The organism is Gordonia sp. VNK1, from assembly GCF_040049135.1.
GTDB classification, from domain to species: Bacteria; Actinomycetota; Actinomycetes; order Mycobacteriales; family Mycobacteriaceae; genus Gordonia; species Gordonia oleivorans.
Map to the genome: position 1 here is coordinate 1 of NZ_JBDZDJ010000005.1, position 57,671 is coordinate 57,671.

The following is a 57,671-nucleotide window of genomic DNA, read 5'->3' on the forward strand; positions in this document are numbered from 1 at the left end:
CGGTCTCGACCCAGAACTCTCTCTCGAGGCCCAGCCGGTAAGAGTGCTCACCCAGTAGCAGCTACCACCACCAAGTCTGCCAACTCACGTCAACCAGACCCAGTAGTTCCCCCCATTAGCCGGTCCAGAGCGTTGGCCGCCGCGTTGAGCTCCGTCGAAACGGAGGACCGTGTCCGCCGGGCCGAGCTTGTCCGCCGGGCAGAGCTTGTCCGCCGGGCCGAGCTTGTCGAGGTCGAGGTCCCGTCCCGGTGGTCGAGCCGGCCCATTCCGGTGGTCGAGCCGACCGGAGCGCCAGCCGTCGCGTTGAGCTCCGTCGAAACGGAGGTCGTGTCCGCCGGGCCGAGCTTGTCGAGGTCGAGGCCTCGCATGGTAAGGCTGGAACTCCCCACGGCCACAACAATTCTGCGGCAGTGCGGCCCGGCCAGTACCGGCAGGCGGCCTACTCAGGAGGTGTCGAGCCGGTGGTGGAGTCTGGCTGCCAGGACTCGTTCGATTCGGCTGTTGCGTCGGTTCATGCCGATGGCGGCCAGTTCCTCGAGCTCACGTTCGATTTTGACGCGGCTGATACGGAATCCGCCACTACGGATGCGACGTTCGCGAGCCTGATCCTCGGCGGTCGTGTCGCGGACACGGATTCGGGTGCGTGAGGCACGATCGAGCCCGGCAGTGGTGTCGTGGTCGTCGGGATCGTCGGTGATCGGAACACCATCTCCGTCGAAGATGACCAGGTCGATGTCCCCGGTGCCGGTGACACCAGGTTTGTCAGGATGCTCGCCGGCTATGGCGTCGGGCCCGTCGGGCTGGTCGGGCGGCCGGGGTTCGTCAGGACCGGAATGGGCTGCGCCTGAATCGTATTCGTCGACAATTGGTTCGGGCTGGTCAGCGACGCCGCACTCGTGGTCGTCGCCGTGGTCGACGATGTCTTCGCTGTCGATGCTGTCGCCGATGGTCGAGGTGTCGGCGGTCGGAGCGAGATGGTCACTCGGAACACCACGGTCGGACGGGATTTCGGCCTCGAAGGTTGCCGGGGCTTCGGCTTCACCTGCGTCAGCGTCAGCGGCGTCGGCTTCGATGTCAGCAGTTTCGACATCGACGATGTCGGCGTCAACCACGTCGGAGTCTGCGGCTTCGGTTGCGCCGGAACCACTACCGATGCCGGTGTCTTCGCTGGTGGTGTGGTCGCTGTGGATCTGATCCCGGATCTGGTCGAGTTTCTGCTCGTACAGGGCGGTGATGTCGGGATGATCGTTGACGATCTTCGGGTTGTCGGGCATCCCGGGTGCGGCGTTGAGCTGCCACCAGCAGCGTCCGGCGAGCGGGCCATCTTCGTAGATGCCGGTGGTGTACTGCCCCGGGTTCGGGCCGACCATCCGGTTGTGCGGCCCACACGCCGGCGCCAAATCGGTGATGTCGGTTTTCCCGCCATCAGCCCAGTCCTCTTTGGCGTGATGCATCTCCGAATGCGAGGCGGGTTGCCCGCAACCGGGGAACGAACACACCTCACCACCGGTGCGGGAGAACGACGCGATCCGCTGCTCGGTCGACGCCAACCGGCGGGCCCGCCCCAGATACAACGGGAGGTCGATGGCGTCGGAGAACACCGCCAGGAACTGCTGCACATCGTTGGGATCCTCGATGTCCCCCAACGCACTCAGCAAGTCCGGGATGGGAATGGTGGAGCCTGAGGCGGTGGTGGCATACCCGGCGCCGGCCAACAGATCCTGCAGGAAGGTTTTGATGATCAACGCGACCGGCAGACCACGATGCGTTTTGCCGAGGACCCCTTCTTTCATCGCCGACACCAACAACACGTGCATGGCATCATGATTGCGTTGCGCTTGGGAACGGTCGTCACGCTTGACTGCAGCGGCGAGGATGTCGGGGTCGGCATCCCCGATCGCACCGGTCGGCGATTCCGCATCCGACAAGTTATTCATCCCGGGTTTCGCCCACGCATCCAACATGGAGTCCCACAGGGCACGGGTGATCGGGGGAAGGTGCCCGTTGAGTTTCGCCATCCCATCGACACGGGACTGGTTGATCCACAGGTTACGACGCTGTTGGCGTTCCTTCTCCTCCACCAACTGCCCGTCCGGGTCGAGGTGCGCCAGAATCCGGGCACCCATCTTGGTGATGTCGGCCGGAATATGCTCGGTGGCCTTCTCACCCAAGGTGGCTTCGGCGGCGGCCTTCTTGTCATGCGCGACAGCGTTCGGGATGTTGTCCAACGCTTCCAACGCCGCCGACAGATGGGTGTGACCGATCAAACCCTGCTCATACGCGGCCGACAAGGTCGGGAACTTCGGTTCCTCGGGTTGCCCGGTCAGCCCGTGGAACCGGGCGGTGGCCTTCATGTGCGCGATGCGCATGGTGGGTTGCGCGATCCGCAGATCGTAGTTCAGAAAGTTCGACAGGCTGACTTTGCCGACCTTGCGGTGCACACTGCGATCCGAGATTTCCAGGATCGCGCGGTCGCCTTGGAAGTGGGTGCGCATGGCGATCTGTTCGGACAGTTTCGCCGCTTCGATGACCTCGAGGTCGGAGCAGGCGGTCATCGGAGTCTTGGCCAGCTCGTCGAGCATCGCGTTGATCTGGTGCATCAGCTGCAGTGGTCGTGACATGGGAGTGTCGGTGGTGTCTGTCATGCTGATGTCACCTCCCCCGAGAAGGCCGTTGTGGCTACGTGTTCTATTATAGCCACCCTCTACAACAATCGCAAGTGTTTTCTATCCACAGGGTGTGGATGCGTGAATATGGTTGGGGTGCTGGCTATTTCCAGCCTTGTGTCACCGGGTCTCGACACGGTCCTCCGCTAGCGCTCCGGACCGGCTCGACCGGCGGAATAGGGGTGCTCGACCGGCGAATGGGGTGCGCGGCCGGCGAATGGGGTGCGCGGCCGGCGAATGCGATGCGCAACAGCGGGACGAGAGTGCTCGACCGGCGAATGCGATGCGCAACAGCGGGACGAGAGTGCTCGACCGGCGAATGCGATGCGCAACAGCGGGACGATGGTGCTCGACCATGGGATGAAGGTGCTCGGCCCGCGAATGGGGGCGCAACAGCGGGATGAAGGTGCTCTACCAGCGAGACGAGGAATCACCAGCGAGTGAGGCGTGCTCGACCAATGGAAGGGTCGGGCCCTACGGCCGGGTCGTCCATGGCCACCGTCACATACCCGGGTGCTTCGTCCCGCGGTTGCCGCCTTATCCGGCGAGTCCCACGCAATGCGGCGATACTTTTCCTGATCGACGGCCCGTGCGGTGACCTGACTGTAGGAATGGACGCAGAGACGATCGCGTATCGATGGGAGGCGGCGATGACCGCGGTGCTGGACCTGCTGGCCGACCAACCCCTGCTCTATCTCATGATCGTGATCGGTCTCGGGGTGGCGATCGGCCGGATCACTATCCGCGGTATCGGTCTGGGCCCGGCCGCGGTGCTGTTCTCGGCGATCGCGCTCACCGCATTCGCCAAGTCGATGGATGTCGACATCACGATCCCGGAGATCATCGGCAACCTCGGGTTGATCCTGTTCGCGTTCACCACCGGATTGATGGCCGGCCCGAACTTCTTCGCATCCCTGCGCACGGCCTGGAAACTGGTCGTCACGGTCACCGTGGTGATCGCCGCTGCCGCCGTCACCGTCGATCTGGTCGGGTCGGCTTTCCATATGTCGACTGCCTCCATCGCCGGTACCTTTGCCGGCGCGCTCACCAACACCCCCGCCCTGGCCGCGGCGGGCGGTTCGGCGGAGGCGACCATCGGCTACGCCACGTCCTACATTCTCGGCGTGATCCTGATGCTGGTGATGGTTGCCATCGCCTTCCGCTACGGAAACCCCGATCCGGACACCCCGCCCGAGGTCGTCGACATCACCGTGCGACTCGAGAGCGACGATGTGACGGTCACGGAACTGCGCGAGCGCCATGGGAATCGACTGACGTTCTCCCGTCTGGCGCACGACCCCGACGAGCCGCCCGTTCCGATCACCGACGATCAGGTCCTGCACCGTGGTGACCTCATCACCGTGATCGGTCCACGCGCGGAGGTCGACGCACTGATCGACGAGATCGGCCACCGATCGATTCACGATCTGACCGCCGACCGCTCCAAGCTCGATTTTCGGCGGATCACGATTTCCTCACCCGAGTTGGCCGGCCGCAAGGTTCGAGAACTGGACCTCGATTCCTTCGACGGTTCCATCACGCGCCTTCGCCGAGGCGATACCGACATGGTGGCCACCCCCGCCACCACGGTGCAACTCGGCGACCGGGTCCGGGTGGTGGCGCCACCGGAGAACATGGCGAAGATCGCCCGGATGCTCGGCGACTCCTCCCGTGGTCTCACCGAACTCAACGCCGCCGCAATGGGTTTCGGAATCGCACTCGGTCTGGCCGTCGGACTGATCCCGATACCGATCCCCGGACTGGGCACCTTGTCCCTCGGGGCTGCGGCCGGGTCCCTCATCGTCGGATTGATCCTGGGCCGAATCGGCCGGATCGGGCCCTTCGTCACCACGATGCCGATCACCTCCGCGCAGGTGATCACCGAGGTCGGTCTCCTGCTGTTTCTCGCCTACGCCGGGACGCGCGCCGGATCACTCATCCTCGATGCGTTCACCAGCGGTGCCATCGTCGACATCCTGGTCACCGGCGCGATCACGTCGGCGGTGATGGCCGTCGGCATGTACGCGGCATGTCGCTTCATCCTCGGGGTCGGTCGGATCCGCCTCGCCGGTGTCCTGGCGGGCACCCAGACCAATCCCGCACACCTGGCGTTCGCGAACGCCCGCGGCGGCGACGACCCGCGGATCGCTCTCGGCTACGCCCTGGTGTATCCGGCGGCAATGGTCGTCAAAATCCTGCTCGCACAGGTTCTCTCGACCTTGTGACCAGAACACGACAACGGCCCCACCACCGCGAACGGTGATGGGGCCGTGATCAGATCGGCATCGATCGACTGGTCGCTCAGTCGTCCTTCATCGCGCCGGGCGCATTGGATTGCACCTGCATCAGGAATTCGATGTTCGTCTTGGTCTTCTTGAGCTGACTGATCAGCAGATCGATCGCCTGCTGCGAATCGAGTCCACTGAGGACACGACGCAGCTTGTGCACGACCGAGAATTCCTCGGGCGACATCAGCAGCTCATCCTTGCGGGTACTGGACTGGTTGACGTCCACCGCCGGGAACACGCGCCGATCGGCGATCTTGCGATCGAGCTTGAGCTCCGCGTTACCGGTGCCCTTGAACTCCTCGAAGATCACCGTGTCACCGGTCGATCCGGTCTCGACGAGTGCCGAGGCGATGATCGTCAGCGATCCGCCGTTCTCGATGTTGCGGGCGGCACCCAGGAAACGCTTCGGCGGATACAGTGCGGTCGAGTCGACACCACCGGAGAGGATACGACCGGAGGCCGGCGACGCGTTGTTGTATGCGCGGCCCAGTCGGGTGATGGAGTCCAGGAGGACGACGACGTCCTTGCCTGCCTCGACGAGTCGCTTGGCACGTTCGATGGCCAGCTCGGCGACGGACGTGTGGTCTGACGGCGGACGGTCGAACGTCGACGCGATGACCTCACCCTTCACCGACCGTTGCATGTCGGTGACCTCTTCCGGGCGCTCGTCGACGAGCACGACCATCAGATGGCATTCGGGGTTGTTGGTGGTGATCGCGTTGGCGATGTCCTGCAGGATCGTCGTCTTGCCGGCCTTCGGCGGCGACACGATCAGTGCTCGCTGCCCCTTGCCGATCGGCATGATCAGATCGATCACGCGGGTGTCGAGCCGTTCCTGCGAAGTCTCCAGTCGCAGTCGCTGATTCGGGTAGAGCGGGGTCAGCTTGCCGAACTCCGGGCGCTTCTTCGCCAACTCCACCTCGCCACCGTTGACGGTGTCCAGGCGGACCAGCGGATTGAACTTCTGACGCTGATTGGGCTGCTCACCCTCGCGCGGCACCTTGACCGCGCCGGTGATCGCGTCGCCGCGTCGCAACCCGTTCTTACGCACCAGATTCATCGAGACATAGACGTCATTCGACCCGGCGAGGTAACCCGACGTCCGCACGAACGCATAGTTGTCGAGGACATCGAGGATGCCGGCGACGGGCTGCAAGACGTCGTCGTCGGAGACCTGTGGCTCGTTGTTGTTGCCACCCTCGGCGCGGTCACGTCCACGACGACGCTCGCGGAAACGGCGCCCTCGGCGTCGTCCACCCTGCTCGTCGTCATCGCGGTTGTTGTCACGGTTGTTGTCGCGGTTCTGGCCATTGGCGCCGCCCTGGTTGCTGGCGCCGCCCTGGTTGCCACCATCGCGGTTCTGGTTGTTACCGCCCTGGGTGTCCCGGTTACCGCCCTGGTTGTCGCGGTTCTGGTTGGACTCGCGAGCGGCGCCGTTGCGGTTGCGGTTCCGGTTGCGCTGGTTGCCGCCCTGCGACGCCTCGTCTGACGAGTCGGCGTCGCGGCGGTCGCTCTCGGCGGGTTCCGAGTCGCCACGCCGGGAATCGGATTCCGTCTTGGTCGCCGATTCCGTCTTGGTCGCCGATTCCGCCTTGGTCGCCGATTCTGCGGCTGCCTGTGCGGCGGGCGCTTCCGACGCGGCATCCGCGTCGGCGGTCTTGGTGCGCCCACGACCGCGGCTGCCGGCCGTCGCCGGTGCCGACTCGGTGGTGATGGCCATCTGCTCGGGAGCCGACGCCTTGGTGTCGGCCGACTTCGGCGATCCGCCGGCCTGCCGTTCCTTGATCGCGGCGATCAGGTCGCCCTTACGCATGCCGGACGTTCCCTTGATGCCCAGTTCGCCCGCGAGTGCGCGCAATTCGCTGAGAACCATGCCCGACAGTCCGGTGCGCGCAGCTCGGGCTCGGGTCTTCGGTGCAGAACTCCCCGCCTCCCCCGCATCGGAATCAGCGGGAGCAGGTGCGGTGATCAGGTCCGTATCGGTCACGGATGTCCTTTCGTACCCCGGCAGATCATTGCTGCTCGGGGCTGTAATTCACCTGTGATCCCCGGATATGCCGAGGTCTGCCAGGCATTCTCGCCCTCGGTGGGCGAGTCAAAGATTGTGGTCGTGCTGCGAGCGTCACTCCTGCGCTGTGTCACACGAACGCTGTGTCACTCAAACGGTTCCGTCATCCGAACGGTTCCGTCCGGGTGGCGGAACGCCACAGTGTCGGCGTGAGTACGGCGCGATGCTTTCGTGGGGTGTTATCGGTGAACCGGTGATCCGACGGAGACCGGGCGACCAGTTCGACATCTCATATCGAACCAGCGAATCGAAATGACCCCGAAAACATGGCTGAACGAGCCGTCGCGGCTAGACGACCATATGATAACGCGTTGTTCCACATCGAGCAACATGCCCGCACGCGATTGTGTTCCCCATCCCAGAACTCCATATGAACTCGCCGGTTGGCTTGATGCGATGCTTCGCGGCACCCGAGGCCACGATCGTCAGCCTATCTCGACTCCGCCCGCGATCTCGACGACGCGCGGGACGAATCCCAATTCCTCACCGAGTTCTCGGACATCGGCCGGCAGCGGCCCGGTTCCGAGGACCAGGACGCTCGGGCCCGCTCCGGAGACGGTGGCCGCGTGTCCACGTGCCCGCAGACCGGTCACGAGGTCGGCCGTGGGCCCCATCGCCTCGGCCCGGTACGGCTGATGCAGCCGGTCATCGGTCGCCGCGAGCAGGCAGCTCGGGTCGCTGGTCAGTGCGACGACGGCCAGCGCGGCACGGCTGAGGTTGTGCACGGCGTCGACGCGGGGCACGGCGTCGGGCAGCAGCCCTCGCGCAAAGGCGGTCGACGACTCCGTCGACGGAACGAACACGGTGGCACCGATATCGGGATGCACGCGCAGTCGACGCGCCTGGTATCGGGCCATGCCATCGGTCACCTCGGTCCAGGTGACCACGGCCGAGCCGAGGACGCTGGCCGCGGCGTTGTCCGGATGCCCCTCGAACTCACTCGACAGCTGCACCAGTTCGTCGGCGCTCAACGCCTCGGCCACCCCCGACGCCGCCAGCAGTCCCGACGCGGCCGCGAGACCGGATACGGCGGCCGACGCCGACGAACCGAGTCCCCGGGAGTGCGGAATCACGTTGACGCAGCGGACATGCAGTCCGGCAGCGGAGAACCCGGCATGCGCCAGTCCGCCGAGAATGGCACGGACGACCAGATGATTGGCGTCCAGCGGTACCTCCGCGGCACCCTCCCCGACCACCTCGACGGTCAGACCCGACGACGTGGTCTCGACCATCACCTCGTCGTGCAGCCCGAGGGCGATGCCGAGGCAGTCGAACCCGGGACCGAGATTCGCACTTGAGGCGGGCACTCGTACCCGTGTCGAAATACCTTCGGGCAGTTGACGATAGACCGTATCCGGGGTGACCATTCGCGGTGCCGCCGAGGCCTCAGGCCACGCCGAGTGCATGGGCCACCGCCACCGGGTCGACCTCGATCGCCTCGACCTCCGGCATCCCCGACAACGCGGTGTCCGGATCCTTGAGTCCGTTACCGGTGACCGTGCACACCACGGTCTCCCCGGGCGTGATCCAGCCGTCGGCGTGCGCCGCGAGCAGACCGGCGACACTGGCCGCCGATGCCGGCTCGACGAAGACGCCTTCGCGTCCGGCGACCAATCGGTATGCCTCGAGCAGCTTCTCGTCGGTCGCCGCACGGAACTGTCCGCCGGATTCCTCCTTGGCCGCCACCGCCTGATGCCAGCTGGCCGGATTGCCGATGCGGATCGCCGTGGCGATGGTCTCCGGGTCGGCCACCGGCGCACCGTTGACCAACGGAGCCGCGCCAGCGGCCTGCACGCCGAGCATCCGGGGCCGCGAGGTGGAGATGCCGTCGGCGTAGTACTCCGAGTAGCCCTTCCAGTACGCGGTGATGTTGCCGGCGTTGCCGACCGGCAGTGCGTGGACGTCGGGTGCCCGGCCGAGGACGTCGACGATCTCGAACGCCGCGGTCTTCTGACCCTCGATGCGGGCCGGGTTCACCGAGTTGACCAGTTCGATCTCGGGGAACTCCGCGGTCGCCTTACGCGCCAGTTCCAGACAGTCGTCGAAGTTGCCCTGGACCTGAATGATCTTGGCGCCGTGCATGACCGCCTGGGCGAGCTTGCCCATTGCGATCTTGCCCTCGGGGATCAGCACCGCGCAGGTGATCCCGGCGCGGGTGGCGTAGGCGGCCGCCGAGGCCGACGTGTTGCCGGTCGACGCGCACAGCACCGCGGTCTTGCCGTTGTTGACCGCGTTGGACACGGCCATCGTCATGCCGCGGTCCTTGAACGAGCCGGTCGGGTTGAGGCCCTCGACCTTCAGGTACACCTCGCAGCCGGTCAGTTCGGACAGATGCGGCGCGGAGATCAGCGGGGTGGCGCCTTCGAGGAGGGTCACCACCTTCCAGTCGTCGGCGACGGGGAGCCGCGAGCGATAGGCCTCGATGAGTCCGGGCCAGCCCGCATGCACCGGCGCGGGTCGGGTTGAGGGGGCGTCAGTCATCGGTACCTTCCAATCGCAGAACGCTCGACACCTTGATCACTTCATCCATGTCTTCCAGTGCCGCAACACATTCCGACTGTGCACGGTCCGGGGCGCGGTGGGTCACCACGATCAGCCGGGCATCCTCACCGGCACCTTCCTGACGCACGGCGGCCAGGCTCACCGATCGCTTGGAGAACTCGCCGGCGATCTGCGCGAGCACGCCGGGACGGTCGGCGACCTTCATGGAGACGTAGTAGCGCGTGGGCACCTCGTCGATCGTTGCGATCGGCAACGACGCGTAGGTCGACTCCAGCGGGCCACGCCCGCCGTGCACCTTGTTGCGCGCCGCCATCACCAGATCACCGAGGACGGCCGAGGCGGTCGGGGAACCGCCGGCGCCCTGACCGTAGAACATCAACCGGCCCGCGTTCTCGGCCTCGACCACGACGGCGTTGAAGGCGCCGTTGACACTGGCCAGCGGATGCGACAGCGGGATCAGTGCCGGGTACACGCGCGCCGAAACCCGTTGTGTCCCATCGGCATCACGCAAGCGCTCGCAGATCGACAGCAGTTTGATGGTGCAGTCGAACTTGCGTGCGGCGACCAGATCGGCGGGGGTGACCGAGGTGATGCCCTCGCGGTACACGTCGGCGGCGGTGACGCGGGTGTGGAAGGCGATGGAGGCCAGGATGGCCGCCTTGGCGGCGGCGTCGTACCCTTCGACGTCGGCCGTCGGATCGGCTTCGGCGTAGCCCAATCGTCCTGCCTCGGCCAGGGTTTCGGCGTAGTCGGCACCGGTCTCGGCCATCGCCGACAGGATGAAGTTGGTGGTGCCGTTGACGATACCGGCGACACGGTCGACGGAATCGCCGGCCAGCGACTGGGTCAGCGGCCGGATCACCGGGATCGCACCGGCCACCGCGGCCTCGAAGTACAGGTCGACCTTGGCCTTGGCTGCGGCCTCGGCCAATTCGCCGGTGTACTCGGCCAGCAGCGCCTTGTTGGCGGTCACCACCGACTTGCCGCTCTCCAGCGCCCGGCGGATCACACCGCGCGCCGGGTCGATCCCACCCATCAGTTCCACGACGACGTCGACATCGTCACGAGTGACCAGGGATTCCGGGTCGTCGGTCAGCAGTGACTGATCGATCTTGCGTGACTTGGTCAGGTCGCGGACCGCGACCCCGCGCAACTCCAGTCGCGCGCCCACGCGAGCACGCAGGTCGGCGGCGCTCTCGTCGAGAATCCGCACGACCTCGGTGCCCACATTGCCCATGCCGAGGACCGCAACTCCGATGCTGCGGTCGCCGGCAGAATCGTCACCCCCGGTGTGGTCTGTCACGGCAGGGTTGCCTGAATTCGCACTCACCTAGGTCACCTCCAGCCTCAGGAAATCGTCAATGGTCTCACGTCGCAGGATCACCCGCGCCTGTCCTCCGGCGACGCCGACCACGGCCGGGCGGGTCACCATGTTGTAGCGCGAGGACATCGAGTAGCAGTACGCGCCGGTGGCGGCGACGGCGATGAGGTCGCCGGGCGCCAGATCCTCCGGCAGCCAACAGTCCTTGATCACGATATCGCCGCTCTCACAGTGCTTTCCGACGACACGACTCACCACCGCCGGAGCGTCGGAGACCCGCGACACCAGGCGCACATCGTATTCGGCCTGATACAGCACGGTGCGGATGTTGTCGCTCATGCCGCCGTCCACCGACACGTAGCGGCGGATGGCGCCACCGCCGAGTTCGACGTCCTTGATGGTGCCGACCTCGTAGAGCGTGATGGTGCCGGGGCCGGCGATGGCGCGACCCGGTTCGACGGCGATGGTCGGCATCGGCAGCCCGACGGCGGCCGACTCACGCTTGACGATCTCGGCCAGCGTCTCCGCCACCGCGTTGACGGGCAATGGACGGTCCTCGGGGATGTAGGAAATACCCAGTCCCCCACCGAGATCCACGATGGACATCTGCGAGGTCTTCTCGACACCGAATTCGGCGACCACGTCGTGGAGCAGGCCGAGCACCCGGTGTGCGGCGAGCTCGAAGCCGTCCATGTCGAAGATCTGCGAACCGATGTGGCTGTGCAGTCCCACCAGACGCAGGTTGTCGGTGGCGAACACGCGACGCACCGCGTCCATCGCCACTCCCCCGGCCAGGGCGAAACCGAACTTCTGGTCCTCGTGCGCGGTCGCGATGAATTCGTGGGTGTGGGCCTCGACGCCGACGGTGACGCGGATCAGCACGTCGGCGACGAGTCCGCGCTCACCGGCGAGCGCGTCGAGTCGTTCGATCTCGGTCATCGAGTCGACGACGATGTGTCCGACACCGGCCTCGAGGGCGTCCGCGAGTTCGGCCGAGCTCTTGTTGTTGCCGTGGAAGGCGATTCGTTCGGCCGGGAATCCCGCGCGCAGCGCGATGGCCAGCTCGCCGCCGGAGCACACGTCGATGGACAGTCCCTGCTGATCGACCCACCGCGCGATCTCGGTGCACAGGAACGCCTTTGACGCGTAATGCACCCGGCCGTAGGGACCGAAGGCGTCGATCATGTCGGCGCAGCGGGACCGGAAGTCGGACTCGTCGATGACGAACAGCGGGGTGCCGAAGGTCTCGGCGAGTTCGGTGACCCCGACACCGGCGATGGCCAGTTCCCCGGTCTCGACGCGAGCGGCGTTGCGCGGCCACACCTGTGCGGGGATCTCGGCGAGCGCGGCCGGATCATTGGGTTTCTGCGCCAGATGCGGCGCAGCGAGCAGTTCGGCGTGCCGGGGGCCGGCGGGATGGGCGTTCACATGCGCTCCGGTGCGTTGACGCCGACGAGCTCGAGCCCGTTGGCGAGGACCTGTCGGCTCGCCGCACACAGCGCCAGCCGGGCGCGGTGGATGTCACCGGCCTCCTCGTCACCTTGGGGCAACACCCGGCAGTGCGCGTAGAAGCGGTGATAGGTACCGGCCAGCGCCTCGAGGTAGCGGCAGATGCGGTGCGGTTCCCGCAGCGTCGCGGCGGTGGCCACGACCTCGTCGAAGTCGCCGAGCGTCCGGATCAGATCCCCCTCCTCCGCGGTGTCGAGCAGATCGAGGTGATCGAGGTCGGGGGCCAGTCCCAGTTCCGCGGCGTTGCGCGAGAGTGCGGAGAGCCGCGCGTGGGCATACTGCACGTAGTACACCGGGTTGTCGTTGGACTGTTTGGCCAGCAGATCGAGGTCGATGTCGATGTTGACGTCGATCGACGAGCGGATCAGCGCGTAGCGCGCGGCGTCCACGCCGACGGCGTCGACGAGGTCGTCGAGGGTGATCACGGTGCCGGCGCGCTTGCTCATCCGGACCGGCTTGCCGTCGCGGACGAGGTTGACCATCTGCCCGATGAGGACCTCGACGGTGTCCGGGTCGTCGCCGAGCGATGCCGCGGCGGCCTTGAGCCGCTTGATGTAGCCGTGGTGGTCGGCGCCGAGCATGTAGATGCACAGGTTGAAGCCGCGGTTGCGCTTGTCGCGGTAGTAGGCGATGTCGCCGGCGATGTAGGCGGCCTCGCCGTCGCTCTTGATGACGACGCGGTCCTTGTCGTCGCCGTACTTTTCGGTGTGCAGCCACCACGCACCGTCGGCCTCGTACAGGTTGCCGTTGGCCTTGAGTTCGGCGATGCATTCGTCGACGAGGCCCGTCTCGAACATCTTGTTCTCGTGGGTGAACACGTCGAAGTCGGTACCGAAGTCGTGCAGGCTGGTCTTGATGTGGTCGAACATCAGCGCCACGCCCTCGGCGCGGAAGGTCTCGACCCGCTCGTCGGCCGGCTGCTCGAGCACGCCGGGCACCTTGGCGACGACCTGCCGGGCGATGTCGACGATGTACTCGCCGGCGTAGCCGTCCTCCGGGGTCGGTTCGCCGAGCGCCGCGGCCTCCAGCGACCGCGCGAAACGGTCGATCTGCGCGCCGTGGTCGTTGAAGTAGTACTCGCGGGTGACCTGGGCGCCGCGTGCGGCCAGCACCCGCCCGAGCGCGTCACCGACGGCAGCCCAGCGCGTACCGCCGAGATGGATGGGCCCGGTCGGGTTGGCGGAGACGAACTCCAGGTTGATCACCTTGTCGGCGATCTCCTCGCCCCGGCCGTAGCCGCCGGCCTGCTCGAGCACGGCGGCCACGACGGTGTTCTGCGCGGCCGCACCCAGCCAGATGTTGACGAAGCCGGGGCCCGCGACCTCGGCCTTGTCGATGCCGTCGGTGGCGCCGAAGGCGTCGGCCAGCCAACCGGCGAGCTCCCGCGGGGCGACGCCGAGCTTCTTGCCGAGCCGAAGTGCGACGTTGGTCGAGTAGTCACCGTGATCGGCATGGCGTGGTCGCTCCACCACGACTGCGTCGGGCACGACGGATGCGTCGAGACCGTGGTCGGCCACGACGGCGCGGGTGACAGAGCTGAGCAACGCAGCAAGATCGGCGGGAGTCACAGGTCACCATCCTATTGGCCGCCCCATTCCGCGCGGCATCGGGGACGGCTTCGCCCCGGCCGGCGGTCGGTGCCGATGACGGAGGGCGCGATCTCAGGTCACCGGAGTGATGTGCGCGTCACACGGCGGAGTCGAGGTTGCGGCACACCGCCGGCTGCGCGGCGGGCGGGGTGACGCCCCAGTCGGGGATCGCCGAGGAACACGCCATCTGCATCTGTTCGATCCCGTCGGCGCGGGTCATGAACCGCTCGCGAACCGATTCCCGGGTCGCCGCCAGCATCGCATCGACGTAGACCCGATGTGTCGGGTAGCGCTGCGCGAGATCCTCGGGTGCGAACGGGATGGTCACGCCCAACAGACCGCAGATGGCGCCGTCGTACCGGGCCACCGGGACCGCCATCTGCGGCAATCGGATCCCACCGAGCGCATTTCCGACGGCGTCGCGCTGCAGGCCCCACGGCAGCCCGCCGAGCTTGACCAGGTCCAGCCCGCCGCCGGCGAGCAGCGGCAACGATAGTTCGACCGGCAGGGCGTCGACGGCGCGTTTGATCCCGTTGTAGACGAACGGCGGCGCGACCGGCGCCGGCTCACCGGTGCGCACCCAGCGCTGCATCGCCGCCACGGCCGCGTTCACCGCGTAGCGACGCTGGAACTGGGAGCTGCCCAGACAGGGCACCGACAGGTTGGGGCCCTGCTGGCCGTAGACCGACGACGCCGCGATCGATTCCCGGTAATTCGCCGCCGTCATCGGCGGCAGCGCCGCGATGTTGTGCAGGAGGAGTTCGGCCGACTGACGCACGCCGTACCAGTCGACGTGCGCGGCACCGGCCACCGACCAGATGCGATGGTTGGGTGCCGCGGTGGGCACGCCCATCTGACCGGATTCCTCGCTCCAGATGTGCATCGTCGGTACCCGATACCGCGATGGAAGCGTCATCTGTCCATCGCCGTCGATGATGATGCCGTCGTACACCCGTGCGGCGTCGTCGGCGCCCGTGCGGATGTAGTTGTCGAGCGCGATCGCCGATTGCGAGAGCCCGATGGCGATGAGGGTCCGGGGTACGAGCCCACCCAGCGGCGCGACCCCGGTGGTGTTACGCAGTGTGGACCCGACCTGACTGAACACGTCGAAGGCGTAGGCGTCGTCGGGAACCCACAGTGCGCCATAGCGAATCGGGTCCCAGGCCTTCAGGGACACCGGCGTGCACGGTGGCACCGAGATGCCGCCGACGTCGATCATCGGTTGCCCGTTCAGCAGGATGCCGCACGCCCCGGCCTGCTGGGCACTGACGACCACATATGCGTCGCCGTTGGCGAAGGTCTGCCGGTTGAGCCACAAGAACTCGAAGGCGTGGTCCACCTGGGCGGTGACATTGGTCCATTCGACGGTCACGTTGCCGCTGAAGCGTTCCGGGTCCGCAGGCCGATACACCACCATGCGGGTGACATACGGCACGTCCGGGCGTGCGGTGCCGTAGGCGTGGGCCGTCCCGGAGACGAGATACTCCTGCTCGGTGTAGCCGAAGTCCTCAGGGTTGAAAGCCGCTGCGCCCCAGGGCCGGTCGTGGACTCCGCCGGTGAGCGGACCGGTGACCCGCGGCGCCGGCGACGCGGCCCACGCCGGGGTGCCCACCGCGCACGCCACGAACAGTGTTGCCAGGCAGCAGATCAGTACACGTACCCGAGTCCGCGTCGTTCGTGAGCGCGGGGCCGCAACACGTGTGCTCATCGGCCACCCCAACCGTCGACATCACCCGCCGCGATGTTAATCCGCGAACCGGGCGGGTGTGGAACGTTCTGCAGAATTCGTCTCACCGCGGCGTAAGGTTGCGCACATGCACGCCAGCGACGTCCTCCCCTCCGTTCCGACCACCACCGACGATGCATTGGCGATCTTCGACGCCGCCGAACCCGTCGAGACCGACACGATGATCGGCACCTGGCATGGCGCCGAACTGCCCACCGATCACCCGATGGACGGCCTGCTCGCCGCCAGCGGCTGGTGGGGTAAGCAGTTCATCGACGCCGAGACGGTGCACCCCCTGCTCTTCCCCACCCGTGACGGCTCCGCATTGTGGGCGATGAACCCGATCCTGGCGTTCGGCGGCACCGATCTCGCCCGGGTGGCACCGGCGGTGAAGAAGGCCTCGTTCGTCACGCCGATCGCGGCGACCCGGCGACTGTGGCAGACCGGGAAGTCGCGAGCACGACTGCGCACCACGCGGTATCGCGGCGTGGACACCGCGACGATGCAGTACGACCAGTTGCCCATCAACGACGTCTTCCGCCGGATCTCCGACGACGCGGTGATCGGCGCGATGGATCTCAAGGGCTCGCCGAAGCCGTACTTCTTCGTGTTGCGTCGCGACGAGTCGTTGCGGTTGGTGTAGTCGCGGCGGGAGCCGCCGAGGCGATCACAAGGCCGGCCCATAAACGCAAGGCCAGGCCATAAGTCAACACCGGCCGGAGGCCGGCAAGGATGTCAACACCGGGTGACATAATTATTCCGTCTCCGGTAGGATTGAAACCCATGGATGTCGTCGAGCTGGCGAGTGTTGCCGACGTGGCGCGTCAAACAGGGCTTAGTGAGCGGCGGGTCCGCGCGCTCATCGCCGCTGGTCAACTCCCAGCGCAGCGGGTTCTGGGGCGTTGGGCAGTGTCCACCGACGATCTCGGCCGTTTTCGCCGTAGCCCTGCCGGGCGTCCGCTCTCCGAACTCTCGGACTGGGCGATTCTCGGGCATCTCGCCGGGGATACCAGAGTTCCCCGTGTTGCGGTGCCCTCCCGAGTGCGCTCCCGGGTCCGCCAACTGGCGGAGTCTGCTGCACCCGAGACGATCCTCGTGCCGTGGATGCGGACCAGGTCTACACCGCAGCGCTACTCTGCTGCGGACGCCGACGTCGTGGCGCTCGGCGCCGATGACCGTGTGATCATCGGCGGGCATCACGCGCTGGCCGACGATACTGTCGCAGACCTGCAGGTGTACGCGCAGGGACCTGATGTCGACGACCTCCGCCGTGACTACCATCTCCTCGACGAGGCGTCCGACTCGCATGCTGCCGGCCAGGCCGCCGTCACGATCCGCGTGGTGAGCGACCTTGACCTCGTACCCCGCTCACCACTGAGTCGACACAAGGTCGCAGCCCCGGTAGCGGCAGTCGACGTCCTCGACACGAGCCCTCCAGGCATCCAGGCCCGGCCTGCTCTGCAGTTGTTGCGCGCCGCGATCGGTGCAGTGGCGGCAGCCCGGCCGGTGAAGCAACCACCGCCGGTGCGTGACGCCGTGGTGCGGCGTCCGCATCCAGTGGCTGAGAGTCTCGACGAGCTACGCGGACCGACCTCGGGATCGGTACGGCTACCGGTGGCCGTCGACTGGGGACCTGCACGTGAGTACGACATCGACGATCCCCAAGACGCGGTCCGCCTGTATTCGCAGGTTCTGCGCGAGGCCTCGACTGCGCAGGAACTTGTCGAGTATCTCAACGGGCCACTACTCACGCGGCTGTGGCTGTCGCTGAACCTCCCCGCCGGGATTGTGCAGCAGTGGGAGGATCGGTTCCCGGAGCTGGCCGCCCACCAGTAACACACACGCAAGGGGGCAGTGGGTTGGACGAGTTTCAGAAGCGCGTGACAAGGTCGGCGCCGGCCGTGCTCGGACGCTAGAGGATTTGCGTTGGCTGGTGGGTATGCGGTCGCCGCGTACGGCATCATCGACCGACCGTCCGACGATGTGGATCTGTTCACCGACCAGGACGATCCGGCAAAGTTTGAGAAAGCGATGGCGGAAGCTGTCACCGCTTGGGAGGCAGAGGGTTTCACAACTCACCTCGCTGGACACTCGGGAACATTCGCACGGTTCCACGTCTCGGACGGACAGCAGGAAATCAAAGTCGAGATGTGCCACGACTGGAGATCAGAACCTCCCACAATTCTCGACGTCGGACCAGTCCTGAGCCGCGACAACTCAGTGGGAAACAAAGTCGCAGCACTCTTCTCACGAAGCGAGTCACGCGACTACATCGACGTCTTCGGCGCCCGCTCCAACGGCTACTCGCGCACCAACCTTGAAACGATTGGCGCCACCCACGACGGCGGATTCGACCTTGCGCCCGTGAGTGGACGAAGCTGTGCGACCGCGCCGGAGTGTGCCATATCACGCCCCACGATGCCCGCCACAGCGCCGGGGCGGCTCTGCACCTACGGCGGAGTGCCAGCCGTCGTCATTGCGGCGTGGTTGGGCCACACAGACGCCACGTTCACGCTGTCTCGTAATGCCCACAGTCGGGATGATTCGCTGAAAGATGCCGGCAAGGTTCCGGCAAAGGTCATGACCGGATCACTCTGGGCCAGCCCCGGCATTCGATCCTTGTGTGCAGATCTTGCGCAGATTCTCATTCTCTGAGGTTTTCCGGACTGCCAGAATCCAAAATCCCTGGTCAAGAGTGGTGCCCCCGGTAGGATTCGAACCTACGGCCTTCTGCTCCGGAGGCAGACGCTCTATCCCCTGAGCTACGGGGGCTCATCGGGCGGTGATCAGAGTAACCCATGCGCAACCGTGAACCCAATCCGGCTGGTCGTCGTGTCGTCCGCGTCGGTGTGGTGTGGTTGCGCACCGGACCGTCATCGGCGGCGTGGGGCGGCATCGACGGCGTTCAGGCCGGCAGCACGTCGTCGAGGTGGTGCAGGAGAACCGGGATCGACGACGCGTCCGGAATGTTGAAGGCATTGAGCAGCGGGAGATCCGCTTCGAGGGTGGGTGATGTCGGCGGGCGACCGGCGGTGAAGGTGCGCACCGTTGCCGACGTCGCGGTCGTCGACCCCATGATCAGCAGGTAGGCGGAGTCGAGGATTCGGGCATTCTCGGCCGAGAGTATCGTCCACAGGCCGGTGGCACCGGGTATCTCGACGAGATGAAGTCCCAGTGCCCCAAGGAATTTGGCCGTCGAGGCATCCGGACTGCTGGTCACGGCGAGTTGGCCTCCGCCGCCCGCCACACCGATGGCGAATGTCTTGCCCGCCGCGTCCGGGTGCGCGGCTGCCGTGGCACGGATCTGGTTGTCGAGCGAATCACGCAGTGGACCGACGTCGCGCCCGAGCGCCGTACCGGCGGTGGCGAGATCCCGTTCCCACGAACCCGATCGGGTGCCGACACCCGAATCGTCTCCGACCACGGTGGGGGCCAGTTCGGCGAGGCGGTCACCGATCGCACGGGTCACCAACCAGGTCGGGGCGACGATGAGATCGGGTCGCAGTGCGGCTATCCGGGCGATGTCCAGTTCACCGGTGAGCCGGACCGCCGAGTCCGGCAACGTGTTCTGCAGCCACGGGGCCGCGGGCATCGACGACGCGGGTCCGTCGGTCCGGTAGCCCACCACAGGGGCACCGACGGCGAGCATGGTGCCGAGCCAGTCGGCCGACAGTGCGACCACGCGATGAACCGACCCGGTGATCGTGACCGGTCCGTATGCGGAGCTCACCACGCGTGGACGTCCCTCACTCGGATCCGCCGATTGCGACGGCGCGGCGCAGGCCCCGATCAGCGCAGCAAGCACCGCGACGACGATCGCGGCACGCCATCGGAGCATCCCGCGACCTGTAACCAGCTGCACGACAGAACTTTTGCTATACGGCATCTGCCGTCCTTTCGACAAGGGGGCTGGCGATCACGCCGGCGGTGGCGACCAGACCGACGATGATCGCGACACTGAACACCAGGAGCGTGTCCACAATGGTGAAGTGCTGCAGCGCAAGTCCGAGTCCGATGACCGGAACCGACAGTCCCGCATAGCCGGTCAGGTAGAAGACTGCCAGGGTCTCGCCCAACCGATCCGGCTCGGCCACCGACAACACCGCCGAGAACGACGCACGAAACAGCAGGCACCCACCGGCGCCGACCACCGCTGCCCCGACGAAGAACACCACCGGTCCGGCTTGCGGCGCCAGTACGTCGACGAGCACGATGATCAGCCCGGCAGGGACCAGAGCCGCACCGGTGAAGGTCGTTTGCCGGGTGGACCACGTGGTGGTGGCGATCATCGCGATCGCGCCGCTTCCGAAGACCACCAGCAGCGCGAATCCGGCGAGCAGGGGCGACGGGCGATGCAGGGTCTGCGACAGGACGGTGCCGGACAGTCCGACGAACATCCCCAGCGAACTGAAGGCCAGGACGACCCCCACCAGTGCACCGACGAAGCGCCGGCGACCCCGGCGCGGAGCCGCGAGCATGCGCAGCCGGTAGTCCCGGAGCCGGAACGGGCTGCGCCGAGTGGTTTCCGGCGCCACCGCGATCAGCAGTGCCGCCGCGGACAACAGCACGAGGAACACCGCGTAGGGCGCCACGAGCGGTGACGTCATCACCGTCGCGATCACCGCGGCGACGAACGCACCGGCGCCGAGTCCGATGACGTTCGCGGTGGCGGCCAGGAGTTGAGCGCGGTGCCGGAGATGCGCGGGGCGATGTGCGGCATGCAATTCGGTGATGTAGGCCGTTCCGGCCGCAGCGGTCAACCCCACCGCCAGTCCGCTGAGCACTCGTGCGCAGTAGAGGCCCGGAGCCTGCGGAAACACCATGAACACCACGCAGCCGAGCATCGCCAGGAGGACCGATGAGAGCAGAAACCACCTGCGCCCCAACATATCCGACAGGTGACCGACCAGATAGAGGGCCGTGATCACCCCTGCCGCGTACACCGCGTAGATCAGGGTGATCGCCAGCGGGGAGAGGCCGTCGCGCTCGCCGTAGGTCCGATAGAGGGGACTCGGCGCGGTGGAGAACGCGATCACCACACAGAAGGTGAACGCGACGGACCAGTAGCCGCGGCGGTAGCGCGACATCTCGGCGGGCGAGCAGGCGGCAGGGCGCATGAGGTGACGCTAACACATTTAGTAACCACTGGTCACTAAATGCGGGCCGAGGTGCCGCGGCCCGCTCCGAGCGCTCCGAGGATCACGCACCATGGCCTAGCCTGGGTGAGTGAGAACCGCACCTCGCACCACATCGTCGGCCGGCTCGGGCACCCGGGGACGCCCGCCTCAGCTCAGCCAGGAGATGATCGTGGCCGAGGCGATGCGCCACGACATCCGCACCATGTCGCTGCGAACCCTGGCTCAGGCACTGGGCGTGAGTCACTCCGCGCTCTATCGGTGGGTCGGCGGAACCGACGAGTTGATCGCGCTGATCAGCCGCACCGTGATCGAACGGGTCCTACCCACCGACTCCCCCACCGCCGACACGTGGGAACCGTGGCTGCGCGGTATCGCCGTGGCAATGCACGACGAGTTCCTGGCCGTACCCGGTTTCGCCTCCCGCACCGCGGGCCCCCACGACCATCGGCCCGAGGTCATGAATGACCTGAGGGAGGCCATCATCGCCGGGTTCCGGGCGGCCGGCGCCGCCCCCGAGTCGGCGCAGCACAGCGCCTACATCTTTGCCGTCGGCATCGTGGGCTGGCTCGGTGCGCTGGAACGCGACCTCGAATTCGGCTCCCCGGCACCGTCTTACGAGATCTTCCTGGAGTGGCTGCTCGCCGGCCTACCGGTTGGTGGTCACCCCACGACGTCGGACTGACGACCGGCCGGTCAACCGCCCACCGCGGGCACGGCCATACCCTCCATGCGCACACGCGACCCGTTCTCCCCGCGGATCACGTGCAGCTGGGCCGGGATACGGGCCCGCAGTTCCTCGACGTGGGACACCACCCCGACGACGCGTCCGCCCGAACGCAACTCGTCGAGCACGCCCATGACGAGATCGAGGGCCTCGGGGTCGAGGGTGCCGAATCCCTCGTCGATGAACAGGGTGTCCAGTACCCGGCCACCGGCCTCGGCGGAGACCACGTCGGCGAGGCCGAGGGCCAGCGCGAGGGAGGCGAAGAAGGTCTCACCCCCGGACAGTGTCGTGGTCGCACGGACGGCACCGGTGTACTCGTCACGCACCTCGATGCCGAGACCGCCGCGGCGGCCGCGCGGGCCGGCGGCATCACTGTGGGCGAATTCGTAACGCCCCGAGGACATCTGACGTAACCGCGCCGATGCCGCGACCAGCACCTCCTCAAGGCGCGCGGCCAGCACGTACGAGCGCAACGCCATCCGGCGCGAGTTCTGTCCGCGACCGGCGACGAGTTCGGCCAGGCTGCGCAACTCTTCGTGGCGTTCGCGCATCGGTGCGAGACCATCGGCGGCCGACCAGAACTGCGCCACATACTCTTTCAGAACCGCGTGGCGCCGGGCGGCGACGGCATGCTCCCGCGCGGCGGCCTCCCGGACCTCCTCCGCCACCCGCAGATCCGCGGTGAGGGCGTCGACGTCGACCGGATCGGCGGTGAGCGCGGCGGCGACATCGGGTTCGGCGAGGGTGGCCTCGGCGGCGGCCCGCAGTGCGCCCGCACGGGTCAGCAGCGCCTCCCACGCGGTGATCTGATCGTCGGTCGCGAGTGCGGCACGCATGGCCGCGGCGTCGTCGAATCCCGCTGCGACGCAGCGCTCCCCCAGTCGTTGGGCGATGTCATCGTGGCGGCCCGCGGCGTCGAGGCCGGCGCGTCGCGCATCGCGCAGCGAGGCGGCCCGGCGGATCAGCTCACCCAGTTCGGCCAATCGTTCGGTGATCCCACCGCGCCCACCCGTGGCCTCAAGGATCTCGGCGTCCAGCGCCGTCAGGGTCTCACGCAGCGACATCGCCTTCTGCCGGTCGGCCGAACGGATCGACTCGCACTCCCCCAGTTCCCGCCGCCACGCGTCGGTCTCGGCGTCGATCGCGCCGAGGGCCTGCTCCAACCCGGGAATGCGTGCGACGGCACGATCGGCATCGGCGAGTGCGGCGGCGCTGCGGGCGAGGTCGTCGTCGATCTGCTCCCGGGACATCTCACCGAGGGTGTCGTCGAGGACGGCGAGACGTTGCGCGATCGCCGCATGACGCGCCTGCGCGGCGTCCCGATGCGTGGCCGCATCCTGTTCGGCGGCACGTGCGTCCGCCTCATCGGCGTCCGAGACCGACGTGCCGTCGGTGGCCACCGTCGGTTCGGGATGATCGGCGGACCCACACACCATGCAGGGTTGACCGTCGACGAGTTGGGCGGCGAGTTCGGCCGCCATCCCGTCGAGACGACGCCGACGCAGGTCGACGAGGTGCTCGGCCGCGCTCACCTGCTTCTCCCGCGCGTCGAGGAGTTTCCGCTCGGCCGCCCGGGCGGACGCGCGCTGCTTCTCGCGTTCCTCCCACGCCACAACCAGTTTCGTCAGGCGTTCGTGCTCGGTGCGCAGGCCGGGCACCTGCACCCGCATCTGGGTGGCGGCGGTCAGCGACTCCGCGGCCAGTCGACGCCGCTCCGGGGCACGCTCCACCAGCTCCGACAGTTCCCCCATACGCTTGCCGCACTGTGTGATCCGCGTGTCCACGGCGTCGATGTCGGCGATCAGGGCAGGCCGCTCGTCGATTCGGCGCGCCAGCGGTTGCCAGCGTCCCGATTCGGTGGTCCACCGGCCGATGGCCTGCTCGAGGGCGTCGGGGTCGATAGAGTTCGCCTCACGCCCGGCACACCAGGCTTCGGCCTCGTCGAGTTCGACGAAGCGGCCGGCGGCGCGGTCGACTCCCCGATCGGCCTGGCGCCGTATGGTGATCGCACGATCGAGATCATCGGCGATCGGACCCAGCGGCGCGGCGCGGCGCGCGGCGGCCAATGCCGTGGTGGCAGCGGCGAATTCGGCCTCACCCCGGACCAGTTGCCCGAGTTGGGACCGGGCCTCGCCCCCGCGGCGCCGCAGGTCGGCGACGCGGACACCGGCGTCGTACGCCGCCCGCGCCTGATCGGCCGCCGCCTGCGCCGAGGTCAGCACCGCGGCGGACCGCGAATCGTCCTGCGCGGCAGCGTCACGGCATGCCTGCGCCCACTCGTCATCGGGTTCGGCCGGCGCGTCACCGCCGCCGACCGCGACGATCTGTCCGGCCAGCCGGTCCAGCGCCGCGGTGCGCTCGCCCAGATCGGCCTCGCTCTCCCGCGCCCGCTCACGCAGCCACTCCTCGAGGTCACCGAAGCGCGCCGTGTCGAAGACGCGCTCCAGCAACGACTCCCGTTCATCCGGGTTGGCGCGCAGGAACCGGGCGAAATCACCCTGCGGCAGCAGCACCACCTGGAAGAACTGCTCGGCGCTCATACCCAGCACCCCGATCACCGCATCACCGATGTCGGGGATGCGGGTCAAGGCGGGACCGGAGCCGTCCACCCAGACCAACGACGCCCGGGCGTTGATCTTGCGTGTCCCCTCCCCGGTCTTCTTCGGCCGATGGAACTCCGGCGATCGAATGATCCGCAGGCGACGCCCGCCGATGGTCGCCTCGAGTTCCACCTCGGGAACCACGTCGGGCGCAGCGTGATCGGAGTGCAATCGCTTGGCGTCGTTGCGGGCACCGGGCACCCGGCCGAAGAGCGCGAAGGCCACCGCGTCGAGAATGGTGGACTTCCCGGCGCCGGTCTGGCCGTGCAGCAGGAACAGCCCGTCGGCGGCCAGCGCATCGACGTCGACCACCGTTTCGTCGGCGAACGGACCGAAGGCCCGCATCCGCAGATGGTGAATCCTCATGCCGACTCCGCCACCTCCGGCAGGGCGAACAATGCCCATTCACCGTCGGAGGCGGTCTCCGATTCCGGCTCTCCGACAACCGCTCTCAGCGCGCGCTCGATGATCCTGCACTCACCCCCACTCGGCGCATCCCGCACGTCGGTGACGAAGGAGGTCACGATGTCGGCATCGGACCGTCCATGCACCCGCGACCGGTAATCGACACCGTCGCCACTGTGCGGCCGGTCCCAGTTCACGTGCACCGCATACGGAAAGCGTTCCCGAAGCCGGCGCATCGCGTCGACCGGGCGCAGGGCGTCGGTCAAGGTGGCCTCCACGTAGTGATCCTCCGCGTCGGCCAACGACTCGTCGGCCAGCAGATCGTCGAGAGTGCCACGCAGCGAACTCAAACCACGAACCACCGGGAGTTCGTGTGGACGCACCTCGGCGAGACCATCGGCGTCGAGGTCGACGATCCACACCGACTTGCGGTGGGTACGTTCTCCAAACGAGTACGCGAGCGGCGAGCCACTGTAGCGGACCGCGGGCGTCAGCGTCTGCGGCGAGTGCAGGTGTCCGAGTGCGACGTAGTCGACCCCGGAGAAGGTCTGCACGGCAACCGTTTCCACCCCGCCGACGCTGATCGACCGTTCCGATCCGGTCGCGGCGCCACCGACGACGAAGGCGTGCGCGGCGACCACCGAGCGCACCCCGTCCCGATCGGCGAGGTCGGCGCGGATGCGGCTCATCGCCGCGTCGAGTACCTGCTGATGGGAGCGGGCGTCGACAGCACCGAGTTCGGTTCGCGCGGTGTCGGGTTCAAGGTACGGGATGCCGTAGAAGGCCACCGGCCCGTCCTCGTCGTCGATCAGGACCGGGTCGGTGATCGCGGCGATGCTGGTCCGCAGGTGCAACCCGCCGGCGGCGGCGAACGACGACCCCGCACCGAGGCGGGTCGGGGAATCGTGGTTGCCCGAGGTCACCACGATCTGCGCACCGGCGGCCGAGATCAGTCCCAGCCCTTCGTCGTAGACGGCCACCGCATCGGCCGAGGGCACCGACCGGTCGTACACGTCACCGGCGACCACCACCACGTCCACCGACTCACTCGCCACGACGGCGGCGAGATCGGCCAGCGCGCGGCGTTGGTCGGCGAGCAGCTCGACGCCGTGGAAGGTACGGCCGAGATGCCAGTCCGAGGTGTGCAGGATTCGCATGTCCAACACCGTACGATCGCCCACCGACAGAATCGGGGAGGGCGCGGGTGCGTGGCGTCACCGCCGCCCACCCACGCCCCGCCGATCCCGCGGTTCACCTGCGCATTCAGGCCGCGCCGGCGCTCTCCACCTCGCCCTTGGCGACCGCTGCCCGCTGCGTCGCTCCGACGGCCTGATGGCCGGGCCGCTTGAGGAACAGGGTCGCGATCACGCCGATCAGCAACACACCGGCGGGCAGGTAGAGCGATTGCCCCATCGCCGTGGCGAACGGCTCACGGATCATCGCCGGGAGCTGGGAGACCGCATCGGAATGCTCGCTGGTGTTCACGCCGGGCAACTCCGCCGCCAGCCTGGTCTGCATGATCGCGCCGACGGCGGCCGACCCGATGACCGAACCGATCATCCGGGTGGTGTTGTACACCCCGGCGCCGGCGCCGGCCTGCTGCCACGGGAGATTACGTGTGGCGGTGGCGGCCAGCGGCGCCCAGATGCCGGCGGAGGCGACACCCATCAGCGCCAGCGGAATGACCAACTCCCACACCGGGGTGGCCGGGCGGGCGATCACACCCGCCCAACCGACGGCAATGGCCTGCAACAGCAGCGCCGAGGAGATGATGACGCTCGGATGCACCTGATCGAGAATCCGCCCGACGATGGGCGCCAGGATTCCGGTGAGCACGGCCATCGGCACCATCATCACCGCCGCCCGGGTCGGCGACATCCCCCCGACGAGCTGCAGGAAGAACATCATCGGGATCATCAGCCCGGAGATCGCGAAACCCATCGAGGCGATACCGATGTTGGACAGCGAGAAGTTGCGGTCGGCGAACAGCGACAGCGGCACCAGCGGTTCGGTCTTGATGCGCGACTGCCAGTAGATGAAGAGGGCGAGCATGACCAGCCCGCCGACGATCAACGCCCAGATCCAGCCGGCCCACTCGTACTTCTCGCCGTCCTGGATACCGAAGACCAAGGCGGACAAGCCGACTCCGGAGAGCACCACGCCGATCCAGTCGAAGCTGTGATCGTGGGTCTCCACTGACGGGACCAGGGTGGCGGCGAGGATCAGGCCCGCGATACCGACCGGCAGATTGACGAAGAAGATCCACTCCCAGCCGAAGCTGTCGGTGAGGATGCCGCCGAGCAGCGGACCGACCAGGGTGGCCACACCGGCGACGGTGCCCCAGACGCCCATCGCCGCGCCGCGCTTCTCCGGCGGGAAGATCCGGGTGATCAGGGCCATCGTCTGCGGGGTGATCAGCGCGGCGCCGATACCCTGCAGGGCCCGCGCCGCGATCAGCTCACCGATCGAACCGGCGAAACCACACCAGACGCTCGCGATGGTGAAGACCACCAGACCCGCCTGATAGACGAGTTTGGGGCCGAACTTGTCGCCGAGACGCCCGGTGACGAGCAACGGCACCGCATAGGTGAGCAGGTACGCGCTGGTGACCCAGACGATCCCATTGACATCGGTGTCGAGGGCGACCTGGATCTGCGGTTGCGCGACGGCGACGATCGTCATGTCCACGAGGATCATGAAGAAGCCGACGCACAACGCCATCAAGGCGAGCCACGGTCGGGTGGTCACCGCCGTCGGGGTCGTGGGTGTACTCATCGGGTGGACTCTTTCTCTGTGGTGGACGTCGCTGCGGTGGACTTCGCTGCGGTGGACTTCGCTGCGGTGGACGGCGCACCCGGCGCCGCGGCCGGGTAGGTGAATCCGGGGTCGTCGAGCCAATCGATCCGGCCGTCCCGCAGCCGGTCGAGAAGCTCGGCGAGCCAATCGATCTGGGCTCGCATCGTGGCGATGCGGCAACCGGCGTCCAGGACGAACATCTCGGGGGTGCCCTTGGCATGGGCCTCATCGGTTGCCGTGGTGATGTCGAGGAGGTCGGCGCGCATCGCCTCCAGCCGGGCGGTCAACAGGTCGATGACGCGCCTTCGCGGCAGTCCGTGGGCCTCGGCGAGCGCCAGGTAGAGCTCGGGGTACTCGGCGGGATGGCGGCCCAGGATCTCCTCCAGGTTGGCCTCGAGTGCGGCCCGTCCGGCATCGGTGATCGTATAGACCGTCCGTTCCGGCCGGTTGCCCTCCCGTCGCACCTCGTGCACCGTGATCAACTCGTCCGCGGCCAACCGGTCGACCGCGTGATAGAGCGTCCCGGGACGGAACTTCACCAGCCGGTCCTCGCGACGGCAGATCGTGGTCTGCACCATCTCGTACGGGTGCATCGGCTTCTCGGCCAGGAGACCGAGAACAAGGACCGCCATGGACGACAGCGTCGGTGGCGTTGTGCTGCCCTGCTGACGTCCCGACACGACCCGACCCTTCGCCCGAACCAAATATTCCGGTTGGAATATACATTCCGGAGTGATCAGAACCAAGACCCCGAACGGTTCACTACTGTGGTGCCATGAGCACCGACACCACCTCGGGAAGCGGCAAGCAGGGAACATACGTCACCGGCGGCCAGGAGTTCGTCCGCGACACCAAGTACATCGAGACGCGCATCACCCGCGACGGACGCGACGGCTACCCCGTCGAAGCCGGGCGCTACCGTCTCGTCGCCGCCCGCGCCTGCCCGTGGGCCAACCGCACGCTGATCGTGCGACGGCTCCTCGGCCTCGAGGACGCGATCTCACTCGGCCTGTGCGGGCCCACCCACGACGCCGACTCGTGGACTTTCGACCTCGATCCCGGCGGCCTCGACCCGGTGTTGGGCATCCCGCGTCTGAAAGACGCCTACGAGAAGCGTTTCCCCGGCTACCCGAAGGGCATCACCGTCCCCGCGGTCGTCGACATCCCGACCGGCGAGGTCGTCACCAACGACTTCCCGCAGATCACCATCGACTTCGAGCTGGAATGGACCGACTTCCATCGTGACGGCGCCCCGCAGCTCTATCCCGAGCACCTGCGCGACGAGATCGACACGGTCAACAAGGGCGTCTACACCGAGGTCAACAACGGTGTCTACCGCTGCGGCTTCGCCGGCAGCCAGGACTCCTACGACAAGGCCTACGACCGGCTGTTCACCAAACTCGACGAACTCTCCGAACGACTGTCGGGACAGCGGTATCTCGTCGGGGACACCATCACCGAGGCCGACGTGCGGCTGTTCACCACCCTCGCCCGCTTCGACGCGGTCTATCACGGCCACTTCAAATGCAACCGCACCAAACTCGCGGAGATGCCGGTGCTGTGGGCCTACGCCCGGGACCTGTTCCAGACCCCCGGATTCGGTGACACCACCGACTTCACCCAGATCAAGCAGCATTATTACCTCGTGCACCGCGACATCAACCCGACCGGCATCGTGCCGGCGGGACCCGACCTGCGTAACTGGCTGACCCCACATCACCGCGAGGAACTCGGCGGACGCCCGTTCGGCGACGGCACCCCGCCACCACCACCGCGCCGGGCCGAGGTGGTTCCCGCCGAGCACGGGGTGCCCGTCGCATGATCGGCAAGAAGCGGTCCGAGGCTGCCGCACCGACACCCACGGGACCGGCGGCCGGACGTACCGCCCAGGTCACCGGCAACCTGATCGACAAGGCACAGCGACTGCAGGCCCCCGCTGTCGCGAAGTATGTCCTCGGGCTGCGTGAGAAGTACCCGAATGACTCCCCCGCGCAGATCATCACGCGGCTGGAGAAGCGCTATCTCAACGCCGTGACCTCCTCGGGCAGCGCGGTCGGCGCCACCGCCGCGATTCCCGGCGTCGGCACCGTGACAGCGCTCGGGGCGGTGACCGGTGAGACGGCGTTGTTCCTCGAGGCCTCGGCCCTGCTCGCGCTCGCGATCGCCGAGGTCCACGGGATCGGCATCCACGAGACCGAACGCCGGAAGACGTTGGTGCTCACCGTCGCCCTCGGCGAGGAAGGCCTCGCCCGGCTCGGCCGGGTGGTCGGCACCCAGGGCGGCGCGCTGCGCCGCCTCGGTCGCGCGTCGGCACCCAACGGCGCCTTCGCCAAACTCAACAAGACGCTGGTCAACCGGGTGGCCAAGAAGTACGCACTCAAACGCGCACCGCTCATCGTCGGTCGCATCCTGCCCGCCGGGATCGGCGCCGTCATCGGCGGCGCGGGCAACCGTGCCCTCGGCAAGCGGGTGATCGCGAGTTCACGCGAGGCGTTCGGTCCGCCGCCGGCGCACTGGACCATCGACTCCACCACCGTCGACGGTGCCGTGATCATCAACCCGTGGCTCCCGGCCGGCGAGAAGTGACGCTCGGCACCACCACCGAGACCGCCCCCTCGCACGATCCCGGACCCGCCACCGGATCGCCGCGCGCCGACGCCGGCTGGCTGCGTCGCCTGACCGCGGAATGCCTCGCGCACCGTCGACTCGTGGCCATCACGTTGTCGGTGACCTTCATCGCCGTCGCCGTCGATCTCGTCGTGCCGCTGCTGTCCAAGGCGGCCCTGGATCTGGCGACCGGCGCAGCAACCGGGCGTGGCCTGGAGTCGCTGACGGTGCCGCTCATCGTCGGATTGCTGCTGGCGCTGGCCGTGGTGCGCTACCTCTGCCAGATGGGCCGACGGCTGACCGCCGGCCGACTCTCGATCACCGTCCAGAACACCCTGCGACTACGCCTGCTGGACACCCTGTTGCACCTCGACGGCGCCACCCAGGCCCACATCCGCACCGGCCAGGTGGTCTCCCGCTCGATCTCGGATCTGCAGATCGTGCAGGGCCTGCTGGCGATGGTGCCGCTGTCGGTGGGTGCCGCCGTCCAGGTGGTCCTGGCGCTGGCCATCATGTTCTACCTCTCGCCACTGCTCACGCTGATCGCGTTGGCCATCGTCCCGCTCGTCGCGATCGTCGTCGTCACCACCCGACGCCGGCTCTTCGCCGCGACCTGGTCGGCGCAGCAGGCCGCCGCCGACGTCGCCCAGCACGTCGAGGAGACCGTCACCGGTGTCCGCGTCGTGAAGGGATTCGGCCAGGAAGCCCGGGCCGTCGACGAACTCGTCACCCTCGGCCGTGACCTCTACGGCAAGCGGTTGCGGGCGGGAAAGATCAACGCGCGCTTCGCCCCGACGATGGCGGCCATCCCGCAACTGGGCATGGTCGCGGTCATCGCCGTCGGCGGATATCTGACCCTGGACGGCGACATCACCCCGGGCACCTTTCTCGCGTTCGCCACCTACGTCGCGTCGATGACCGCATTGGCGCGGCTGCTGACCAACCTGGTGGTCAGCGGACAACTGGCCCGCGCCGCGGTGGAGCGGGTCTACGACGTGATCGACGCGCCCACCGACCCGGACGAGGCCAACACCGAGACGCTCCCCGACGGCCCGCTGGGGCTGGAGCTGCGCGGGGTCGATTTCTCCTACGACGGGGAGCGGGTGCTCGACGGCATCGACCTGCGGATCGGCCCCGGCGAATGCGTCGCCGTCGTGGGGCCACCCGGCTCGGGCAAGTCCACCCTCGCCGACCTGGTGAGCCGCCACGTGCGCCCCGAGAGGGGATCGATCGATGCGCTGTCGGGGCCCGGCGGGCAGGTCCGCACCCCGACCGGCGACCTGTCGAGCGATTCGCTGCATGCGGCGGTGGCCGTGGTCTACGACGAACCGTTCCTCTACTCCGACACCATCGCCACCAACATCACCCTCGGCGAACGCCGGCCGGTGGGTGAGCACCCCGACCCACGCCTCGTCGAGGCCGCCCGCGCCGCCGACGCCCTCGAGTTCATCGAGGCCCTCCCGGACGGCTTCGACACCGTCGTCGGCGAGCGGGGACTGACACTGTCCGGCGGACAACGTCAACGCGTGGCGCTGGCCCGCGCCCTGTACGCACGTCCCCGCATCCTCGTCCTCGACGACGCCACATCCGCAGTCGACGCGTCCACCGAGGCGGGCATCCTGCACCGGCTGCGCACCCAGAGCCCGACGATGCTGGTCCTCGCGCACCGACGGTCCACCCTGATGCTCGCCGATCGGGTCGCCGTGCTCGACGGCGGACGCATCGTCGATGTCGGCACCGTGGCCGAACTCGACGCCCGCAGCGAGATGTTCCGGGCGTTGATGTCGCCGGTGGCGTCACCCGCGCACCCCGCTCCGGGGACACCGAAAAACGTTGCACCACAACCCATTACACCCCAACCCACTACGCCTGAAACCACCGACGACCTCGACGCACGACTGTGGCCCACGGACGCGCCCGCCGCACAGGAACGACTCCGGCCCGCGACGCCCGAGCCGGCCGGACCGCCCGGCGGCGTCGGTGGCCGCGGCGGACGCGGCGGCGGCATCGCCGGGGCACTGGGCTCGATGCCGGCCACACCCGCCTTGCTCGACGCCGTCGCGGCGCTCCCACCGGCCGACGAGGACCCGCACGTCGACATCGCCGCGGCGCGCGCCGAGAATCGGCAGTTCTCCCTGTGGCAGATCGTCAGGCCGGTCCGCTGGCTGATGGCCATCGCGATCGCCGCGATCGCCGTGGACACGCTCACCGGGCTGATCTTCCCGTCGCTGGCCCGCGCTGTGATCGATGCCGCCACCCGCACCGATGAACCGACACTGTTCATCGCCACCGGGATCGGTGTGGCCACGGTCGGAGTGGGATGGGTCGCCTCGGCCGCGATGACCTTGTATTCGACCCGCGCGGGTGAGCGGGTGCTCTTGGGCCTGCGGGTACGCAGCTACGCACATCTGCAGCGCCTCGGGCTCGACTACTACGAACGCGAACTGTCCGGCCGCATCATGACGCGGATGACCACCGACGTCGATGCCCTCTCGACCTTCCTGCAGACGGGCCTGTCCACCGCCATCGTCGCGGTCCTGACCCTGCTCGGGGTCAGCGCGGCGCTCCTGCTGACCGATCTGCAGCTCGGCGCGCTGGTCCTGCCCGCCATCCCGGTCCTGATCGTGGCGACGATCATCTTCCGGCGGATCGCCGCCCGCGCCTACACCCGCTCACGCGAACTCGTCAGCGCGGTCAACGCCGACTTCCAGGAGAACATCGCCGGCATCAAGACCACCCGCTCCTACCGCAACACCGACGTCGCCGCCCGGCGCTTCGCCGGGCTTGCCGCGCAATGGTTTTCGGCTCGGATGACCTCACAGCGCGCCATCTCGGTGTACTTCCCGTTCATCACCCTGATCAGCGACCTCGCCACCGCCGCGGCGATCGCGGTCGGAGCCCACCAGATCTCCGGCGGCACCCTGTCGGCCGGCACGCTGATCGCGTTCATCCTCTATCTCTCGCTGCTGTTCGGTCCGGTGCAGCAACTGTCGCAGGTGTTCGACGGCTATCAGCAGGCCGCGGTGGGCCTGCGGCGTATCGCCGACCTGCTGCGCACACCGACGACCGTGGCCGAACGCCCGGGCGCCCACGATCCCGGACCGGCCGGATTCGACGGCGACGCACGCCTCGACGCCGTCGGCTTCCGCTACGCACAGGCATCCACCGATGCACTGACCGACATCGATCTGGACATCGCACCCGGGACGTCGCTGGCTCTGGTGGGTCGCACCGGGGCCGGTAAGTCGACCATCGTCAAGCTCCTCGCCCGGTTCTACGACCCGACGTCCGGTGCGGTACGGATGGACGGAACCGACATCCGGGACTTCACCGTGCGCGGCTACCGCAGCCACATCGGGATCGTCCCCCAGGAACCCCACCTGTTCACCGGCACCGTCGCGGACAATATCGCCTACGGCCGGCCCGACGCCGACCGCGCCGACATCACCGCCGCCGCGCGCGCCGTCGGGGCCGCCGAGATGATCGCGGGGCTGTCCGGCGGGATGCATCACCCCATCGGCGAACGTGGTCAGGGCCTCTCGTCGGGCCAGCGTCAGCTGATCGCCCTCGCACGCGCCGAACTCGTCTCCCCCGACCTGCTCCTGCTCGACGAGGCGACCGCAACCCTCGACCAGGCCACCGAGGCGATGGTGCTCGCCGCGGGCGATGCCCTCACGCACCGGCGCACGTCGGTGATCGTGGCCCACCGACTCGCGACGGCAGCACGCGCGGACCGGATCGCGGTGGTCGACGACGGCCGCATCGTCGAGGCGGGAACACACGAGCAACTCCTCGCGTTGGGCCGGAGGTACCGCACGTTCTGGGATGCCGGTGTCGATCCCGACGTCGACGGTACGGACGTGGACGGTATGCCGCCCGCCCGTCACCTCACCCGCTGAGATGCTCGGGATGCGGCACGCCCGGCGCCCGACGGCGAGAACCGATCGTCGAGGAGCCCGAAACCCGGGCCGGACGGGCGGCGAGGACAGTGGGCTGCCTTCGTCGTTCGACGGCGCGGGCGCGTACCATCTGCAGGTGGTTCGCGACGTGGCTTCACGAGAGACCCACGTGGTGAGATGGCGACCCGACACCAGAGGGAATTGAGGCGAGAATCCGCTGTGAGCAGTTCGATATCCGAATCCGACTTCGGGCAGAACACCTGGCTGGTCGAGGAAATGTACCAGCAGTACCAGAAGGACCCGAACTCGGTGGATCCGAGTTGGCACGACCTTCTCAAGAACTACACACCGTCCGGTAACGGCAGCAGCACAAACGGCAGCGAGCCGGCACCCGCGGCCAAGGGCTCGAGCGCACCGGCCGCTCGCCCGGCGACCCAGAGCAAGCCCACCACGTCGTCGGCACCGAGCTCGTCCACCGCGGCCGCATCGTCCACCGCATCGGTGAGCGCGACCCCGGCCAGCACCCCCAAGAAGCAACCGGTGACCCTGGATCAGGGGCCCGCGCCGCGCGCCACCCCGCCGCGCAAGACCCCCGCCCGTGAGTCCACCGCCACCAAGGCCGCCTCCGGTCAGAGCGTCGCCAGCCGTGACGGTTCCGCGCGCTCCCAGAACAAGCCGACCGCCAAGTCCCCGGCGTCCGCCGCGTCGACATCCGAGGACGAGACCAAGGTGTTGCGCGGTCCGGCCGCCGCCATCGCCAAGAACATGTCGGCATCGCTGCAGATCCCGACGGCCACCAGCGTGCGTGCCGTCCCCGCGAAGCTGATGATCGACAACCGCATCGTCGTCAACAATCACCTCGCCCGGACCCGCGGCGGCAAGATCAGCTTCACCCACATCCTCGGCTACGCCCTCGTCCAGGCGATCAAGTCGTTCCCGAACATGAACCGGCACTTCGCCGAGGTCGACGGCAAGCCCAACGTCGTCACCCCCGCCCACACGAACCTCGGGCTCGCGATCGACCTCGTCGGCAAGGACGGCAACCGCACACTCGTCGTCGCCGCCATCAAGAAGTGCGAGACGATGGGCTTCGCGGAGTTCTACGGCGCGTACCAGGACATCGTGCGACGTGCACGCGACGGCAAGCTCGGCGCCGAGGACTTCGCCGGGGTGACCATGTCGCTCACCAACCCGGGCACCATCGGTACCGTGCATTCGGTGCCGCGCCTGATGAAGGGCCAGGGCGCCATCATCGGTGCCGGCGCGATGGAATACCCGGCCGAGTTCCAGGGCGCCAGCGACGAGCAGATCGCCGAGCTCGGCGTCGGCAAGCTGATGACGCTGACCTCGACCTACGATCACCGCATCATCCAGGGCGCCGAGTCCGGCGACTTCCTGCGCAAGGTGCATGAGCTGCTGCTCGACGACGCCTTCTACGACGAGATCTTCACCGCGTTCCACATTCCGTACGAGCCGGTCCGCTGGCGTCGCGACATCCCCGCCGGGCTCGTCGACAAGAACACCCGTGTCCTCGAGCTGATCGCCGCCTACCGCAACCGCGGTCACCTGATGGCCGACATCGATCCGCTGATGATGGACAGCGATGCGCGCGCCAGCCATCCCGACCTCGACATCCTGACCTACGGGCTGACCCTGTGGGATCTCGACCGCAGCTTCAACGTCGGCGGCTTCCACGGCCAGGACAAGATGAAGCTGCGCGATGTGCTGTCGATCCTGCGTGACGCCTACTGCCGTCACGTCGGCGTGGAGTACACCCACATCCTCGAACCCGAGCAGCAGAAATGGGTGCAGGAACGTGTCGAGATCAAGCACGTCAAGCCGCCGGTCGCCGAGCAGAAGTACATCCTGAGCAAGCTCAACGCCGCCGAGGCCTTCGAGACCTTCCTGCAGACCAAGTACGTCGGTCAGAAGCGCTTCTCGCTCGAGGGCGCCGAGTCGGTGATCCCGATGATGGACGGCGTCATCGACCAGAGCGCCGAGCACGGCCTCGGCGAGGTCGTCATCGGCATGCCGCACCGCGGCCGCCTCAACGTGCTCGCCAACATCGTCGGCAAGCCGTACTCGAAGATCTTCACCGAGTTCGAGGGCAACCTGAATCCGTCGCAGGCACACGGTTCCGGCGACGTGAAGTACCACCTCGGCGCCGAGGGCAAGTACTACCAGATGTTCGGCGACAACGAGATCAACGTCTCGCTGACCGCCAACCCGAGCCACCTCGAGGCCGTCGACCCCGTCCTCGAAGGTCTCGTCCGCGCCAAGCAGGACCTCCTCGACGAGGAGCAGCAGTTCTCCATCCTGCCGCTGATGCTGCACGGCGACGCCGCCTTCGCCGGGCAGGGCGTGGTGCCCGAGACCCTGAACCTGGCCATGTTGCCCGGCTACCGCACCGGCGGCACCGTGCACATCGTGGTCAACAACCAGGTCGGCTTCACCACCGCACCGGAGCATTCCCGCTCGACCGAGTACTGCACCGACGTCGCGAAGATGATCGGCGCGCCGATCTTCCACGTCAACGGCGACGACCCGGAGGCATGTGTGTGGGCGGCCAAGCTGGCCGTCGACTACCGCGAGGCCTTCCGCAAGGACGTCGTCATCGACCTCGTCTGCTTCCGCCGCCGCGGACACAACGAGGGCGACGACCCGTCGATGACCCAGCCGGCGATGTACGACGTCATCGACACCAAGCGCGGTGTCCGCAAGTCCTACACCGAAGCCCTCATCGGCCGCGGTGACATCTCCACCAAGGAGGCCGAGGACGCCCTGCGCGACTACCAGGGGCAGCTCGAACGGGTCTTCAACGAGGTCAAGGAACTCGAGAAGTTCACCCCGGAGCCCAGCGAGTCGGTCGAGGCCGATCAGCCGCTGCCGCAGAAGCTGGTGACCGCGGTCGACAAGGACGTGCTCGCCGACATCGGCAACGCGTTCTTCAACACCCCCGAGGGTTTCACCCCGCATCCGCGCGTGAAGCCGGTCCTCAAGCGCCGTCACGAGATGTCCACCGAGGGTGGCGTCGACTGGGCCTTCGCCGAGTTGCTGGCCTTCGGGTCGCTGGTGGTCGAGGGACGTACCGTGCGCCTGTCCGGTCAGGACTCCCGACGCGGCACCTTCACCCAGCGGCATTCGGTGCTCATCGACCGGGACAACGGCTCGGAGTACACCCCGCTCAACCACCTGCAGCCGATCGACGGTGACGCCGATTCGCTGGGCCGCTTCCTGGTGTACGACTCACCGCTGAGCGAGTTCGCGGTGGTCGGCTTCGAATACGGCTACTCCGTGGGCAACCCCGACGCGCTGGTGCTGTGGGAGGCGCAGTTCGGTGACTTCGTCAACGGCGCGCAGTCGGTGATCGACGAGTTCATCAGCTCCGGCGAGGCGAAGTGGGGTCAGCGTTCCGACGTGGTCCTGCTGCTCCCCCACGGCCATGAGGGTCAGGGTCCCGACCACACCTCGGGTCGTATCGAGCGGTTCCTGCAGCTGTGCGCCGAGGGGTCGATGACGGTGGCGCTGCCGTCGACGCCGGCCAGCTACTTCCATCTGCTGCGTCGCCACGTCCTCGACGGCATCAGCCGCCCTCTGATCGTCTTCACCCCGAAGTCGATGCTGCGCAACAAGGCCGCGGTGTCGCCACTGTCGGACTTCACCGAGGACAAGTTCCGTTCGGTGATCGACGATCCGCACTTCAAAACCGACGATGCCGAACGCAACAAGGTCAAGCGGGTGCTGCTGGTGAGCGGCAAGCTCTATTACGAGCTGGCCGCCCGCCGCGACAAGGAGAACCGCGAGGACATCGCCGTGGTGCGCATCGAACAGCTGTACCCGGTGCCGCATCGCCGCCTGCAGCAGACCCTCGAGCGTTACCCGAACGCCGACGAGTTCTTCTGGGTCCAGGAGGAGCCCGCCAACCAGGGTCCGTGGCCGTTCCTCGGATTGTGGCTGCCCGAACTGCTCCCGGACCTGCTGAAGGGGCTGCGTCGGGTGTCGCGGCGCCCGATGTCGGCGCCGTCGTCCGGATCGAGCAAGGTCCACGCCGTGGAACAGCAGGAGATCCTCGACGAGGCCTTCGGCTGACACGAACACCGCATCTGACGGTTCCGGCCGCGACGTCCCCCTGGGGATGTCGCGGCCGGTCTCGTCGTGGGCGGGTCAGCCGGGGAGATCGACGACGGTGCCGGAGGCGGCCACGAGCGCGGGCAGTGACGCGGTGATCACGGCGAGCAGTTCCTCGCGGCCGATGACCGGGTCGGTCAGCCACGAGATCGTGGTCTGCTCGACGAACGCGATCCAGCCGTGCACCGTCATCTCGACGAGGGGGGTGAGCGCCACGCCGAGGGCCGGCGCGTGCTCGAGCACCCGGTCGGCCATCGCCGATCGGGTGTGATCGAACACCTCCCGCATCGCCGGGTCGGCGCTGGCCGAGCCGCGGATGAAGGCCATGTACGCGGTGCGGTTGGTGCTCACGTACTCGACGAACGCCGACATCGACCCGGCCAGCACGCTCAGCGGATCGCCGAGCGACTCGTCGGGGCGGGTGCAGTCGAGCATCTCCTGCGATTGCGCCCGTGCGATGGCCACATGGAAGTCCTGCTTGGATTCGAAGTAGTGGAACAGCAGTGCCCGCGACACCCCGGCCACGCCGGCGATCGCGTCGATCGTCACCTGTTCGAGGGGGCGCTCGGAGACCATCTGCAGGCCGAGGGAGATCAGCTGATCGCGGCGCTCCTGCGGGCTCATCCGGGTGCGGCGTGCCCCGGCCGGGGCACCGGATCGGACAGTGCCGGATCGGACGGGGTTCGACGAGGCCATGGCCGCCATCGTAGCCTACTGACTCATGTTCAATAACTATTGACGGGTATTCAATAAGCCTCTATGGTGGGTCACCATGACAACGCATGATGTAGAGATCGCGATCGTCGGAGCCGGCTTCTCCGGACTCGGGGCCGCCATCACCCTCAGCCGCGCGGGCGTCGACGATTACGTGATCCTCGATCGCGGTGCCGACTTCGGCGGCACCTGGCGCGACAACACCTACCCGGGCGCCGCGTGCGACGTCGCGTCGAACCTGTACTCCTACTCCTTCGCGCCGAACCCCGACTGGTCGCGCTCGTACTCGCATCAGCCCGAGATCCATCGCTACATCAACTCCGTCGCCGATGACCACGGCGTCCGGGAGCGGGCCCGCTTCGGCACCGAGGTCACCCGGGCCGCGTGGGACGAGGACAGCGCGCACTGGCTGATCTCGACCACCACCGACGGAGTCGAGAACACCTACCAGGCCCGGCACCTCATCGGTGCGGTCGGCCCCCTGTGTGAACCGAACCTTCCCGACATCGAGGGCATCGAATCCTTCGCCGGCACCGTGATGCATTCGGCGCGTTGGGATTCCGACGTCGACTTCACCGGCAAGCGGGTCGCGGTGATCGGCACCGGCGCGTCGGCCATCCAGATCGTGCCGGAGCTGGCAAAGGTGGCCGGCCGGCTCGACGTCTACCAGCGCACCGCGCCGTGGATCGTGCCGCGCACCGAACGGCCCTACACCCCGGTCGAACACTGGGCCTTCAAGCACCTGCCCGCGGTCCAGACCGCGAGCCGGGCCGGCATCTACGCCTTCAACGAGTTCGTCGCCTTCGGCATGACCTACTCCCCCGCCGCGCTCAAGCCGGTGGAGATCCTGGCCCGCGCGAACATCTTCCGCGGAATCCGCGACCCGGAGCTCCGCGCCAAGGCCACCCCGAAATTCCAGATCGGCTGCAAGCGCATCCTGCGCTCGAACGCCTGGTACCCGGCACTCGACCGCGACAACGTCGACCTCGTCACCGATCCCATCGAGCGGATCACCCCCACCGGTGTGGTGACCGCCGACGGCACCACCCGTGACATCGACATCCTGGTGGTGGCCACCGGCTTCCACGTCACCGACTCCCCCGTCTTCGGCAGCATCATCGGCGCCGACGGACGCAGCCTGGCACAGGTGTGGGACGAGATCGGCATGCAGGGATACAAGGGGTCCTTCGTCCACGGGTTCCCCAACATGATGCTGATGATCGGGCCGTCCACCGGCCTCGGCCACACCTCGATGGTCTACATGATCGAATCGCAGCTCAACTACCTCGCCGACTACATCGCCACCGCCCGGCGCCGTGACGCCGTGCGGATCGACGTGACCGAGGCCGCCCAGCGTCGCTATAACGCCGGCATCCAGCACAAGCTGCGCAACAGCGTCTGGGTCAACGGCGGCTGCGCGTCGTGGTACAAGGACGCCAACGGCAACATCACCACCCTGTGGCCGGGCTTCACCTTCGATTTCCGGCGGGAGACAAGGACATTCGACGTCGTCGCCTACGACGTCAGGACCGCCGCCGACGCGGCGACCACCGTGGACCCCACGCCCGTCACCGCCGGCGCCTGATATCGCGCACGCAGTCCACACCGACCCCACAGCAGGAGAAAGCAGACACCATGAAGGACTTCCACGACAAGGTCGTCGTCATCACCGGAGCCGGATCGGGCATGGGCCGCGACCTCGCCGTCAAACTCGGCCGCATGGGCGCCAAGCTGGCCATCTCCGACCTCAACCCCGACGGCCTCGCCGAAACCGAACGCCTCGTCCGCGAGACCGGGGCGCAGGTGCACACCCAGATCCTCAACGTCGCCGAACGCGAATCGGTCCTCGAGTACGCCGAGACCGTGGTGGCCCACTACGGCACGGTCAACGTCATCTTCAACAACGCCGGCATCGCCCACCACGGCGAGATCGAACGCACCGAGTTCAAGGACATCGAGCGCGTCGTCGACGTCGACTTCTGGGGGGTTGTCAACGGCACCAAGGCATTCCTGCCGCACATCATCGCCTCCGGCGACGGCCACATCGTCAACACCTCGTCGTTGTTCGGGCTTCTCTCCGAGCCCGGGCAGGCCGCCTACAACGCCGCCAAGTTCGCCGTACGCGGCTTCACCGAGTCGCTGAACCAGGAGATGATCGTCGCCAAGCACCCGGTCAAGGTGTCGTGTGTGCATCCCGGCGGCATCAAGACGGCGATCGCGCGCAACGCCACCGCATCCGGTGACCACGATGCGCAGAGCAACGCCGCCTTCTTCGATCGATACCTGGCCCGCACCACCTCGGAGGACGCGGCCGACACCATCATCAAGGGCGTGCAGAAGAACAAGGCGCGCATCCTCGTCGGCACCGACGCGAAACTCCTCGACATCTGGGTTCGCATCGTCGCGTCGAAGTATCAGTGGATCACCGCCAAGGTGACCGCCGCCGCACTGTCCAAGGCGGCGCCGAAGTAACGATTCCGGGACGAGAGTCCGGCGAAAAGGGCCCTTCGCGTTGCGAAGGGCCCTTCTTCGATGCTGAAGTCATGACCAATGACCCTCACGGACAAGGCCAGCCGTACCTAACATGGTGTCATGGGTGTGGCATGCCGGCCAATTACATGCCGCCCCCCGTTGCAGAGGAAGGCAGTTCATGTCCACGCCAGCCCGACCGAGGATCGCACTCACGTCGTTGTCCTTGCACGACTTCGCCACGGTGACCGGTTACAGCGACTCGTGTCCCCCCGCCGTACGCAAGCGGATGGTCAGCCTCGGATTCGTCCCCGGTGCCACCGTCGCCAAGATCCGACGCGCCCCGCTCGGTGATCCGTGCGTGTACCGGGTGATGGATTACCAGATGTGCCTGCGCGCTCGTGAGGCCGACTACATCGAATGCGAGACGGACCGATGAGCGATTGCCATGACCCGGGCACGGGCCGCAGCGGGGGCGGCGTCGATGCCGACGGCAAGCCGCTGGAGAGCATCGCCCTCATCGGGAGCCCCAACGCCGGCAAGACCTCGGTCTTCAACGGCCTCACCGGCCTGCGGCTCAAGACCGCCAACTATCCGGGCGTGACGGTGAGCCGATCCGTCGGATCGCTCAAGGTTCCGTTGCCCGCCAACAAGATCCACCCCGACGGCCCCGGCGCCGCGACGACCGCCGAGACGACCACGACCATCAATCTGGAAGACCTGCCGGGCGCCTACAGTCTCGATCCGATCTCACCCGATGAGAAGGTGGTCACCGATCTCTTCGCCGGCGAGCTCGACGGTGCCCGCCGACCGGACGCCGCCATGGTCGTCGTCGACTCCACCGTCCTGCAACGGTCGCTGACGCTGGTCGCCGAGGCACTCAACCTCGACATCCCGGTGGCGATCATCCTGACCATGACCGACGAGATGGAGCGCCGCGGCGGACACGTCGACCCGGCCGGCCTGTCCGAGGCCCTCGGGGTTCCCGTCCGCGCCGTGGTGGGCACCAGGAAGTCCACCCTCGAGCCGGTGCGGAAGATGCTCGGTGACCCGGACTCGTGGAGCCGCCCGGCGGTTGCGCCGCCAACCGACGCGGGACCGCTGCTGGCCGACTGGACCGATTCGGCCCTGACCCTCGCCGATTATCGGCCCCCGCGGGAACCCGGCAGCACCAACCGCATCGACCGGGTGTTGCTGCATCCGGTGTTCGGCACCCTGGTCTTTTTGGCCGTGATGTTCGCGTTCTTCCAGGTCGTGTTCACCGTTGCGGCGCCGTTCCAGGACTGGATAGAGACGTTCTTCGGGTGGCTGGGCACGTTGGTCACCGACCATGTGACACAACCGATCCTCGCCGATTTCCTCTCGACGGCACTGATCGGCGGTGTCGGCGGTGTCCTGGTCTTCGTCCCGCAGATCGTGCTGATGTTCTTGCTGATCGCGATCATGGAGAACATCGGGTACATGTCGCGCGCGGCATTCCTCACCGATCGGGTGATGAGCCGCGCCGGCCTGGAGGGACGAGCGTTCGTCGCGATGCTCTCCTCGTTCGCCTGCGCCGTCCCCGGCATCATGGCGACGCGCACCCTGCCGTCGTCCAAGGACCGCATCGCCGTCGCGATGTCGGCGCCGCTGGTGACCTGCTCGGCCCGGCTGCCGGTCTTCGTGCTGCTCACCGGATTGCTCATCCCGTCGGATTCGCGGTTCGGTCCGGTGCACACCCAGGGTCTGGTCATGTTCGGCCTGTACCTGCTCGGCGCGCTGTCCGCGATGGCGGCGTCGGCGGTCTTCAAGCGCACCCGAAAGCTGCGCAGCGGCCTGATGCCCTTCTACATGGAGATGCCGCCCTACCGCGTTCCGACCGTGAAATCGGTGCTGCTGATGATGTGGGACTCCACCCGGATGTTCCTGCAGAAGGTCGGCAAGATCATCCTGGCCACCTCCATCGTGTTGTGGGTGCTGCTGTCACTGCCGGCCCACACCGAGGAGGCCGAACAGGTTCGCACCGACGCGGTGGCCACCGCGATCGCGCAGGGCTCCACGCAGGAGGAGGCCGACGCCATCGGTGACGCCGAATCCCGCTCGTATGTGATGGAGAACAGCTACGCCGCCTCGGTAGGCAAGTTCGTCGAGCCGGTGTTCGCTCCCCTCGGTTTCGACTGGCGCATCAACATCGCCATCCTGGGATCGTTCTCGGCCCGTGAGGTGGCGGTCTCGACGCTGGGACAGATCGGCGCGGCCGAGGATCCCGACGACCCGAGTGCGGCGCTGTCCCAGATGACCTACACCAGCGGTCCGCACCAGGGCGATAAATTGTTCGGCGCGCCGACGGTGGTGGCACTACTGCTGTTCTACGTGTACGCGCTGCAATGCATGTCGACGGTGGGAACCATTCGCCGCGAGACCAATTCGTGGCGGTGGCCGCTGATCGCCTGGGGGTACATGTTCGCCCTCGCATGGGTCACCGGCTTCATCGGATATCAGATCGCCGCGGCGATCAGCGGGTGAGGTCGCCGTGCCGATCATGTTGTTGCCCACTCCGATCGATCCCGCCGCGCCCGATGTGATCGGCTGGCGGGTCGGTCCGGGACTGGTCCGCGTCGACGACCGTCCCGAGGATGCCGAACTGCCCGCCGAACTCCACGATCTCTTCGAGCGTGGAGTCCTGCGGTCGGTGCATGTGCGGCCGGGCCGCATCGAGACCCGGGTGGGCGCCCGAACCGATGTCGCGTCGGCCGGCCCCGCCATCCGCGCGGCACTCTTCGAGGTGCTGTCCCGTCCGGGCGGCTGGCCGAGCGCCGACGATGCGCACCACACCTCCCGGTCCGACGACGCCGCGGACCCTGCGGCGTTGGTCCGCAGCGGCGCCGACCGCGAACTCGAGGCCGGCGTCCGCGAGGTCCTCGACGGCGAGTTCGGGATCTACACCGCCTCCCACGGCGGTCACGTCGAGCTGGTCGGGGTGTCGCAGGGCGTCGTCACCGTCGCGCTCACCGGCCGGTGTCACGGCTGCGCGGCGGCCGAGGTCACCCTCCGCGACAACCTCGCCGCACGTCTTCGCCGCCTACCGGGCTATGTCGACCTGCGCACCATGGACGAGCGGGCATCGTGGAATGCAGGCCCGTGTGATGACGGCCCGCGCGAGGCGACGTTCCTGGCTCGGCTGCCGGGTTTTCGGCGCTGACCGTCCGGCGCTGATCGTTCGGTGTCGCCCGGGCTGTCCAGCCCCTCGGGTGTCACACCCCGTGTTCGTTGACCCAGTCACCGGCGACGACCGCCGGTGACGCGCCGCCCCGGACCGCATCGGCCATCGTCGCGAGATCGGCAGTGGTGATCTCGCCTGCCACCCGGTTGACCGCCTTGACCTGATCCTCGGTCAGCGAGGCGGTGCGGTAGACGGGTACCAGAACCTCGGCGCGCGGTCCCGGCGCGCTGTCGGTCGCCGCCAGCGCCGTGACATCGCCCGCGGGTCCCGAGGCGGTGTCACCGGCCACCTGCAGCGGGGTGAGCAACGCGACCGCCGTGCCGGTGCCGGCGCGGGCGAGTGCCGCCGTCGCGTCGGCGACCACCTCGACCGGGCCCAGCCGGCAGCCGGCGTCGGTGAAGGCCGCCACGGTGGCCGCGTCGGGCTCGGCGGTGACGACGACGGGCAGGTCCGCGGGCAGGCGCGCACACTGGGACAGATCGTCGACGCCGGCTCCCGCCGCCAGGGTGGTGGCCACGAACAGTTGCGCTGTGGCGGTCACCGGAGTTGCATCACCGACCGAAACACCTTGCGGCAGAGAACGACTCAGATCCCGATACAGCGGGTCGACGCCGTCGTCGGTGGCGGGTGCGCCGCTCGTGGGCGCGGGGGCGGTCGACTCCAGTGCGGGCGCGAGCTGCGAGAGCAGCGCGGAGATGAACGCCGGGAACAGTTCGACGTCGGCCTGCTGCATCTGCGCCATCAGGGCGGCGTCGTCTCCGGTGTCGAGGTGCGACGACACCGATGCGCCGGCACCGCGCAGCACCGTCGCATACACCTGCGCCATCACCGTCATCTCCGGGGTGTCCGCCGACCCCATGACGAGCGCGCGCGGCGCATCGGACTCGCCGCCGCATCCGCTCAGCACCCCGATTCCGACGACCGCGGCGGCCACCGCGGCAAGGACCACTCGACATCGCACGATGATCACCGTAGCGCTCGGCGACCGTCGTCCGCGGCCACCCACCGTCTCAGCCGCCGGCCGCGATGAACCCGGCGATCGAATCGGCGATCAGCTGCACCGCGATGGCCGCCAGCAGCAGGCCGGCGATCTTCGCGAGCAGGGTGATACCGCCGACGCCGAGCACCCGGATCAGCACCGTGGAGTAGCGCAACACGATCGCGACGACGATGTGGACGCTGACGATCGCCGCGGCGATCGCCAGGTAACCGCCGACGTCGCCGGAGACCCCGCTCACCCCGACGATCACCGCCGCGATGGCGCCGGGACCGGCCAACAGCGGGGTCCCCAACGGCACCAACGCGACATTGACGTCGTCGGAGGCGGTCGGGGTTCCCGCATTGCCCAGCCCGGTCAGCAGTTGCAGCGCCACCAACAGCAACAGCAGACCACCGGCGCCCTGCAGTGCCGGGATGCCGATGTGCAGATACGTGAGGATCGCCTTGCCGCCGATCGCGAAGATACTGATCACCAACAGACTCACCAGCGGGGCCTGCCACGCCGCCCGGCGCCGATACTCCGGTGAGCGATGCCCCACCAGCGACAGGAACAGCGGGATCTGGCCGGGCGGATCCATGATCACCAACAGCGTGATCAGCGTCGTCGTGTACACCGTCACGTCAAAGGACATCCGCCGATCCTACGGCCGATGCCCGTCGGGGTCCCGGGACGCCACCGGAGCCGGCGTACCGAGAACCTCGGCCATTCGCCGCGGGGGCGTAGCATCCCAGAGATGCCGTCGATGCCCTACCTGCGCCCCGGGAATCGCGGGATCGTGCCGGGCCGCCGGGATCGCCGTCCCCTCCCGCGGATTCCCGTGCCCGTCGCCCGCGCGGTGGTCGACTGTGCCGTCTACATCGACGGAATCCGGCAACCCGGACACATCACGTACAAAGAGGCCTTCACCCAGGTCCGCACCACCGGCGAAGGATTCGTCTGGCTCGGCCTGCACGCACCCGACGACGATCAGATGGCCGGCGTCGCCGACGTGTTCGGACTGCACGAACTCGTCGTCGAGGACGCGGTGCACGCCCATCAGCGACCGAAACTCGAGATCTACGACGACATGCAGTTCCTGGTGCTGCGCACCGTGAAGTACGTCGAGCACGAGACCATCGAGAAGGCCAGCGAGGTCGTCGAGACCGGCGAGATCATGGTGTTCGTCGGACCCGACTTCGTCATCACCGTCCGCCACGGCGATCACACCCACCTCTCCGGCCTCCGACGCCGCCTCGAGGACCGTCCCGAACGTCTGCAACTCGGACCGACGGCGGTGATGCACGCGATCAGCGACCTCGTCATCGACAGTTACCTCGCGGTGACCGAGAAGATGGACGTCGACATCGTCGCCATCGAAAGCGTGGTCTTCGGCGCGCAGAAGAACTGGCTCAACATCGACACCGTGTACCTGCTCAAGCGTGAGGTCCTCGAACTGCGCCGCGCGGTCACCCCGCTGTCCGGGCCGATGTCACGACTGACCGCCGGCAGTAATCCGTTGGTGCCCAAGGAGGTTCGTCGCCATCTGCGCGATGTCGCCGATCACCTCTCCACCGTCATCGAGCGGGTCGTCGAATACGACGAACTGCTCAGCTCGCTGCTCGACGCGGCCGCGACGAAGGTGAGCATCCAGCAGAACGGCGACATGCGCAAGATCTCGGCCTGGGTCGCGATCGGCGCCGTCCCGACCATGGTCGCGGGCCTTTACGGCATGAACTTCGAGTACATGCCCGGACTGTCTGACCACGCCGGGTTCATGACCGTGGTGGTCGGACTGATCATCGCCTGTACCGGCCTGTGGGTCGTCTTCCGGCGGCATCACTGGTTGTGACACCCACACCTGGGGCACCGGTCGGCCCGGCACTACCGTGGTCGGGGTGAGCGAGTCCGTCACCGACCTGATCGAGAAGCATCTGCAGGCAGCCTTCGGCAGCCGGCCGCAACGCGCGTCGGTGACCTTCCTCGGCGTCGAACCCATCGACATCGAACGGTTCGTCGTCGGAAAGGACGCCGCATACGTGACCGTGGGTTGTGCGCGGCACCCGATGGCCGACCCGAATGAGCTCAACCCGGACCCGGTTCGCGGCCCCCGCGTGGAGATCGTTGTCCGCATGCATGCCTCGCGCCCTCTTCCCGGGCTGCATCGCCGGTTGGCCACGATCGCCGCCGCACCCGCCGTCGAAGGCCTCGTCCTGGGCGCCGACGCGTTGGTCGACCTGGGTGAACCACTGTGGGACGGCGCCCCGTTCACCGCACTGGTCACCGCCGCCGACGTCGAACTCGGCGAGGTTGACCTACCCGCCCCGATGGATCCGGTGCGATTTCTCCGGGCCGTCCCGATCACCGCCAACGAGGCGGCCTGGATGCGCCTCAAAGGCGTCGATGCACTGCGCGGGGCATGGGCGGAGGCCGCCATCGACCTTGCCGACCCCGGACGCTCGCCCGCCACAATGTGAGCCGTCGGCACACTACGCTGAGGTCGTGGTACGCATCCTGGCGGTCGCCGACGAGGTCGTCGAGTCCCTGACCTTCGGCGTCGGCATCGACGTGCGCCCAGAACTCATCCTCGGTGCCGGCGACCTGCCGTTCGACTACCTCGAACTGCTCTCCGACCTGTGCGATGCGCCCTGCGTCTACGTTCCCGGCAACCACGACCGCGATCTGCGCGGGTACCGCCGCGGCCGATCGGGATGGACACGCGCGGGCCTGCCCAGCGCCGATCCCGGTCCGGTGGGCGCCATCAACGCCGACGGACGCACGGTGACGGTGGCCGGGGTCCGGATCTGCGGCCTCGGCGGCAGCGTGCGGTACAACGGCGGACCCAACCAGTACACCGAGACGCAGCAGCGACTGCGATGCCTGTCGTTGCGGGCCCGCCGGCCCCGCATCCGCCCCGACATCCTGCTCACCCATTCACCGGCCCGAGGTGTCGGTGACGCCGACGACCGCGCCCACCGTGGCTTCGCGTGCTTTCACCCGCTGGTCGAGCACCTGCGCCCGAAGATGATGGTGCACGGTCACATTCACCCGCACGGCACGCATCCCCGCGACCTCGTCATCGGCGCCGACACCATCTCGATGAACGTCGTCGGATACTGCCGGTTCGATTTCGATCCGGCGACCGGCGATCACACGATCGCGAGGAGGAGATATGGCGCGTGACACCGGATTTCCCGACGCCGATGCCGAGAACGACTTCGCACGGATGCGGCGGTCGGCCGAACTCGCCCGTCTCACACAGTGGTTCACCCGCCAACCGGCCGATGTCAACACCATCCTGCCGTTCGACGAGGTGGTCGCCGCACTCGGCCGCACCGGCGAGACATATCTGGGCCTGCAGGTGGTGGAGGTCTCGTCCATCGTCGGCAGCGTGGATCGCACCAAGGACTTCGACCGGTACTTCCGTCCCACCTCGGCCCGGATCCGGGAACGCTGGCAGCGTCTGGCGGCGGCCCAGCGACGCGGCGAATCGGTGCCGCCGGTGCGGTTGTACCGGATCGGTTCACTGCATTTCGTGATCGACGGCCACCATCGGGTATCCATCGCCATCGCCCGGCACCTGCACACGATCGACGCCTACGTCACCGAGATCCACACCCGGATCTCACCCGAGGGCATCAACGTAACCGCGGATCTCATCCTGAAGGATCATCGCCGACTCTTCCTCGCCCGCGTCCCACTGAGCGGCGCGCAGGCCGAGGCCATCCGCCTCGCCGACCCCTTCGACTACGCCGAACTCGCAGAATCTGTGGAGGCGTGGGGATTTCGCCTCGGCCAGGAGATCGGCGAGTTCATCAGCCGGCCTGACGTGGCCCGTCGGTGGTTCGGCGAGGAGTTCCTGCCGGTCGTGCGCATGGCCCGTCGCGCCGACGTCCGACCCGACCTGGACAGCGACGCCGAACTGTACCTGTGGCTGGCGTGTGAACGATATCGACTGGTACGCAAGCACATCTGGGACGACGAGATCATCGACGAACTCCGCGACCAGCCGCACCGACGGAGACGGTGAGGCGATGGAGTCGCAGCGGTGTCGGGGCGAGCGCCTCAGCGCTTGGTGAGCAGCCCCCCACCGCTTCCGCCGGCCCGGTCACCGGCGCTCGTCACGTGCCGCAGGCTCGCACCCGACTGCTGGTCGAAGACCGACACCCGCGCCGGATCGAAGTACAGTTCGGCGCTCGTTCCGCGTCGCACCTGCGACTCCGGCGACAGCCGCGCAATCAACTGTCCCCCACCGAGAACCGCACCCGAGTCCGCCGACAACTCCTCGAGCGCGTCGTTGGTCGCGGAGCTCCCACCGAGGGAGAAGTACGCGTAATTGTCCGAGCCCATCGATTCGAGCACATCGATGTCGGCGGTGAAGGTCACACCACGCGAACGGGTATCGGCATCCAACAGCTGCGCGTCCTCGAGGTGTTCGGGCCGGATCCCGACGAGCACATCCCCGTTGCCCTTGGCCTGCGACGCCGCCGCGGTGACCTCACTCTGATCGTGCAGCGCAATGGTTCCCAACGGGGTCGAGATGCCGTCGCTGCCCAGCCGACCGGGAATGAAGTTCATCGCCGGCGACCCGATGAATCCCGCCACGAACACGTTGACCGGATTGTTGTACAGGTCTTGCGGAGAACCGATCTGCTGCACATAACCCGAACGCATCACCACCACGCGGTCGCCGAGCGTCATCGCCTCGGTCTGATCGTGGGTCACGTACACGGTGGTGGTGCCCAGTCGCTGCTGCAGTCGCGAGATCTCCGCACGCATCTGCACACGCAGCTTGGCGTCGAGGTTGGACAGCGGCTCGTCCATCAGGAATGCCTTGGGCGAGCGCACGATCGCCCGGCCCATCGCGACACGTTGACGCTGTCCGCCGGACAGGTTCGCCGGCTTACGGTCCAGGTACGGCCCGAGGTCGAGGATCTTCGCGGCCTCGTCGACCTTGGCCGCCACCTCCGCCTTGGGCAGCTTGGCCAGGGTCAGCGGAAACGCGATGTTCTCGCGCACCGACATGTGCGGATACAGCGCGTAACTCTGGAAGACCATCGCGATGTCACGATCCTTCGGGGCGCGCTCGTTCATGCGCTCACCACCGATCCGCAACTCACCGTCGGTGATGTCCTCGAGACCGGCAATCATGTTGAGCGTGGTCGACTTTCCGCAGCCCGACGGCCCGACCAGGATGATGAACTCCCCATCGGCGATGTCGATGTTCACCGAGTGGACCGCGACGGAACCGTCGGGATACTGCTTTGTGACGTTGTCCAGGACGATTTCTGCCATGGCTTATCCCTTCACGGCACCGGAGGTCAACCCGGCCACGATTCGACGTTGGAAGAAGAGCACGAAGATGATGATCGGAATGGTGATCACGACGGCCGCCGCTGCGATCGAACCCGTCGGTTCCTCGAATTGCGAACTGCCGGTGAAGTTCGCGATCGCCACCGGGGCGGTGATGGCCCTCTCGGTCGAGGTGAGCGACAGGGCGAGCAGCAGATCGTTCCAGGCGAAGATGAAGACCAGGATGGCCGCGGTGACGACGCCGGGCGCGGCCAACGGCGCGATCACCTTGCGGAAGGCCTGCCACGGGGTGGCACCGTCCATCTTGGCGGCCTTCTCCAACTCCCACGGGATCTCCCGGAAAAAAGCCGAGAGGGTGTAGATCGCCAGCGGCAACGCGAAGGTGATGTACGGCAGGATCAGACCGGGCCAGGTGTCGAACAATCCCAGCCGGCGCTCGATGTTGAACAGCGGGGTGACCAGCGAGATCTGCGGGAACATCGCGATCAGCAGCGCCGCACCGATCAGCAGTCGCTTACCCGGAAAGTCCAGGCGCGCCACCGCATACGCGGCCATCGTGCCGAGCACGACCGCGATCACGGTGGTGATCAGCCCGATACCGATCGAGTTGATCAGCGCACTGGTGAATGCGCTCGTCGAGAAGATCGACGAGTAATTGTCCCAGGTGAATTCGCGCGGGATGAAATTGCCGTCGGTGACGCTCGACGCCGGTTTGAACGACAGGCTGACGATCCACAGCAACGGGATGATCGCATAGAGGATCACCAGGATGTTGGCGATCGCCCACCAGAACTTCGGCCTTGCACCGGTACCCATGCGACCTACCTCCCCTCGGTATCGGAACCCGGTGCCGCGGCACCGAATACCTTGATGAAGATGAACGCGATGATCGCCACGCAGATGAAGATGAGAATCGAGATGGCCGATCCGACACCCAGATTGAACGCCTTGAACAGGTTGTCGTAACCGAGCATCGACACCGAGTAGGTGCTGTTCGATCCCCGGGTGAGGACGTAGATGTTGTCGAAGATGCGGAAGGCGTCCAGGGTGCGGAACAGCAACGCCACCAGGATCGCCGGCTTCATCAGCGGAAGGATGATGCGCCACAGGCGAGTCCACGCGCCGGCACCGTCGACCTGGGCGGCCTTGAGCAGATCGTCGGGTACCAACGCCAGCCCGGCGAGCAACAGCAGGGCCATGAACGGGGTGGTCTTCCACACCTCGGCGAGGACGATGATCGCCAACGACGGCCATTGTTCGGTCAGCGGCGCGGTGCCGTCGGGCAGCAGGTTCGCCAGATAGCCGGTGCCCGGGGTCCACGCGTAGTACCAGGAGAACGCCGCGGCCACGGTCACGATGCCGTACGGGATCAGGACCACCGTGCGAATGGTGCCGCGGCCGAACAGGGTTCGGTGCATCACCAGGGCAATCGCCATGCCCAGGATGAACTCGATGATCACCGACACCACCGTGATGCCCAGGGTCACCCCGAAGGCCGTCCACCAGTAGCCGTCGGTGAGCACCGTGGCGTAGTTGCCGAACCAGACGAATTCCCGCTCCCCCGGCGCCGACAGGCTCGCCTTGTTGAGCGAGAGCCACACCGCATAGATGATCGGGTATCCGGTCACCAGCGCCATCATGATGATCGACGGCAGCACCAGCCAGAACGCCAGTCGCCGTTCGGCTTTCTTGCCCTCACTGAGTCTCCTGGCGCCGGGAGCCGCCGCGGGCGCCGGGCCGGTGGGCCGCGTCGCCACCGCGGTCGCGGCGGCCGCCGCCGGAAGCGCACCGGCGCCCGCCGCCGAGCGCCCGGGTCGGTCGGCCGGACCGGCCTGTGTCGCACCGGAATCCGATGTCGCACCGCGATCCGATGCCGCACCCGCATCCGAGGTCGCACCCGAGCCCGACCCGGCAGGCGCCTTCCATACCTCCGAATGCACCGCCTTGCCGAAGGTGTGCGGCGCGGTCACGTCCAGTCCGGGTTGTTCGGGACCCGACGTCGGTGAGTTCTCGGGCACGGAATCCTCGGGCATGGCGTGACGCCCGCGGCGTCCGGAATCGTTGTCGTCGCCGGTGGTCATGGGATGAGCCCCTCCCCGTTGATCGCCTTGGTGACCGCATCGGCGAGCTGATCGACCAGGACCTCGGGGTCCCAGGCCCCCACCGGAGAGAGTTTCGCCTGCACCAGGGTCGAGATCGCCTGGTAATCGGGCGACTTCGGCCGGAGCGCGGCGTTCTCGGCCTCCAGCTGCTTCTTGATCAGATCACCCATCGGGTAGGTCTTGCGGAATTCGTCGTCGTCGTAGAGCGCGCGGTTGACCGGCGGTGTCCCGGCGTTGATCGAGTAGAACTTCTGCGCCTGCTCACTGGTGAGGCACATCGCCGCCTGGAACGCCAGATCGCGTTGTTGCGAGGTGGAGGCCACCGCGATGTTCAGACCACCGAGGGTGCTGCGGGCCCGAAGGCCCTCTCCGGCACCGGGATACGCGGCGAAGTCGAACTTCTGCCGGATCTCGTCGTTGATCGGCACCAACTGCTGGAGTTGTTCGGTGGTCGGCGGGTCGGCCAGGTTGGTCAGGAAGTCATTGTGGCGCGTCATGTCCGGCAGGAAGGGCACCGAGCCGGCCGCGGAGTTCTCGCGGATGCCGCTGAACACGAACGGCCAGTTGACCTCATAGATCGCGTCACCACTTTCCATCCCCAGTCGGGCGGCCGCCTCGTCGGAGTTGGTCAGTGACGGATCGTGTCCGGGTGCGGTGGCGACGGCCTTCATGATGCGCAACGCCCGTACGGTCGCCGCGCGGTGTTCCGGGGTGTCATTGAGCGTGACCTTGTTCGGGTCATCGGGATCGACGACCGAGCCGCCCGCACTGGCCAGGACGGAGTTGAACCACACCATCAGGCCCTCGTACTGACGTCCCTGCACCATGATCTGGCTCGGTCCGCGTTCGGCGAGACTCTTCTGGGCGTCGGCGATCATGCCCTCCCACGTCGTCGCGGGGGCGATCTGGCCGAGGGACCGCAACGTGTCCTTGCGGTACCAGAGCAGCTGGGTGTTGGTCCAGATCGGGACCGCGTACAGCTGTTCGCGATCATCGTCGGGCGTGCGCCACAACGCGGTCTCCAACGGGCCGCCGAGCGTCGACGCGGTGACCTCACCGAGGTACTCCGACGGAACCGGGACCAGCCAACCCGCATCGGCGAACTCGGCCGTCCACACCACGTCCATGCCCATCAGGTCGAGGGTGTGGTCGTTGCCCGCCAGGCGTCGCGCGAGTTGCAGACGCTGGTCGTCGGCACCCTTGGGCAGGGGCGTTGTGACGATGCGGTACCGACCACCGGACTCCTGCGAGCACCGATCGGCCTGGATCTTGATCGAATCCGCACCATCGGCAGGCGGATACAGGTTGAGCACGCCCTCTTCGTATCCGGACCCGCACGCGGTCATGATCGGCAGCACAGTCGCGAGGGCGGCGCCCGCGATCACCGCCTTTCCACGGATCCCCAAGGACGACTTGCGGTTACGCTCACCGTCCGCGGAATTGCGTCGCACGCCGCCAATCCTTCGCCGCACGCAGCCTCCTCGATGTCGTGGGCACGACGGTGAGCACCACCGTCATCTGGACGCTACGCTATCCCGCCACGCCTGTGACGATCAACACAATGGGTGCGTTCGTCCCAGATCATCAAGAATCGTGATCTGACCGTGTCACCGCATGCGCCGACGTGCATCGACGATCCGAGAAGGCGTGTGCGCCCGGGCGTGTCGGATGCACTCCACCCCCGCGGCGCCCCGCCCACCGAACGCCGGCGTCCGAGAGACCCACAACGTCAGGGGTTGAGTTTGGCGAGCATGTCGCGCGCCTTCTCCGCACTCTTCGGATCACACAGCACGTCGTAGCGGCCGGCGACGAGTTGCATGGTCGACGCGAAATCCCGTTGTCCGCGCGTGGCCGCATAGGGAATGGTCGCCGAGATCAGGCCGAAGATGATGCCGCCGACGATGCCGACCAGGATGGGCACCAGCGGATTCCCGGTGACCACCAGCGACACCAGCAGACCGAAGAACAGACCCAGCCAGGCCCCCGACACGATGCCGCCGCCGATCACCTTGCCCCAGGTGAGTCGCCCGATCACCCGCTCGACCTGCATCAGGTCGACGCCGACGATGGTGACGTCCTCGACGGTGAAGTGCTCGTCGGACAGATAGTCCACGGCCCGTTGCGCCTCGGCGTAGGTGGAGTACGAGCCGATCGGCCAGCCCTTGGGCGGGGTGGGCAGTCCCGGCGTCTGGCGCGACGGCTGCATGGGATTGGTCATCTCCGGACTCCTCGGTCATCAGGTGCGTTCACGTCCGACACTGTCGCTGTGGTCGCACCCACGAGTGGCGTGGCCACGCCGCGGGGTGCGATGCAATTACCCTTACTCCCATGTCGGCGGTGAGCAAGGTGTTCGTGGCCAGGTTAGTCGGATTGGCCGTCCTGGGTCCGGACGGTGAATCCATCGGGCGTGTGCGCGATGCCGTCATCTCCGTCCGGTTACCCGGCCAGCAGCCCCGCGCCCTGGGCCTGGCCGTCGAATTGACCACCCGCCGAAGAATTTTCGTCCCGATGCTGCGCGTCACCGCGATCGAACCGGATGCGGTGACCCTCAACACCGGCACGGTGAGCCTGCGACGCCTGCACCTGCGGCCCGGCGAGGCACTCGCCATCGGACAGATCCTGGACACCCGCGTGCGGGTGGACGATCCCGACCTGCCCGAACTCGGTGGTCAGGAGGTCGTCGTCGTCGACCTCGGGATCGAACGCACCCGCACCCGCGACTGGGTGGTCTCCCGCGTCGCCGTCCGCGCCGGTCGCCGCGGACTGCGACGCATGCAGACCCACGTGGTGGAGTGGTCGAGCGTGCAGGGCCTGACCCAGAGCACCCTGGACCTGCCCGGCCAGGGCGTCGCGCAGGCGCTGCTGCAGTTCGAGGGCATGCGCGCCGCCGACGTCGCCAACGCCCTGCGCGAACTGCCCGCGAAGCGGCGTGACGAGATCGCCACCGCACTCGACGACGAGCGCCTCGCCGATGTGCTGCAGGAACTCCCACCCGACGACCAGACCGATCTGCTCTCGCACCTGGAGATCGAGCGGGCCGCCGACGTTCTCGAGGCGATGGACCCCGACGACGCCGCCGACCTGCTCGGCGAGATGTCCGACGCCGAGGCGGAGGCGTTCCTGACCCGGATGGACCCAGAGGAATCCGAGCCGGTCCGGCGTCTGCTGACGCACTCCCCGGACACCGCCGGCGGCCTGATGACCTCCGAACCGGTCATCGTGACCGCGGCGACGACCGTCGCCGAGGCCCTGGCCCGGGTCCGTGACCCCGACATCAACCCGGCGGCGGCCAGCATCGTCTTCGTGGTCCGCCCGCCCACCTCCACCCCCACCGGCAAGTATCTCGGCTGTGTGCACGTGCAGGCGCTGCTGCGGGAGCCGCCGGCCAACATCGTCGGCGGCATCCTCGACACCGATCTGGCCCATCTGCAACCCGAGGATTCGTTGGAGACCGTCACCCGCTACTTCGCGACCTACAACCTGGTCTGCGGGCCCGTGGTCGACGATCAGGGCCACCTGCTCGGTGCCGTCAGCGTCGACGACCTGCTCGACGAACTGCTGCCCCGCGACTGGCGTGAGACCGAGCCGGCCGACGACGAGGTCAGCGATGAGGTGTCCTCATGAGTGAACCGCGGGGACGGCGCCTCGACACGCCCCGCGAGAATCGCCGACCGCGCTTCAACCTCGATTCCGACATCGTCGGCGTCTACAGCGAACGCATCGCACGCTTCCTCGGCACCGGCAGATACCTGGCCATCCAGACCGTCATCGTCATCGTGTGGGTCCTCATCAACCTGTTCGCGGTCTCGTTGCGATGGGATCCGTACCCCTTCATCCTGCTGAATCTGGCGTTCTCCACCCAGGCCGCCTACGCGGCGCCGCTGATCCTGCTCGCGCAGAACCGCCAGGAGAACCGCGACAAGGTCGCCCTCGACGAGGACCGCACGCGGGCCGCACAGACCAAGGCCGACACCGAGTTCCTCGCGCGTGAGCTCGCCGCCGTCCGGCTGGCCGTCGGCGACACCGTGACCCGTGACTACCTGCGCAAAGAGCTCGACGATCTGCTCGATGACCTCGTCGATCGGCTCGCCGCCCGCGACCTCGACACGCCCGTCGACGGTCCGCGTCGGCATACCGATCCCGATGCCGAGGCCCGGTCGGCAACACATCCGAGCCGGCGGACACCGACGAAACCGACGAATCCCGCGCGCGAGCATCGGCGCTGAGCGGTGACCGACCGGCGGTAACGCGGCATCGACCGTCGCCGATGTTCGTCTCGAGGCCCGATTCCGGGGTTCGCCGACTGGGACACCCGACCCAAATGTATGGTGGACCACAGTGCAGGGCAGGTTGATGATCCGTCACCGATTCTCGATCGGTGGTCTGCCGCCGCGCGAGTTGATGCTCCTCGGGGGGCGATAGTGCGTGAAGTGACAACGGAGTGAACGACGTGACAGGGCTGCCGACGAGATCGGGGATTGCGCCGGAACCGCAGCGGGCAACGCCACCGGGTGTGCCGACCCACGCTGCGACTTCCTCCCGGGGTGGACGGCGATGATGGCACCACGGCCCCTACGGCTACGCCGAGGACCGCGAGGCCGTACCGTCGTCACCCGCCGCACCGCCTCGGTCGGCGTCGGCGCCGCGCTGGTCGGTGCGATGATCCTCGGAGCCGCCACCTCCAGCGCACATGACGGTGCGATCCCGGTGGCAGCCGCGCCCGAGGCGCCCGTCGAGGTCGCCGCGGTGGCCGCGGGTCAGCCGGTGGCCCTGCTGGGTTTCGCTCCCCCCGCCGCGCAGACCGCCGCCCCGTCGGTGGCCCCGCAGTTCCGTATCGCCGCCGACCTCCCGTCCGGTCCGCTCGGAATCCCCGGCGTCGTCCTGCAGGCCTACAAACTCGCCGCCAACCGCGTGGCATCCGAGAGCGGC

General features: G+C 67.6%; 42 protein-coding genes, 1 tRNA gene and 1 pseudogene (1 of these 44 running past the window's edge). 21 read left to right on the top strand and 23 right to left on the bottom strand.

Annotated elements, in window-relative coordinates; all coding sequences use genetic code 11:
• Positions 1–443 precede the first annotated feature (443 nt).
• Positions 444–2,645 carry an HNH endonuclease signature motif containing protein gene (locus ABLE94_RS07570; RefSeq protein ID WP_348802471.1) on the bottom strand — a complete coding sequence of 734 codons (2,202 nt, stop codon included), beginning with the start codon at positions 2,643–2,645 and terminating at the stop codon, positions 444–446.
• Between the two features lie 632 nt (positions 2,646–3,277).
• On the opposite strand from ABLE94_RS07570, the gene ABLE94_RS07575 reads away from it, so the two are divergent.
• Positions 3,278–4,891 carry an aspartate:alanine exchanger family transporter gene (locus tag ABLE94_RS07575; protein WP_348802472.1) on the top strand — a complete coding sequence of 538 codons (1,614 nt, stop codon included), beginning with the start codon at positions 3,278–3,280 and terminating at the stop codon, positions 4,889–4,891.
• 76 nt (positions 4,892–4,967) lie between these two features.
• Here the strand turns inward: ABLE94_RS07575 and rho are convergent, their stop codons facing one another.
• The 7 genes from rho to ABLE94_RS07610 all read right to left on the bottom strand — a co-directional run bounded on the left by rho (position 4,968) and on the right by ABLE94_RS07610 (position 15,651).
• Positions 4,968–6,941, bottom strand: coding sequence for a transcription termination factor Rho (gene rho, locus ABLE94_RS07580; RefSeq protein ID WP_348802473.1), 1,974 nt, complete (start codon positions 6,939–6,941; stop codon positions 4,968–4,970).
• A gap of 506 nt (positions 6,942–7,447) precedes the next feature.
• A complete protein-coding gene (gene thrB, locus ABLE94_RS07585) occupies positions 7,448–8,389 on the bottom strand; it encodes a homoserine kinase (protein WP_348808479.1) in 942 nt (313 codons plus the stop codon).
• A 19-nt stretch (positions 8,390–8,408) separates the two neighbouring features.
• Positions 8,409–9,503: a threonine synthase gene (gene thrC, locus ABLE94_RS07590; protein ID WP_348808480.1), complete on the bottom strand. Its 1,095-nt coding sequence runs from the start codon at positions 9,501–9,503 to the stop codon at positions 8,409–8,411.
• Positions 9,496–10,827 (bottom strand): homoserine dehydrogenase, encoded by a 1,332-nt coding sequence (locus ABLE94_RS07595; protein WP_348808614.1) that lies wholly within the window; start codon positions 10,825–10,827, stop codon positions 9,496–9,498. Before ABLE94_RS07595 ends, thrC begins: the two co-directional genes overlap by 8 nt.
• A 27-nt stretch (positions 10,828–10,854) precedes the next feature.
• Positions 10,855–12,273, bottom strand: a complete 1,419-nt coding sequence (lysA, locus tag ABLE94_RS07600; protein ID WP_348808481.1) for a diaminopimelate decarboxylase — start codon at positions 12,271–12,273, stop codon at positions 10,855–10,857.
• On the bottom strand, positions 12,270–13,922 hold the full coding sequence (gene argS / locus ABLE94_RS07605; RefSeq protein ID WP_348802479.1) for an arginine--tRNA ligase: 1,653 nt from the start codon (positions 13,920–13,922) through the stop codon (positions 12,270–12,272). Before argS ends, lysA begins: the two co-directional genes overlap by 4 nt.
• Positions 13,923–14,040: 118 nt before the next feature.
• Positions 14,041–15,651 (bottom strand): alpha/beta hydrolase domain-containing protein, encoded by a 1,611-nt coding sequence (locus ABLE94_RS07610; protein WP_348808482.1) that lies wholly within the window; start codon positions 15,649–15,651, stop codon positions 14,041–14,043.
• Between the two features lie 106 nt (positions 15,652–15,757).
• On the opposite strand from ABLE94_RS07610, the gene ABLE94_RS07615 reads away from it, so the two are divergent.
• The 3 genes and pseudogenes from ABLE94_RS07615 to ABLE94_RS26420 form a co-directional block, all read left to right on the top strand.
• Entirely contained in the window at positions 15,758–16,312 is a 555-nt protein-coding gene (locus ABLE94_RS07615; protein ID WP_348808483.1) for a DUF4334 domain-containing protein, read from the top strand.
• 140 nt (positions 16,313–16,452) lie between these two features.
• Positions 16,453–17,505 (top strand): helix-turn-helix domain-containing protein, encoded by a 1,053-nt coding sequence (locus tag ABLE94_RS07620; RefSeq protein WP_348802483.1) that lies wholly within the window; start codon positions 16,453–16,455, stop codon positions 17,503–17,505.
• Positions 17,506–17,592: 87 nt separating this feature from the next.
• Positions 17,593–18,324, top strand: a pseudogene (locus ABLE94_RS26420) (nucleotidyl transferase AbiEii/AbiGii toxin family protein); the annotation flags it as partial.
• Positions 18,325–18,365: 41 nt separating this feature from the next.
• Here the strand turns inward: ABLE94_RS26420 and ABLE94_RS07635 are convergent.
• From ABLE94_RS07635 to ABLE94_RS07645, 3 genes are all read right to left on the bottom strand, one after another.
• Positions 18,366–18,441, bottom strand: a tRNA-Arg gene (locus tag ABLE94_RS07635).
• A gap of 133 nt (positions 18,442–18,574) precedes the next feature.
• Positions 18,575–19,507 carry an ABC transporter substrate-binding protein gene (locus ABLE94_RS07640; protein ID WP_348808484.1) on the bottom strand — a complete coding sequence of 311 codons (933 nt, stop codon included), beginning with the start codon at positions 19,505–19,507 and terminating at the stop codon, positions 18,575–18,577.
• 37 nt (positions 19,508–19,544) lie between these two features.
• The gene (locus tag ABLE94_RS07645; RefSeq protein WP_348808485.1) at positions 19,545–20,786 is read right to left on the bottom strand and encodes an MFS transporter; all 1,242 of its coding nucleotides are present in this window, start codon (positions 20,784–20,786) and stop codon (positions 19,545–19,547) included.
• A gap of 109 nt (positions 20,787–20,895) precedes the next feature.
• Between ABLE94_RS07645 and ABLE94_RS07650 the strand changes: the two genes are divergently transcribed.
• Entirely contained in the window at positions 20,896–21,489 is a 594-nt protein-coding gene (locus ABLE94_RS07650; protein ID WP_348802489.1) for a TetR/AcrR family transcriptional regulator, read from the top strand.
• Positions 21,490–21,500: 11 nt separating this feature from the next.
• On the opposite strand, the gene ABLE94_RS07655 is transcribed toward ABLE94_RS07650, so the two are convergent.
• From ABLE94_RS07655 to ABLE94_RS07670, 4 genes are all read right to left on the bottom strand, one after another.
• On the bottom strand, positions 21,501–24,497 hold the full coding sequence (locus tag ABLE94_RS07655) for an AAA family ATPase (RefSeq protein WP_348808486.1): 2,997 nt from the start codon (positions 24,495–24,497) through the stop codon (positions 21,501–21,503).
• Positions 24,494–25,693: an exonuclease SbcCD subunit D gene (locus tag ABLE94_RS07660; protein WP_348808487.1), complete on the bottom strand. Its 1,200-nt coding sequence runs from the start codon at positions 25,691–25,693 to the stop codon at positions 24,494–24,496. Before ABLE94_RS07660 ends, ABLE94_RS07655 begins: the two co-directional genes overlap by 4 nt.
• 106 nt (positions 25,694–25,799) lie before the next feature.
• Entirely contained in the window at positions 25,800–27,311 is a 1,512-nt protein-coding gene (locus ABLE94_RS07665; protein WP_348808488.1) for an MFS transporter, read from the bottom strand.
• Positions 27,308–27,964, bottom strand: a complete 657-nt coding sequence (locus ABLE94_RS07670; RefSeq protein WP_348802494.1) for a PadR family transcriptional regulator — start codon at positions 27,962–27,964, stop codon at positions 27,308–27,310. Before ABLE94_RS07670 ends, ABLE94_RS07665 begins: the two co-directional genes overlap by 4 nt.
• 143 nt (positions 27,965–28,107) lie before the next feature.
• Between ABLE94_RS07670 and ABLE94_RS07675 the strand changes: the two genes are divergently transcribed.
• From ABLE94_RS07675 to ABLE94_RS07690, 4 genes are all read left to right on the top strand, one after another.
• Positions 28,108–29,154, top strand: a complete 1,047-nt coding sequence (locus ABLE94_RS07675; RefSeq protein ID WP_348802495.1) for a glutathione S-transferase family protein — start codon at positions 28,108–28,110, stop codon at positions 29,152–29,154.
• Positions 29,151–29,918 carry a hypothetical protein gene (locus ABLE94_RS07680; protein WP_348802496.1) on the top strand — a complete coding sequence of 256 codons (768 nt, stop codon included), beginning with the start codon at positions 29,151–29,153 and terminating at the stop codon, positions 29,916–29,918. Before ABLE94_RS07675 ends, ABLE94_RS07680 begins: the two co-directional genes overlap by 4 nt.
• Entirely contained in the window at positions 29,915–33,838 is a 3,924-nt protein-coding gene (locus ABLE94_RS07685) for an ABC transporter ATP-binding protein (protein ID WP_425476168.1), read from the top strand. Before ABLE94_RS07680 ends, ABLE94_RS07685 begins: the two co-directional genes overlap by 4 nt.
• A gap of 219 nt (positions 33,839–34,057) precedes the next feature.
• Entirely contained in the window at positions 34,058–37,927 is a 3,870-nt protein-coding gene (locus ABLE94_RS07690) for a multifunctional oxoglutarate decarboxylase/oxoglutarate dehydrogenase thiamine pyrophosphate-binding subunit/dihydrolipoyllysine-residue succinyltransferase subunit (RefSeq protein ID WP_348808489.1), read from the top strand.
• A gap of 75 nt (positions 37,928–38,002) precedes the next feature.
• On the opposite strand, the gene ABLE94_RS07695 is transcribed toward ABLE94_RS07690, so the two are convergent.
• Positions 38,003–38,590 carry a TetR/AcrR family transcriptional regulator gene (locus ABLE94_RS07695; protein ID WP_348803179.1) on the bottom strand — a complete coding sequence of 196 codons (588 nt, stop codon included), beginning with the start codon at positions 38,588–38,590 and terminating at the stop codon, positions 38,003–38,005.
• Between the two features lie 148 nt (positions 38,591–38,738).
• Here ABLE94_RS07695 and ABLE94_RS07700 point away from each other — a divergent pair, with 148 nt between their 5' ends.
• From ABLE94_RS07700 to ABLE94_RS07720, 5 genes are all read left to right on the top strand, one after another.
• Complete coding sequence (locus ABLE94_RS07700; RefSeq protein ID WP_348802499.1) at positions 38,739–40,265, top strand: flavin-containing monooxygenase; 1,527 nt, start codon at positions 38,739–38,741, stop codon at positions 40,263–40,265.
• Between the two features lie 50 nt (positions 40,266–40,315).
• Complete coding sequence (locus tag ABLE94_RS07705) at positions 40,316–41,152, top strand: SDR family NAD(P)-dependent oxidoreductase (RefSeq protein WP_348808490.1); 837 nt, start codon at positions 40,316–40,318, stop codon at positions 41,150–41,152.
• Positions 41,153–41,330: 178 nt separating this feature from the next.
• On the top strand, positions 41,331–41,588 hold the full coding sequence (locus ABLE94_RS07710; protein ID WP_348802501.1) for a FeoA family protein: 258 nt from the start codon (positions 41,331–41,333) through the stop codon (positions 41,586–41,588).
• Positions 41,585–43,654: a ferrous iron transporter B gene (gene feoB, locus ABLE94_RS07715; RefSeq protein ID WP_348808491.1), complete on the top strand. Its 2,070-nt coding sequence runs from the start codon at positions 41,585–41,587 to the stop codon at positions 43,652–43,654. Before ABLE94_RS07710 ends, feoB begins: the two co-directional genes overlap by 4 nt.
• Before the next feature lie 16 nt (positions 43,655–43,670).
• Positions 43,671–44,330, top strand: a complete 660-nt coding sequence (locus ABLE94_RS07720) for a NifU family protein (protein ID WP_348808492.1) — start codon at positions 43,671–43,673, stop codon at positions 44,328–44,330.
• A gap of 52 nt (positions 44,331–44,382) precedes the next feature.
• On the opposite strand, the gene ABLE94_RS07725 is transcribed toward ABLE94_RS07720, so the two are convergent.
• Together ABLE94_RS07725 and ABLE94_RS07730 are read right to left on the bottom strand one after the other, a co-directional pair.
• Entirely contained in the window at positions 44,383–45,312 is a 930-nt protein-coding gene (locus tag ABLE94_RS07725; protein WP_348808493.1) for a glycine betaine ABC transporter substrate-binding protein, read from the bottom strand.
• Positions 45,313–45,361: 49 nt separating this feature from the next.
• Positions 45,362–45,982, bottom strand: coding sequence for a MarC family protein (locus tag ABLE94_RS07730; RefSeq protein WP_348802505.1), 621 nt, complete (start codon positions 45,980–45,982; stop codon positions 45,362–45,364).
• Positions 45,983–46,093: 111 nt separating this feature from the next.
• Here ABLE94_RS07730 and ABLE94_RS07735 point away from each other — a divergent pair, with 111 nt between their 5' ends.
• From ABLE94_RS07735 to ABLE94_RS07750, 4 genes are read left to right on the top strand one after another with little or no spacing between them, the layout of a single operon-like run.
• Complete coding sequence (locus ABLE94_RS07735) at positions 46,094–47,179, top strand: magnesium and cobalt transport protein CorA (RefSeq protein ID WP_425476169.1); 1,086 nt, start codon at positions 46,094–46,096, stop codon at positions 47,177–47,179.
• A gap of 46 nt (positions 47,180–47,225) precedes the next feature.
• On the top strand, positions 47,226–47,804 hold the full coding sequence (locus ABLE94_RS07740) for a suppressor of fused domain protein (RefSeq protein ID WP_348808495.1): 579 nt from the start codon (positions 47,226–47,228) through the stop codon (positions 47,802–47,804).
• 25 nt (positions 47,805–47,829) lie between these two features.
• The gene (locus ABLE94_RS07745; protein WP_348808496.1) at positions 47,830–48,510 is read left to right on the top strand and encodes a metallophosphoesterase family protein; all 681 of its coding nucleotides are present in this window, start codon (positions 47,830–47,832) and stop codon (positions 48,508–48,510) included.
• Positions 48,500–49,357, top strand: a complete 858-nt coding sequence (locus ABLE94_RS07750) for a chromosome partitioning protein ParB (RefSeq protein WP_348808497.1) — start codon at positions 48,500–48,502, stop codon at positions 49,355–49,357. The genes ABLE94_RS07745 and ABLE94_RS07750 overlap by 11 nt, the downstream gene beginning before the upstream one ends.
• A gap of 35 nt (positions 49,358–49,392) precedes the next feature.
• Here ABLE94_RS07750 and ABLE94_RS07755 read toward each other — a convergent pair whose 3' ends face one another.
• The 5 genes from ABLE94_RS07755 to ABLE94_RS07775 form a co-directional block, all read right to left on the bottom strand.
• The gene (locus ABLE94_RS07755; protein ID WP_348802512.1) at positions 49,393–50,622 is read right to left on the bottom strand and encodes an ABC transporter ATP-binding protein; all 1,230 of its coding nucleotides are present in this window, start codon (positions 50,620–50,622) and stop codon (positions 49,393–49,395) included.
• A 3-nt stretch (positions 50,623–50,625) separates the two neighbouring features.
• Positions 50,626–51,456 carry a carbohydrate ABC transporter permease gene (locus tag ABLE94_RS07760; RefSeq protein WP_348808498.1) on the bottom strand — a complete coding sequence of 277 codons (831 nt, stop codon included), beginning with the start codon at positions 51,454–51,456 and terminating at the stop codon, positions 50,626–50,628.
• A gap of 5 nt (positions 51,457–51,461) precedes the next feature.
• The gene (locus ABLE94_RS07765) at positions 51,462–52,721 is read right to left on the bottom strand and encodes a carbohydrate ABC transporter permease (RefSeq protein ID WP_348808499.1); all 1,260 of its coding nucleotides are present in this window, start codon (positions 52,719–52,721) and stop codon (positions 51,462–51,464) included.
• Positions 52,718–54,088 carry an extracellular solute-binding protein gene (locus ABLE94_RS07770; RefSeq protein WP_348808616.1) on the bottom strand — a complete coding sequence of 457 codons (1,371 nt, stop codon included), beginning with the start codon at positions 54,086–54,088 and terminating at the stop codon, positions 52,718–52,720. Before ABLE94_RS07770 ends, ABLE94_RS07765 begins: the two co-directional genes overlap by 4 nt.
• Before the next feature lie 383 nt (positions 54,089–54,471).
• Positions 54,472–54,960 (bottom strand): YflT domain-containing protein, encoded by a 489-nt coding sequence (locus ABLE94_RS07775; RefSeq protein ID WP_348802515.1) that lies wholly within the window; start codon positions 54,958–54,960, stop codon positions 54,472–54,474.
• A 110-nt stretch (positions 54,961–55,070) separates the two neighbouring features.
• On the opposite strand from ABLE94_RS07775, the gene ABLE94_RS07780 reads away from it, so the two are divergent.
• From ABLE94_RS07780 to ABLE94_RS07790, 3 genes are all read left to right on the top strand, one after another.
• Positions 55,071–56,366, top strand: coding sequence for a magnesium transporter MgtE N-terminal domain-containing protein (locus ABLE94_RS07780; RefSeq protein WP_348808500.1), 1,296 nt, complete (start codon positions 55,071–55,073; stop codon positions 56,364–56,366).
• Positions 56,363–56,968 carry a DUF1003 domain-containing protein gene (locus tag ABLE94_RS07785; protein ID WP_348808501.1) on the top strand — a complete coding sequence of 202 codons (606 nt, stop codon included), beginning with the start codon at positions 56,363–56,365 and terminating at the stop codon, positions 56,966–56,968. Before ABLE94_RS07780 ends, ABLE94_RS07785 begins: the two co-directional genes overlap by 4 nt.
• Before the next feature lie 331 nt (positions 56,969–57,299).
• Positions 57,300–57,671: the 5' end (the start) of a lytic transglycosylase domain-containing protein gene (locus tag ABLE94_RS07790; RefSeq protein WP_348808617.1), read on the top strand. The gene runs 696 nt beyond the window's last position; 372 of the gene's 1,068 nt are visible here — the first part of the coding sequence; its start codon is at positions 57,300–57,302; its stop codon lies off the right edge, out of view.

Bases quoted from the DNA above. Each gene is read 5' to 3' on its own strand.
- ABLE94_RS07570 (WP_348802471.1), bottom strand. From the start codon at position 2,645: ATGACAGACACCACCGACACTCCCATGTCACGACCACTGCAGCTGATG.
- ABLE94_RS07620 (WP_348802483.1), top strand. From the start codon at position 16,453: ATGGATGTCGTCGAGCTGGCGAGTGTTGCCGACGTGGCGCGTCAAACA.
- ABLE94_RS07710 (WP_348802501.1), top strand. From the start codon at position 41,331: ATGTCCACGCCAGCCCGACCGAGGATCGCACTCACGTCGTTGTCCTTG.
- ABLE94_RS07765 (WP_348808499.1), bottom strand. From the start codon at position 52,721: ATGACCACCGGCGACGACAACGATTCCGGACGCCGCGGGCGTCACGCC.
- feoB (WP_348808491.1), top strand. From the start codon at position 41,585: ATGAGCGATTGCCATGACCCGGGCACGGGCCGCAGCGGGGGCGGCGTC.
- ABLE94_RS07750 (WP_348808497.1), top strand. From the start codon at position 48,500: ATGGCGCGTGACACCGGATTTCCCGACGCCGATGCCGAGAACGACTTC.
- ABLE94_RS07785 (WP_348808501.1), top strand. From the start codon at position 56,363: ATGAGTGAACCGCGGGGACGGCGCCTCGACACGCCCCGCGAGAATCGC.
- ABLE94_RS07640 (WP_348808484.1), bottom strand. From the start codon at position 19,507: ATGCTCCGATGGCGTGCCGCGATCGTCGTCGCGGTGCTTGCTGCGCTG.
- ABLE94_RS07780 (WP_348808500.1), top strand. From the start codon at position 55,071: ATGTCGGCGGTGAGCAAGGTGTTCGTGGCCAGGTTAGTCGGATTGGCC.
- ABLE94_RS07655 (WP_348808486.1), bottom strand. From the start codon at position 24,497: ATGAGGATTCACCATCTGCGGATGCGGGCCTTCGGTCCGTTCGCCGAC.
- ABLE94_RS07730 (WP_348802505.1), bottom strand. From the start codon at position 45,982: ATGTCCTTTGACGTGACGGTGTACACGACGACGCTGATCACGCTGTTG.
- ABLE94_RS07735 (WP_425476169.1), top strand. From the start codon at position 46,094: ATGCCCTACCTGCGCCCCGGGAATCGCGGGATCGTGCCGGGCCGCCGG.
- ABLE94_RS07720 (WP_348808492.1), top strand. From the start codon at position 43,671: ATGTTGTTGCCCACTCCGATCGATCCCGCCGCGCCCGATGTGATCGGC.
- ABLE94_RS07675 (WP_348802495.1), top strand. From the start codon at position 28,108: ATGAGCACCGACACCACCTCGGGAAGCGGCAAGCAGGGAACATACGTC.
- thrC (WP_348808480.1), bottom strand. From the start codon at position 9,503: ATGACTGACGCCCCCTCAACCCGACCCGCGCCGGTGCATGCGGGCTGG.
- ABLE94_RS07705 (WP_348808490.1), top strand. From the start codon at position 40,316: ATGAAGGACTTCCACGACAAGGTCGTCGTCATCACCGGAGCCGGATCG.
- ABLE94_RS07770 (WP_348808616.1), bottom strand. From the start codon at position 54,088: ATGACCGCGTGCGGGTCCGGATACGAAGAGGGCGTGCTCAACCTGTAT.
- ABLE94_RS07660 (WP_348808487.1), bottom strand. From the start codon at position 25,693: ATGCGAATCCTGCACACCTCGGACTGGCATCTCGGCCGTACCTTCCAC.
- ABLE94_RS07775 (WP_348802515.1), bottom strand. From the start codon at position 54,960: ATGACCAATCCCATGCAGCCGTCGCGCCAGACGCCGGGACTGCCCACC.
- ABLE94_RS07700 (WP_348802499.1), top strand. From the start codon at position 38,739: ATGACAACGCATGATGTAGAGATCGCGATCGTCGGAGCCGGCTTCTCC.
- ABLE94_RS07670 (WP_348802494.1), bottom strand. From the start codon at position 27,964: ATGGCGGTCCTTGTTCTCGGTCTCCTGGCCGAGAAGCCGATGCACCCG.
- ABLE94_RS07615 (WP_348808483.1), top strand. From the start codon at position 15,758: ATGCACGCCAGCGACGTCCTCCCCTCCGTTCCGACCACCACCGACGAT.
- ABLE94_RS07610 (WP_348808482.1), bottom strand. From the start codon at position 15,651: ATGAGCACACGTGTTGCGGCCCCGCGCTCACGAACGACGCGGACTCGG.
- ABLE94_RS07680 (WP_348802496.1), top strand. From the start codon at position 29,151: ATGATCGGCAAGAAGCGGTCCGAGGCTGCCGCACCGACACCCACGGGA.
- ABLE94_RS07755 (WP_348802512.1), bottom strand. From the start codon at position 50,622: ATGGCAGAAATCGTCCTGGACAACGTCACAAAGCAGTATCCCGACGGT.
- ABLE94_RS07760 (WP_348808498.1), bottom strand. From the start codon at position 51,456: ATGGGTACCGGTGCAAGGCCGAAGTTCTGGTGGGCGATCGCCAACATC.
- ABLE94_RS07645 (WP_348808485.1), bottom strand. From the start codon at position 20,786: ATGCGCCCTGCCGCCTGCTCGCCCGCCGAGATGTCGCGCTACCGCCGC.
- ABLE94_RS07575 (WP_348802472.1), top strand. From the start codon at position 3,278: ATGGACGCAGAGACGATCGCGTATCGATGGGAGGCGGCGATGACCGCG.
- ABLE94_RS07665 (WP_348808488.1), bottom strand. From the start codon at position 27,311: ATGAGTACACCCACGACCCCGACGGCGGTGACCACCCGACCGTGGCTC.
- ABLE94_RS07695 (WP_348803179.1), bottom strand. From the start codon at position 38,590: ATGAGCCCGCAGGAGCGCCGCGATCAGCTGATCTCCCTCGGCCTGCAG.
- thrB (WP_348808479.1), bottom strand. From the start codon at position 8,389: ATGGTCACCCCGGATACGGTCTATCGTCAACTGCCCGAAGGTATTTCG.